Source organism: Streptomyces sp. NPDC047028, assembly GCF_040644095.1.
Classification (GTDB): Bacteria; Actinomycetota; Actinomycetes; order Streptomycetales; family Streptomycetaceae; genus Streptomyces.
In genome coordinates, this window is record NZ_JBEYVS010000017.1 from 113476 (window position 1) to 155232 (window position 41757).

43 protein-coding genes and 3 tRNA genes (1 of these 46 only partly in view) are annotated in these 41757 nt (G+C 70.4%); 22 read left to right on the forward strand and 24 right to left on the reverse strand.

All coding sequences use genetic code 11. The features are described 5' to 3' along the window. From ABZ854_RS17435 to ABZ854_RS17465, 7 genes are all read right to left on the reverse strand, one after another. A protein-coding gene (locus ABZ854_RS17435; protein WP_361211034.1) for a glycosyltransferase family 39 protein crosses the window boundary here: on the reverse strand, nt 1-998 show its 5' end (the start). 1219 nt of this gene lie to the left of the window's left edge; the window shows 998 of its 2217 coding nt (coding positions 1-998); it begins with the start codon at nt 996-998; its stop codon lies off the left edge, out of view. After that, entirely contained in the window at nt 995-2404 is a 1410-nt protein-coding gene (locus tag ABZ854_RS17440) for a bifunctional glycosyltransferase family 2/GtrA family protein (RefSeq protein ID WP_361211037.1), read from the reverse strand. Before ABZ854_RS17440 ends, ABZ854_RS17435 begins: the two co-directional genes overlap by 4 nt. Before the next feature lie 14 nt (nt 2405-2418). After that, nucleotides 2419-4110, reverse strand: coding sequence for a HAMP domain-containing sensor histidine kinase (locus tag ABZ854_RS17445; RefSeq protein WP_361211040.1), 1692 nt, complete (start codon nt 4108-4110; stop codon nt 2419-2421). After that, the gene (locus ABZ854_RS17450; RefSeq protein WP_361211043.1) at nt 4107-4859 is read right to left on the reverse strand and encodes a response regulator transcription factor; all 753 of its coding nucleotides are present in this window, start codon (nt 4857-4859) and stop codon (nt 4107-4109) included. The genes ABZ854_RS17445 and ABZ854_RS17450 overlap by 4 nt, the downstream gene beginning before the upstream one ends. A gap of 104 nt (nt 4860-4963) precedes the next feature. Continuing rightward, nucleotides 4964-5857: a DUF2797 domain-containing protein gene (locus tag ABZ854_RS17455; RefSeq protein ID WP_361211046.1), complete on the reverse strand. Its 894-nt coding sequence runs from the start codon at nt 5855-5857 to the stop codon at nt 4964-4966. 138 nt (nt 5858-5995) lie between these two features. Then, nucleotides 5996-6946: a Bro-N domain-containing protein gene (locus ABZ854_RS17460; protein WP_361211049.1), complete on the reverse strand. Its 951-nt coding sequence runs from the start codon at nt 6944-6946 to the stop codon at nt 5996-5998. Nucleotides 6947-7004: 58 nt separating this feature from the next. Further along, a complete protein-coding gene (locus ABZ854_RS17465; protein ID WP_361211052.1) occupies nt 7005-7394 on the reverse strand; it encodes an HGxxPAAW family protein in 390 nt (129 codons plus the stop codon). An 83-nt stretch (nt 7395-7477) separates the two neighbouring features. On the opposite strand from ABZ854_RS17465, the gene ABZ854_RS17470 reads away from it, so the two are divergent. After that, entirely contained in the window at nt 7478-8014 is a 537-nt protein-coding gene (locus ABZ854_RS17470) for a MarR family transcriptional regulator (protein ID WP_361211055.1), read from the forward strand. Between the two features lie 86 nt (nt 8015-8100). Here the strand turns inward: ABZ854_RS17470 and ABZ854_RS17475 are convergent, their stop codons facing one another. The 3 genes from ABZ854_RS17475 to ABZ854_RS17485 all read right to left on the reverse strand — a co-directional run bounded on the left by ABZ854_RS17475 (nt 8101) and on the right by ABZ854_RS17485 (nt 9003). Then, complete coding sequence (locus ABZ854_RS17475; RefSeq protein WP_361211058.1) at nt 8101-8562, reverse strand: hypothetical protein; 462 nt, start codon at nt 8560-8562, stop codon at nt 8101-8103. A gap of 109 nt (nt 8563-8671) precedes the next feature. Next, nucleotides 8672-8744, reverse strand: a tRNA-Arg gene (locus ABZ854_RS17480). Nucleotides 8745-8909: 165 nt separating this feature from the next. Further along, nucleotides 8910-9003, reverse strand: a tRNA-Ser gene (locus tag ABZ854_RS17485). 287 nt (nt 9004-9290) lie between these two features. On the opposite strand from ABZ854_RS17485, the gene ABZ854_RS17490 reads away from it, so the two are divergent. Together ABZ854_RS17490 and ABZ854_RS17495 are read left to right on the forward strand one after the other, a co-directional pair. Further along, nucleotides 9291-9800 (forward strand): SSI family serine proteinase inhibitor, encoded by a 510-nt coding sequence (locus ABZ854_RS17490; protein ID WP_361211061.1) that lies wholly within the window; start codon nt 9291-9293, stop codon nt 9798-9800. A 222-nt stretch (nt 9801-10022) separates the two neighbouring features. Beyond that, on the forward strand, nt 10023-14381 hold the full coding sequence (locus ABZ854_RS17495) for a PAS domain-containing protein (protein WP_361211064.1): 4359 nt from the start codon (nt 10023-10025) through the stop codon (nt 14379-14381). A 39-nt stretch (nt 14382-14420) separates the two neighbouring features. Here ABZ854_RS17495 and ABZ854_RS17500 read toward each other — a convergent pair whose 3' ends face one another. Further along, nucleotides 14421-15002 (reverse strand): TetR family transcriptional regulator, encoded by a 582-nt coding sequence (locus ABZ854_RS17500; protein WP_361211067.1) that lies wholly within the window; start codon nt 15000-15002, stop codon nt 14421-14423. A gap of 129 nt (nt 15003-15131) precedes the next feature. Between ABZ854_RS17500 and ABZ854_RS17505 the strand changes: the two genes are divergently transcribed. Then, nucleotides 15132-16409, forward strand: coding sequence for an MFS transporter (locus tag ABZ854_RS17505; protein ID WP_361211070.1), 1278 nt, complete (start codon nt 15132-15134; stop codon nt 16407-16409). A 330-nt stretch (nt 16410-16739) separates the two neighbouring features. On the opposite strand, the gene ABZ854_RS17510 is transcribed toward ABZ854_RS17505, so the two are convergent. The 6 genes from ABZ854_RS17510 to ABZ854_RS17535 all read right to left on the reverse strand — a co-directional run bounded on the left by ABZ854_RS17510 (nt 16740) and on the right by ABZ854_RS17535 (nt 22499). After that, nucleotides 16740-18416 carry a long-chain fatty acid--CoA ligase gene (locus ABZ854_RS17510; protein WP_361211073.1) on the reverse strand — a complete coding sequence of 559 codons (1677 nt, stop codon included), beginning with the start codon at nt 18414-18416 and terminating at the stop codon, nt 16740-16742. 119 nt (nt 18417-18535) lie between these two features. After that, on the reverse strand, nt 18536-19096 hold the full coding sequence (locus tag ABZ854_RS17515; protein WP_129308132.1) for a SigE family RNA polymerase sigma factor: 561 nt from the start codon (nt 19094-19096) through the stop codon (nt 18536-18538). A gap of 178 nt (nt 19097-19274) precedes the next feature. Next, nucleotides 19275-20444, reverse strand: a complete 1170-nt coding sequence (locus tag ABZ854_RS17520; RefSeq protein WP_361211076.1) for a lipid-transfer protein — start codon at nt 20442-20444, stop codon at nt 19275-19277. Beyond that, entirely contained in the window at nt 20441-20848 is a 408-nt protein-coding gene (locus tag ABZ854_RS17525; protein ID WP_361211079.1) for a MaoC/PaaZ C-terminal domain-containing protein, read from the reverse strand. Before ABZ854_RS17525 ends, ABZ854_RS17520 begins: the two co-directional genes overlap by 4 nt. Nucleotides 20849-20919: 71 nt before the next feature. After that, nucleotides 20920-21999 carry an OB-fold domain-containing protein gene (locus ABZ854_RS17530; protein ID WP_361211082.1) on the reverse strand — a complete coding sequence of 360 codons (1080 nt, stop codon included), beginning with the start codon at nt 21997-21999 and terminating at the stop codon, nt 20920-20922. A 188-nt stretch (nt 22000-22187) separates the two neighbouring features. Next, on the reverse strand, nt 22188-22499 hold the full coding sequence (locus ABZ854_RS17535; RefSeq protein WP_361211085.1) for a hypothetical protein: 312 nt from the start codon (nt 22497-22499) through the stop codon (nt 22188-22190). A gap of 378 nt (nt 22500-22877) precedes the next feature. On the opposite strand from ABZ854_RS17535, the gene ABZ854_RS17540 reads away from it, so the two are divergent. Then, entirely contained in the window at nt 22878-23831 is a 954-nt protein-coding gene (locus ABZ854_RS17540; protein ID WP_361211088.1) for a bifunctional DNA primase/polymerase, read from the forward strand. Here the strand turns inward: ABZ854_RS17540 and ABZ854_RS17545 are convergent. The 3 genes from ABZ854_RS17545 to ABZ854_RS17555 form a co-directional block, all read right to left on the reverse strand. Further along, nucleotides 23806-24471, reverse strand: a complete 666-nt coding sequence (locus ABZ854_RS17545) for a histone deacetylase (RefSeq protein WP_361211091.1) — start codon at nt 24469-24471, stop codon at nt 23806-23808. The two genes, ABZ854_RS17540 and ABZ854_RS17545, sit on opposite strands and share 26 nt — an antisense overlap. 159 nt (nt 24472-24630) lie before the next feature. Beyond that, a complete protein-coding gene (locus ABZ854_RS17550) occupies nt 24631-24993 on the reverse strand; it encodes a hypothetical protein (RefSeq protein ID WP_361211094.1) in 363 nt (120 codons plus the stop codon). A gap of 1279 nt (nt 24994-26272) precedes the next feature. After that, nucleotides 26273-26863 (reverse strand): ParB N-terminal domain-containing protein, encoded by a 591-nt coding sequence (locus ABZ854_RS17555; RefSeq protein ID WP_361211097.1) that lies wholly within the window; start codon nt 26861-26863, stop codon nt 26273-26275. Between the two features lie 854 nt (nt 26864-27717). Here ABZ854_RS17555 and ABZ854_RS17560 point away from each other — a divergent pair. Beyond that, the gene (locus ABZ854_RS17560) at nt 27718-28020 is read left to right on the forward strand and encodes a hypothetical protein (protein WP_361211100.1); all 303 of its coding nucleotides are present in this window, start codon (nt 27718-27720) and stop codon (nt 28018-28020) included. Between the two features lie 73 nt (nt 28021-28093). After that, on the forward strand, nt 28094-29398 hold the full coding sequence (locus ABZ854_RS17565) for a hypothetical protein (RefSeq protein ID WP_361211103.1): 1305 nt from the start codon (nt 28094-28096) through the stop codon (nt 29396-29398). Nucleotides 29399-29639: 241 nt separating this feature from the next. Here ABZ854_RS17565 and ABZ854_RS17570 read toward each other — a convergent pair. Beyond that, nucleotides 29640-29759, reverse strand: a tRNA-Ser gene (locus tag ABZ854_RS17570). A 195-nt stretch (nt 29760-29954) separates the two neighbouring features. Here ABZ854_RS17570 and ABZ854_RS17575 point away from each other — a divergent pair. From ABZ854_RS17575 to ABZ854_RS17585, 3 genes are read left to right on the forward strand one after another with little or no spacing between them, the layout of a single operon-like run. Next, nucleotides 29955-30221, forward strand: a complete 267-nt coding sequence (locus ABZ854_RS17575) for a BrnT family toxin (RefSeq protein WP_361211106.1) — start codon at nt 29955-29957, stop codon at nt 30219-30221. A gap of 2 nt (nt 30222-30223) precedes the next feature. Then, nucleotides 30224-30754, forward strand: coding sequence for a hypothetical protein (locus ABZ854_RS17580; RefSeq protein WP_361211108.1), 531 nt, complete (start codon nt 30224-30226; stop codon nt 30752-30754). Between the two features lie 3 nt (nt 30755-30757). Then, entirely contained in the window at nt 30758-31234 is a 477-nt protein-coding gene (locus ABZ854_RS17585; protein WP_361211110.1) for a hypothetical protein, read from the forward strand. 44 nt (nt 31235-31278) lie between these two features. On the opposite strand, the gene ABZ854_RS17590 is transcribed toward ABZ854_RS17585, so the two are convergent. The 3 genes from ABZ854_RS17590 to ABZ854_RS17600 form a co-directional block, all read right to left on the reverse strand. Next, entirely contained in the window at nt 31279-32217 is a 939-nt protein-coding gene (locus ABZ854_RS17590; protein WP_361211113.1) for an SUMF1/EgtB/PvdO family nonheme iron enzyme, read from the reverse strand. Nucleotides 32218-32267: 50 nt separating this feature from the next. Next, a complete protein-coding gene (locus tag ABZ854_RS17595; RefSeq protein WP_361211116.1) occupies nt 32268-33053 on the reverse strand; it encodes an aminotransferase class IV family protein in 786 nt (261 codons plus the stop codon). A gap of 150 nt (nt 33054-33203) precedes the next feature. Then, nucleotides 33204-33587: a winged helix-turn-helix domain-containing protein gene (locus tag ABZ854_RS17600; protein ID WP_361211119.1), complete on the reverse strand. Its 384-nt coding sequence runs from the start codon at nt 33585-33587 to the stop codon at nt 33204-33206. A gap of 523 nt (nt 33588-34110) precedes the next feature. Here ABZ854_RS17600 and ABZ854_RS17605 point away from each other — a divergent pair. From ABZ854_RS17605 to ABZ854_RS17660, 12 genes are all read left to right on the forward strand, one after another. Next, entirely contained in the window at nt 34111-34380 is a 270-nt protein-coding gene (locus ABZ854_RS17605; RefSeq protein WP_361211122.1) for a DUF6284 family protein, read from the forward strand. Continuing rightward, on the forward strand, nt 34377-35030 hold the full coding sequence (locus tag ABZ854_RS17610; RefSeq protein WP_361211125.1) for a GGDEF domain-containing protein: 654 nt from the start codon (nt 34377-34379) through the stop codon (nt 35028-35030). Before ABZ854_RS17605 ends, ABZ854_RS17610 begins: the two co-directional genes overlap by 4 nt. Further along, a complete protein-coding gene (locus ABZ854_RS17615) occupies nt 35030-35314 on the forward strand; it encodes a DUF6303 family protein (protein ID WP_361211128.1) in 285 nt (94 codons plus the stop codon). The genes ABZ854_RS17610 and ABZ854_RS17615 overlap by 1 nt, the downstream gene beginning before the upstream one ends. Next, nucleotides 35311-36342, forward strand: coding sequence for a DUF2637 domain-containing protein (locus tag ABZ854_RS17620; protein ID WP_361211131.1), 1032 nt, complete (start codon nt 35311-35313; stop codon nt 36340-36342). Before ABZ854_RS17615 ends, ABZ854_RS17620 begins: the two co-directional genes overlap by 4 nt. Continuing rightward, nucleotides 36339-36686, forward strand: a complete 348-nt coding sequence (locus ABZ854_RS17625) for an RRQRL motif-containing zinc-binding protein (protein ID WP_361211134.1) — start codon at nt 36339-36341, stop codon at nt 36684-36686. Before ABZ854_RS17620 ends, ABZ854_RS17625 begins: the two co-directional genes overlap by 4 nt. Beyond that, nucleotides 36670-37047: a DUF6251 family protein gene (locus ABZ854_RS17630; RefSeq protein ID WP_361211137.1), complete on the forward strand. Its 378-nt coding sequence runs from the start codon at nt 36670-36672 to the stop codon at nt 37045-37047. The genes ABZ854_RS17625 and ABZ854_RS17630 overlap by 17 nt, the downstream gene beginning before the upstream one ends. An 80-nt stretch (nt 37048-37127) precedes the next feature. Next, nucleotides 37128-37322 (forward strand): DUF6257 family protein, encoded by a 195-nt coding sequence (locus tag ABZ854_RS17635; protein ID WP_129308112.1) that lies wholly within the window; start codon nt 37128-37130, stop codon nt 37320-37322. Nucleotides 37323-37412: 90 nt separating this feature from the next. Beyond that, nucleotides 37413-39497: a cell division protein FtsK gene (locus tag ABZ854_RS17640; RefSeq protein WP_361211141.1), complete on the forward strand. Its 2085-nt coding sequence runs from the start codon at nt 37413-37415 to the stop codon at nt 39495-39497. Between the two features lie 150 nt (nt 39498-39647). After that, entirely contained in the window at nt 39648-39917 is a 270-nt protein-coding gene (locus tag ABZ854_RS17645) for a hypothetical protein (protein ID WP_361211144.1), read from the forward strand. Then, nucleotides 39908-40096, forward strand: coding sequence for a hypothetical protein (locus ABZ854_RS17650; RefSeq protein ID WP_361211147.1), 189 nt, complete (start codon nt 39908-39910; stop codon nt 40094-40096). Before ABZ854_RS17645 ends, ABZ854_RS17650 begins: the two co-directional genes overlap by 10 nt. Then, on the forward strand, nt 40093-40296 hold the full coding sequence (locus ABZ854_RS17655) for a hypothetical protein (protein WP_361211150.1): 204 nt from the start codon (nt 40093-40095) through the stop codon (nt 40294-40296). The genes ABZ854_RS17650 and ABZ854_RS17655 overlap by 4 nt, the downstream gene beginning before the upstream one ends. A 92-nt stretch (nt 40297-40388) precedes the next feature. Beyond that, the gene (locus tag ABZ854_RS17660) at nt 40389-41672 is read left to right on the forward strand and encodes a DNA cytosine methyltransferase (RefSeq protein WP_361211153.1); all 1284 of its coding nucleotides are present in this window, start codon (nt 40389-40391) and stop codon (nt 41670-41672) included. Nucleotides 41673-41757 lie beyond the last annotated feature (85 nt).

The following is a 41757-nucleotide window of genomic DNA, read 5'->3' on the forward strand; positions in this document are numbered from 1 at the left end:
CCGGTGGCGCCCCACTGGCCGGTGCCGCCACCCCCGGGTCCGCCTCCGCCGCCGACGCTGCCGGTCTCGTCGCCGTTGATCCGGCCGAGACCGTTGTAGCCGAAGGTCAGTTCAAGAAAGCTGTTGTTCTGGGAGCCGCCGATGTAGGGGCGGGAGGACGCCGGCCACAGTTCCACGACGGCCACCCACCAGCCGCCGGAGACGAGCAGCGCGAGGGTCGCGAGGCCCAGCTGGGCCAGCCGCCTGCGCAGCCGTACCGGAGCGCAGACGGCGTACACGAGCGCCAGCGGCGGCAGGATCAGGAACGCCTGGAGGGTCTTGGCGAGGAACGCGAAACCGATCGCGGCCCCCGCCCACACCAGCCACCTGGTCCCGCCGTCCTCCACCGCCCGTACGACGAGGTAGCAGGCCAGCGCCATCAGCAGGGCCAGCATGGCGTCCGGGTTGTCGAACCGGAACATCAGCGCCGCGACCGGGGTGAGCGCGAGCACCGCCCCCGCGATCAGCCCCGACGCCGGGCCGAACCGGCGCCGCACGGCCGCGTACACCACGGCCACCGTGCCCACGCCCATCAGTACCTGCGGCGTCAGGATCGCCCACGAGTTCAGGCCGAAGACCCGCACCGACAGCTCCATCGGCCACAGGAACGCCGACGGCTTGTCCACGGTGATGGCGTTGCCCGCGTCCAGCGAGCCGAAGAAGAACGCCTTCCAGGACGTGCTGCCCGCCTGGACGGCCGCCGAGTAGAAGGAGTTGGCGTAACCGGAGGCGCTCAGGTTCCAGAGGTAGAGGACGAGGGTGGCGGCGAGCAGACCGAGGAACGCCGGGCGGACCCAGCGGGGGTCCTCGGGCCGGCCGCGCCACAGTCCGCGGGGCCACCGACCCGGCGCGAGTTCGGGGGCCGACGGGGGAGCGGGGTGGGGTGCGGCCGTGGGCGGCGGTCCCCAGCCGGCGGGGCCGGTCTGCCGCGCGGGGTGGTGGCCGTAGTCGGTGGTCATCGGGGGTCCCCCGGGTCGTTGTGCGGGTGCGGGTGCTGCGGGTGCGCATGCGGGCGCTGCGGATGCGGGTACGAGTGCGGGTGTGGCTGCGGGTGCGCGAGGGGCCATTGCGGAAGCCGCACGCCCGTCCCGTACGCCGGCTCCTGCTCCCCTCGGCCGTCCGGGAAGACCCACGCCCTGAAGAGCAGGAACCGCAGGACGGTCGCCGCGAGGTTGGCGGCGATGAGCACCGCTAGTTCGGTGGAGTGCGCGGGGTGGTCCGTGGCCGTGTCCAGGGCGGCCAGGGAGCCGCTGGTGAGGGCGAGTCCGATGCCGAACACGACGAGCCCCTGCGCCTGGTGCCGTACGGCGCCGCCGCGGCCGCGTACCCCGAAGGTGAGCCGGCGGTTGGCGGCCGTGTTCGCGACGGCCGAGACCAGCAGGGCGAGCGCGTTGGCGGTCTGGGCGCCGCAGACCTGCCGGAAGGCGCCGTAGAGCAGCAGGTAGAACAGCGTCGACAGGCCGCCCACCACGCAGAACCCGGCGAGCTGGCGCGCCAGCCCCCTGGGCAGGTCCCGCAGTTCGTGGACCTCGCGGTCGCGCGGGTCGTCGCCGAAGGGCCGGGTGAGCCGGTCCAGCGGCAGTGAACCGGAGGCCAGGGCCTTGCCGATGCGCCAGACGCCCTTGAGGTCCTCGGTCGCCGTCCGCACGATGTGCACGGAGGAGTCGGGGTCGTCGACCCAGTCCACCGGCACCTCGTGGATCCTCAGGCCCGCCCGCTCGGCCAGCACCAGCATCTCGGTGTCGAAGAACCAGCCGGTGTCCTCCACCAGCGGCAGGAGCACCTGGGCCACGTCCCGCCGGATCGCCTTGAACCCGCACTGCGCGTCCGAGAAGCGCGCCTGGAGCGAGCCGCGCAGGATCAGGTTGTAGGCGCGGCTGATCAACTCCCGCTTGGGGCCGCGGACCACGCGTGAGCTGCGGGCGAGCCGGGAGCCTATGGCGAGGTCGGAGTGACCGGAGATCAGCGGCGCCACCAGGGGCAGCAGGGCGTTGAGGCCGGTGGACAGATCGACGTCCATGTAGGCGAGGACCGGGGCCTCGGACGCGGACCACACGGCCCGCAGGGCCCGGCCCCGCCCCTTCTGCTCCAGCCGGAAGGTGGCGACCTCGGCGAGCTCCGCCGCCAGCCGGGCCGCCACCAGCGGGGTGGTGTCCGTGGAGGCGTTGTCCGCGATCGTGATGCGGAACGTGTACGGGAACGTACGGGTCAGGTGCTCGTGCAGTCCGCGCACGCAGGGGCCGAGGTCCTTCTCCTCGTTGTAGACGGGGATCACGACGTCCAGGACAGGCGTACCGGCGTCCATGGCCGGGAGGTGCTCCCGCGCCGGCAGGGTGCCGGTGCCGGGGAAAGAGTCGGTTCGCATGGGACCGACTTTTCTCAAGTCCCCTGTCGTACCTGTGTGGTGGCGCTGTGCTGTGCCTGTGAGTCGGCCGGCCGCTCGGGGCGGGGCACGGCAGCGCCGCCGGGCGCGGGGAGCTGGGGCAGGTGCACGGTGAAGACCGTGCGGCCCGGCACGCTGTCCACGGTCACGGCCCCGCCGTGCGCGGTGGCGACGGCCTGCACGATGGCGAGGCCGAGCCCGGTGGACCCGGAGGAGCCGGCGGAGCTGGTGGAGCCGGAGGAGCTGGTGGAGCCGGAGGTGCCGGCGGGCCCGGTGGCTCCGTCGGTTCGCCCGCGCGCGGGGTCGCCGCGGGCGAACCGCTCGAAGACGTGCGGCAGCAGCTCGGCGGGGATCCCGGGCCCGTCGTCCTCGACGTCGACGCACGTCCAGGGCCCGGCGTGCCGCACGCGCGCGATGACCGTCGTACCGGGCGGGGTGTGGTGCCGGGCGTTGCCCAGCAGGTTGACGAGCACCTGCTGCACGCGAGCCGCGTCCGCGGTCACCGGCGCCGGTTCGTCGGGCAGTTCGAGCCGCCAGCTGTGGCCGGGGCCGGCCGCGCGGGCGTCGCTGACGGTGTCGACGACCAGCGGGACCAGGTCCGTCGGCTCGAACTGCAGGGGCCGCCCGGCATCGAGCCGGGCGAGCAGCAGGAGGTCCTCGACGAGGACGGTCATCCGTCCCGCCTCGGACTCGATACGGCCCAGTGCGTGCCGGGTGTCGGGCCCGACCCGCTCCCGTCCGCGCCGGGTCAGCTCGGCGTAGCCGCGGATGGAGGCGAGGGGGGTGCGCAGTTCGTGGCTGGCGTCGGCGACGAACTGCCGTACCCGTGTCTCGCTCTGCTGGCGGGCGTGCAGCGCCGCGTGCACATGGTCGAGCATCCGGTTCAGGGCGGCGCCGACCTGCCCGACCTCGCTGTGCGGGTCGCACTCCGCGTCGGGGACGCGTTCGCTGAGGTTCACCTCGCCGGTGTGCAGGGGGAGTTCGGAGACCCGGGTGGCGGTCGCGGCGACCCGCCGCAGCGGCCGGGTGGCGACGCCGACGATGGCGGCGCCGGCGAGGGAGGCGGCTACGAGGCCGGCCGCGGTGACGCAGACCTCGACGAGGATGAGGGTGTCGATGGTGTTGTCGACGGAGGCGGTCGGGACGGCGACGTAGTAGGACCCGTTGTCACCGGTCCGGTACTCGACCCGGTAGCGGCCCGCGCCGGGCACATCGACCGTGTGCTGGGCCCGGTCCACCCGCGGTACGGCTTCGAGGGCGGCGAGCTGGGCCCTGGTCAGCGGCTTCGCGCTCACCTCGAAGTCGCTGTCGGACTTGTCGCCGCGCTCGGCGTCGACGACGGCCCCGTTCTCCACCCGGGCCGCGATGATGCCCTGCTGCGGACCCTTGGTGACCAGGTCGCCCAGGGTCGTCGGGTGCGGCTTGATCCGCTGCCCGCCGGGCGCGGCGCCGCCGCCGGGCTGCTGCCCCGGCGGCCCGAAGGAGCCGGAGGCGCGCGCGGCGACCTCGTCCAGCTGGCCGTTCAGCTGGTCGTACAGATGGCTCCGCAGGGCCAGGGTGGTCACCGTGCCGATGACCGCGCACACCACGGCGATGAGCACGACGGACGCGACGACGAGCCGTGTCCGCAGGGTGCGGGGTCTCCCCGCCCGCCGCTTCCGCGGACCCGGCCGGCGCCCTCCGCTCATGACACCGCGGGCGAGGCGACGGGCTTGATCAGGTATCCGGCGCCGCGCCGGGTGTGGATCATCGGCTCGCGCCCGGCGTCGATCTTGCGCCGCAGGTACGAGATGTACAGCTCGACGACGTTGGCCTGGCCGCCGAAGTCGTACGACCAGACCCGGTCCAGGATCTGCGCCTTGGAGAGCACGCGCCGCGGATTGCGCATCAGGAAGCGCAGCAGCTCGAACTCGGTGGCGGTGAGGTGGATGTTGGCGCCGCCGCGCGACACCTCGTGGCTGTCCTCGTCCAGGGTGAGGTCCCCGACGACCAGCACGGACTCCGACCTGCGGTCGGCGGCCCCGGAGCGGCGGATGAGACCGCGCAGCCGGGCGACGACCTCCTCCAGGCTGAACGGCTTCGTCACGTAGTCGTCGCCGCCGGCGGTGAGCCCGGCGATCCGGTCCTCGACGGCGTCCTTGGCGGTCAGGAAGAGGACCGGCACGTCGGGCAGGTCGCGGCGCAGCCGGCCGAGGACGGAGAGGCCGTCCATGTCGGGCAGCATCATGTCGAGGACGACCGCGTCGGGCCGGAAGTCCCGGGCGGTCTGGAGGGCGCCGTGCCCGTCTCCCGCGCTCCTGATCTGCCAGCCCTCGTAACGGAGGGCCATGCTCAGCAGTTCGGTGATCGACAACTCGTCGTCCACCACAAGCACGCGGACGGGGCTCCCGTCCGGCCTCAGCAGTTCGGTGCGCCCCTGGGGCGAGGTCGTGGTCATACCGGCCACCCTGTCGCCGCCCTCTGAGAACAGACTTGCACCTGTCTGTGATTTCCCTGAGAAACGCACAGGAGTCTCTCAGGGAACACCTGGGAACGGGCCCGTCAAAAGAGGCCGTCCTGGGCCCCGCCCGTGTTCTCGAACGCCCGCACCGGGAAGGTGAGCCCGGATCCCGTCTCCGGGGCGAGGGGCACCAGCTCCCAGCCGCTCATCAACCGGGTGTCGAGGACGACGAGCCCGCGGTGTCCCTCCACGGCGAGATGCAGGTCGGGCCCGGCGGCCCCGGCCAGCTCAGCGCTGAGGAACCCTCCGGGCCGCAGCTCGACGACGTCGCCGAAGGCCACGCGATCACCTCTTCGCCCGAGCCCGAAAGCCTCCACGTGATCAACAGGTCGGCACTCGGCCCGCTGCAACGACTCGGGCCACCCCTCCAGTACGACAGCCCGCGCGTGCAAGTCCCGCACCTCGGCGGCGCGTTCCTCCTCCGTGTCCGGCAACCGGAACCGTACGGCCCGCTTCTCGGCGTACGGGATCCGGTCCGGCACCCGCAGGGCGGCGCGCAGCAGTTCCTCGGTGCGCCGGGCGGCCATCAGGGGACCGGTGCCGAGCCAGGTGAAACAGACGGCGCCCTGCTCCAGCAGCCGGGCCGAGCCGCGCTCTACGGCGGTGATGCCGACCTTGAGGAGGCCGGGACCGAACCACGCGAGGTACACCCGGTACGGCCGCGGATCGTCGGCGAAGGTGTCGGCGGCCACGGAGTGCGCCCGGTCCAGCCGAGCACACTCCTCGCACCGTCCCCCCGTACTCCGCCCGCCCACCACGGCCCGCCCCGCACACGCATGCCCCCGAGCCCCCTTACACCGCCGCACGCTCCCCTCGACCACCCCGAACCCGACCCGCTGCCCCCACCCCAGCTCACTGCACCGCCCCCCGCTCCAGCGCAGCGCGGGCCCGTCCACCGCCCAGCGGATCCCCGTACAGCTCCATACCTGTGCCATCACTCGCGAGGGTAGAACTCCCCACTGACAACGCCCTTCCGCCCGCCGGACCCGGTACGGTACGAGAAGGCCCGAAGCCGCAACTTTGGTTTGCGGCTTCGGGCCTTCCCCACGGTGTCCTCCAGGTCCTACGACCGCTTACGGCAGCACGTACACCGGCACGCCGTCCCCCTCGCTGCCCACCTGCCGCATACAACCCCGCTTGATCAGCATGCGCACGCAGTCGTGCACCCGGTCCAGGGTGAGCCCGGTACGGCTCGCGACGTCCTCCAGCCGGCACCGGGCCGGGCCCCGCACCAGCGCGGGCGCGAGGTAGGCGGCCACGGCGTGCACATCGTCGGTGACGACGAGGTTCCGCGACTTCCAGGTGGCCAGCAGCTGCTGCGGAGTGATCGTCGGGTGCTCTGCGGGGCCGGACCGGGGCCGGGGGTCGGGTGGCTGGAGACGGTCCGCGATGATGTCGAGCGTGTCGGCGATGCGGCCGAGAACGTCGTTGGTACGGCGCATCTCCTCGGCCCGCGCGCCCTGCGCCACCGCCAGCGCCTCGTCCGCCCGGATGTTCCGCTCCTCCAGCCGGACGATGGCGTCGGCCACCTGCTGGGGCATGAGGTAGGCGGTGCCGCCGGTGGGGGCGGGTTGCACGGGGGCGGGTTCGAGGGCGTAGGAGCCGTCGCGCTGGAGGGTGGAGATGACCTCACACACCCACGCCTTAAAGGGTTCGCACTCCGGCTTGGTGCACCCGTTGACGAGAGCGATCAGCCCCTGCAGATTGACCATCTTCAACGACTTCTGAAGCCTGTGACCTGCAAGTTTGCGCAAGGCGTCTAGTGGACAGACGCCCTGTGCAATCTCGCTGAGCCGCTTGGTGCAATCCGGTGCAACGTGCCACAGGAGCGCTTGCCGCGTGTTTGCGTAGCCCAGTTGCAGGGCCACGTCCGCCGCCGGGAACCAGTGCTCCCCACCCGGCAGCGCAGCCTCCGCACCCGCGCGCCCGTGGCCGCGAAAACGAAGTCGTTGATGTCGATCGCGTCCTGCGTCCGTGCCGTCGCTTCTCCCGACGGCGTGTTGTTCTGCTCGTACATCGAGCATCACCTCCGCCCCGGAAGCTAGGGGCCTGATCACCAACTCACGTCCACAAAGGGCACATTCACTCGAAAGAAGACAGAGGGATCGATTCACCAACAACCGGTTCGTCGGCCGCGGTTGCGATCGCGGCCGTCTGTCCGTCCGTACGCAGACGCCCTCGGCCCGCCAACCGGCAGCCCACACAGCCGGGGTGACCCGCCCGGGCCGCGGAGTCCCTGACTCGGAGGCTCCACTGGTCCCGAGGGCGGCCACCCGGGGGTTTGCCCCAGCCGGCCAGGTGGAGGAACCAGGTGGTGAGGAGACTCAGGGCGAGGACCACCAGGCCACCGGCGACGACGGGCAGGGACGTCGTACAGATGCCCAGGCCCACCAGCCCGGTTCCCGCGGTCGCGATGCCGAAGCCGGTCCAGCCTGCGATTGTGTGACCCTCGTCGTACAGATGCGCACTCATCCAGCCGCCTCCCAGGGAGCGATTTCCCTCACGGACTAAGAAATTTATCACTAAAACCTCTCACCAGCTAAGGGATTTCACCCATGCACGGCCGCCACCGACCGCCCGCAACCCCGGCGCAGGCGCTGTCGGCGATGGACCAGCTCATCGCCGCGCACCTGATCGGCCAGCAGGAACTGGCCCGCCGACTAGGCCTGACCGTCACCGACCTCACCTGTTTCGCCTTCGTCCTGGAGGCACGCGAGGCCGCCCGGCCCGGAGCCGAACCGGGCGACGCGGACGGTGGCAGTGGGCTGCTCACGGCCGGTGATCTCGCAGCCCGAGCCCATGTCACGACCGGCGCGGTGACCGGCATCCTCAACCGGCTCGAACGCGCCGGCTACATCACCCGCCACCCGGACCCCAGCGACCGCCGCCGGGTCCGCGTGGCGGCCGTACCGGCGGCCATCACCCGCATCGAGGCCATGTACGCGGGCCACTACAAACGCCTGACGGCCCTGTTCGCGGACTACTCCGCCGAGGAACTGTCGGTCATCACCAGCTGGTTCACGCGTGCCACCGACCTGGCCCACGAGTACCTGGAGAAGCTCAACCGCAACGACCCGGACGAGGAGTGCTGAACGACGCAGACCTCGGCCGGCCACACCCTGCCGGTCAGCCCCGGGCTCCGTCCCACCAGCCGTCTGGATCGGCGCCGACCTCGGGACTACGAGGAGGGCTCAGGGAGGATGTCGGAGAGACTCACGGCCGGGCGGCCCAGCGTCGCTGTCAGCACGCACCGCTGGTGTCCGGTCAGAGAGGCGACGAAGACCACTACGTCGGCGTCGGTCCGGTCGCAGGCCTGGATCACCTCACGGATCTTTCCGTGGCTCAGCAGTGTCCGCGAGGAGTAGGGCAGCCCCATCTTCTGGACCCCGCCGTCCGAGACGCCCCGTCGCTGCACCATCCGCTCCACGACCCGACCGCCGAGCCCGGCCACCTCACCGGCCGCCGACGCCATCACCGTGTCGAAGTCCTTCTGCTTCGCCGAGAAGTAGCCGACCAGGACCACATCAGCCCCCGCGACCGTGACGCTCGACGCCCGACGCCGCCCCGACTTCGCCGGCACCCGGCGAGCCAGCCGCCGGTCCCGCCGTCGGCGCGCGGGTGTGAACCTCGGTCGACGCACGCGGTCACGCTACAGCGGCACTTCGCGCCCACCGGCCGTTGCTGTGCTCAGCTGCGATACGACCCTGAAACGCCGAAGGCCCCGGATCTCTCCGGGGCCTTCTTCCATGTGCACTCGGCAGGATTCGAACCTGCAACCTTCTGATCCGTAGTCAGATGCTCTATCCGTTAAGCTACGAGTGCTTGTTTTTTTAGTTTTCGTCTCCGGCTCCCGGTCCTTGCGGCCCGCTCGCGGCGACAGGAAGAACATTACATGACTGCCGCCGCCATGTGAAATCCGTTCCGCGTACCCCTTGTGACCTGCGGAAACGGCGAAACCCCGGCGGTGAGGGCCGGGGCTTCGGGTGGTGGCGGAGGCGGAGGGATTTGAACCCTCGATGGGGGGTAAGCCCCAAACCGCATTAGCAGTGCGGCGCCATAGACCGGACTAGGCGACGCCTCCAGCACAACCGCTCACGCGAGCGCGCGAGTGGTGCGTGCAGATGATGACACAGTCGAGCGGGGTGCCACCAATCGCCCCCCACGGTACTAGGCAGTCGGGCCGCAGGGCAAAGGCGTTCCCCGGTGCGGCGGGGCGGCGGGGGCCCGGGGGGTGCCTGTTCATCGGCCGTGATCGGCTGCGAGCGCTGTGACCCGCTGCGAGAGCTGTGAGCGCTGTGATCGGCCTCGGGCGGCGGTACGCGAGGGGCGTGGGCGCAACGTACCGGCTGCTCGGGCGTTGGGCAGGCCATGGTGTTCGTCATCTCGATCGCGCGAGGCCGGGTCCTGGGTCCGGTTCTCGCCGCCGCCGTCGCCGCCGTGCCCCTCGCCGGGGTCGGTTCCAGCGCCGCCGCCGCTCCCTCCCCGTCCGGGGCCGCCGGGCTTCACAGGCCGCCGCGGCACGGCAGCGGTGACCGGCTCACCGTCGTCGTCCGGCATGCCGGGCCCGGGCGGGACGGGTCGTACGAGCTGTCCTGTCATCCCGACGGCGGGCGCCACCCGAACCCGGCGGGGGCCTGCCGGATGCTGGACGGGAAGACCCGGTGGGGGCGGGACACCTTCGCCCCGGTGGCGCCGGGCAGCACCTGCACCATGATCTACGGCGGCCCGGCCACCGCCCACGTCACCGGCACCTGGGCGGGACGGCCCGTCGACGCCGTCTACGACCGCAGCAACGGCTGCGAGATCGGGCGCTGGGACCGGATGGTGCCGCTGCTGCCCGCGATGACGACGACAGGGGAGACGAAAGGCCGGGTGTAGGGGCGCCGGGCGGCCCGGAACCGGGCCGGGCCGGGTAGGTGGGTGGGGCGATGTCGACCATACGGTCACATGTTCGCCTTCACTTCCTCGTGCGACCTCCCTCTCATCCGGCGTCGCGAGCGCAACCCGAGCCCTTAGACTCCCTCGCGTGACACGCCGCGGGCAGGTTGGCAAGATGGCCCAAGCGGTCGGCAAGGTGCGGTAACAGGGAGGAAGCGTCTCGTGAGCAGCAGGCCATCCCGAGGCGCTGCTCGCCTCGCAGCCATACTCGACGCGCTGCCCGACGCGTTGGTCCTGGTCAACGCCAACGGCACCGTCGTCAACGCCAACACCATCGCCCTGGAGGCCTTCGAGGCACCCGGCACGGCCCTCGTCGGGCGCGGGCTGCTCGATCTGCTGCCCCAGTTCGACTCCAAGCTGATCCCCGGTTCCATGCGGCTGCCCGACCACATGGACCCGCGCGGCCGGACCAAGCCGACCCGGATGATCGCCCGGCGCACCGACGGTGCCGAGTTCCCGGTCGAGGTCACAAGCGCGAATCTGGAGAACGGCCAGCAGGCGTACGACGGTTACGGCTACACCGGCGACGAGCTGCTGATGCTCGTCGTCCGTGACCTCTCCGGCACCGTCGACACCGAGGCCGAGCTGGCCCGCTCGCAGCGGCAGACCGAGATGATCCTGCGGGCCGCCGCCGAGGGTGTCGTAGGAACGGACACGGACGGTCAGGTCGTGCTCGTCAACCCGGCCGCCGCCCAGATACTGGGCTACCGGGCCGGCGAGCTGGGCGGCAAGGAGCTGCACGCCCTCGTGCTGCACTCCCGTGCCGACGGCACCCCGTTCCCGTACGAGGAGTCGCCCCTCGCCGACACCCTGCGCTCGGGGCGCAAGCACCGCGTGCGCGGGCAGGTGCTGTGGTCCAAGGGCGGCAAGAAGGTCTCAGTCGACCTGACCACCGCGCCCGTGCGGGACGGCGACCAGCTCGTCGGCGCCGTGATGACCTTCACCGACCGGCGGCCGTACGACAGCCTCGCCGAGGAGAAGACCGCCCTGGAGCGGGCGCACGCCGAGGAACTGGAGCGGCTCTCCGAGGAGCACGCCGCCGACCTCACCGCGCTGCGCCAGGAGCACGTCACCGAGATCGGGGAACTGCGCGCGAAGCACGAGGAGGAGCTGGCGGCCGGCGAGGAGCGGTACGCCGCGCTCGGCGAGCGGGAGAAGGACCGGTACGAGGCCCTCGCCGGTCGGCACGAGCAGCTGCTGACCCTGCTCGGGCAGTCGCTGCGCGGCCCGCTGGACGAGCTGCGCCGCGAGCTGGCGGCCCTCGCCGCCGACGACGCCGGGCAGCTGTGGCCCGAGGCCAACCAGGTGCTGCACCACCTCTCGGCCGGCTACTCCCGCATCACCACCCTCATCGACAACGTCCTCGGCTACCAGCGGCTCGACACCGGCGCCGAGGACATCACCCGTACGAAGGTGATGCTGGACGCCGTCGTCACCGCCGGTGTCGACGGGGCCGTCGAGCTGATCGGGCCCGGCCGGATCCAGTTCGCCGTGCACGCGCCGCCCATTGAGGCCGAGGTCGACGCCGGGCGGCTCGCGACCGCGCTCGCGCACCTCGTCGCCGACGTCGCGGGCGTCGACGCGACCGGCAACGCGCCCGTGTCGACGGGCGGTTACATGGACAACACCGTGGTCGTCGCGGCGGCGCAGCGCGGCGAGGTCGTACGCATCGAGGTGCGCGGGCCGTACGCCGGCGGAGACCCGGTGCACGAGCCGATCGTGCGCGGGATCGTGCGCGCCCACGGCGGTGTCCTGCAGACGCACGAGGTGCCCGGCATGAGCGGCAGCGCGTACGTCCTGGAGGTGCCGATCGGCGGCGGGGCCGGCGCGGTCGCCGGGCAGTCGGCCGGGGACACCGGCGCGGCTGCCGCCGACCACACGTCCGGTTCCGGTTCCGGGGGGCGGCGGCGGGCCCGGCGGGCCTCCACGGACGCCTTCCTGGAGAGCGAGGGCGCCGCCGGCGGTTCAGGTGAGCCGGGGGCCGACGCGGACGCGCCCGCACCGACCGGGCGACGGCGGCGGCGTGCGGCCGAGTACGCGGCGGGCGAGCAGGGCACCCCTGTGTCCGACGAGAGTGCCGAGGGCGGTCCTTCCGGTGCCACCGGGCGGCGGCGTGGGCACGCGGCCGAGATCGAGAGTGGCGACGGCGGCTCCCAAGGTGGCGACGCCGTCGCCGAGGGCGCCGTGGTGACGGCGGCCGAGTACGCGGCCGGTGCCGCCGCGGTGGGCACGGGGCTCGGGGCCGCCGTACCGCCGCAGGGCGTCCCCGTCCCGAACGGGCGCCGCGCCCGGCACGGCTCGGGCGCGCCCCAGGCCGCCCTGCCGCCCGCCCTGCCCGCGGCCCCTGGGGGAACGGGTGCCGAGCAGACTCCCGGCTCGAGTGCCGAGCCCGTTTCGGCGGAGGGCGCCCAGCCGACCGGCCGGCGCCGGCGCGCGCTGGCCGCCGCGGCGGAACGTGCCGCCGCACAGGAGGCGGGCGCGGGCCAAGGCGCCGAGCCCGGGGCCCGTACGGTCTTCGCCCTGCCCCCCGCCGAGGCCGACCGTTCACCCGAGTCCGTGTCCTCGGCAGCGGCGCCGGCCGTCGCTCCGGGGCCCGGCGCGGTCGCTCTCGCTCCGGGCGCGGCTCCGGTCTCCGGAGCGGGCACGGCCGCCGTTCCCGGGCAGCAGACGCAGACGACGGCGGCCCAGCCGCTGGTGCCGGGCCAGGCCCAGGCGCACGGTCACGCACCGGTGCCCGGCCAGGTGCAGCTGCCCGGTCAGGCGCAGGCACCGGCAGGTCCCTTCGGGGCCGGGGTATCCGCTTCCGGCCCTGCTTCCGCTCCTGTTCCGGGTGACACCGGCCGGCACGACGCCGTACCGCTGGACCAGTCCGCCGACCACACCCCGCCGCAGCCGCATCCCACCAGCGCGCCGACGGGCAGGCGCCGTCGGGCCATGGCCCAGCCGGCTCCGGCCGCGACGGGTACCCCGGCGCACGGTACGGCCGGGCACGGTACGGCCGGGCAGGGCATCCCCGCCCAGTCGGCACCCCTCGCACCCCAGGCACAGTCGCAGGGTCCGGCGCAAACACAGACGCAGGCACAGGAACAGGGCACCAACGGCCCGGCCCTTCCGCCGGCCCAGCCGATCCCCGCTCAGGCGCCCCCCGGCCACCCCGCACCTGCCCCCTCCACCCCCGCCGCCGGAACCCCCGCCGCCCAGCCCCTCCCCGCCGAGGCCGGTCAGGCGGCGCCGCAGGCCGGCTCCACCCCGGCCACCGGCACCGGCACCCCCGGAGGCACCCCCCTCCCGCCGGAGCACGCCACCGCGCGACCGGCCGCCGGGCAGCCGTCGCCCGCCGACGGCACGACCACGGGCACCGGCACGACCACCGCCGCCGACCCCAACTCGACGCAGGGCCAAGCGATCAGCGTCCGTACGCTCGGGCAGGGCGTGCCGTTCTCCCGGCAGGCGGCCCAGGTCCAGTTGCCGACCGCGACACCGCCCCCGCACGCCCCCGGTGGCTCCGGACGCCGCCGCAAACTGGGCACGCCGCCCGACCCGGCCGCGCGGCCCGAACCCCAGGAACAGGCACAGGGCGAGCAGCCCGCGGCCCGCCCGGCAGCGCCCGCGCAGCCCGCCGCGCAGGCGTCCCTCGCCGGGCAGTCGCGGCTGGCGCCCGTCACCGAGGGGGCCGGACGGTCGTACGCCATAGGCGCACCGGACGCCGACGCCGCCGAGGGACCCGAACCGCTGGACGGTCCCGGGGGCGCGGTGGAGGTCGCGGACACACCGCGTCCGCAGCCGATGGACGACGAGCTGCCCCCGGAGCCGCTGGACAACCCGCGCCGGCTGCTGGTCTGGCCGGCGCCCGACGTCACGACGCAGCAGGCGCTGAGCGACCGCGGCTACCGGCCCGTCATCGTGCACTCGCGCGAGGAGGTGGACGCGCAGATCGCGGCCTTCCCCGCCGCGCTGTTCGTCGACCCGCTGACCGGGCCGATCACCCGCACCGCGCTGCAGTCCCTGCGGCAGGCCGCGGTCGCGGCCGAGGTGCCGGTGCTGGTCACGGCCGGGCTGGGGCAGGCGACGCGCGAGGCGGCGTACGGCGCCGATCCCGCCGTCCTGCTGAAGGCGCTGGCGCCGCGCGACAGCGAGCAGCACCCGCCGCGCGTCCTGCTCATCGAGGAGCACGCGGAGATCGCGCTGGCGCTGACGTCCACGCTGGAGCGGCGCGGGATGCAGGTGGCGCGGGCCGCGAACGACAACGACGCGGTGACGCTGGCGGGGCAGTTCCGCCCGAACCTGGTCGTGATGGACCTGATGCGGGTGCACCGCCGGCAGGCCGGGATCCTGGACTGGCTGCGGGCTAACGGGCAGCTCAACCGCACCCCGCTGGTCGTCTACACGGCCGCCGTCGACCAGGCCGACCTGCCCCGGCTGGCCTCGGGCGAGACGGTGCTGTTCCTCGCCGAACGCTCCACCAGCCCGGAGGTGCAGGACCGCATCGTCGACCTGCTGGCCCGCGTCGGCACCAACTGACGCGCCCGGCAATCCAGCCGGCGGAATCCGTAGGCGTCCCTACCGGGCCGTCAGCCTGCGGGCCGCTTCCTTGATCGACGCCCGCAGGCGGGCGCGGTCGGTGTCCTCGTCGCCCGTCAGGATGCGCCGCATCTGCGGGACGACGATCGACCAGTTGACGAGCGCGATCAGCAGGAAGACCAGGTCGCCGGGCGGGAACGCGTCGGTGACCACGCCCCTGGCCTGGCCGTCGGCGATCGCGGCGACCTTGCGGGCGTAGTGGTCCTGCCGGACGGGTTCGTCGGGCAGCTCGGCGGTGCCGTACTCGATGCCCTCCCAGAACAGCAGGCGGAGCAGCTCGGGGTGGGTGGCGTGGTAGTCGAGCAGCCTGTCGACCCAGCCGTCGATGTCGTCGGGGTCGACCGGGACGGCGGCGGCGAGGTCCACCATGCAGCGGCCGACGACCTGGCTGAACAGCTCGGCCTTGTTGCCGAAGTAGGCGTAGATGAGCTGCTTGTTGGCCTTGGCCGCGGCCGCGATGCGGTCGATGCGGGCTCCGGCGACGCCGTGCTGTGCGAACTCGGCGACCGCTGCCTCGAAAATCCGGGCCCTGGTGGCCTCGGGATCCCTCACTGCTGCCATGGAGACAGGGTAGCGGCCCAGGTAACCAACTGTTTGGTTGACACGGAATGCCGGTCCGCCGCAGACTGTTCCTGCACCAACCAACCAGTTGGTTATCACTTGAAGCCGGCTCGAAGGGTCCGTCCACTCATGCCGTCAGCCACCAGCGCCACAGCCGCCGACACCGCCGGCGAGGCCACCGCCACCGGCACCACCGCCGCCACGGCCACCACCCGGTCCGCGGCCCCCGCCCGGTCCGCGGTCCCCGCCTACCTCCTCCCTCTCATCGCGGTCTGCACCGCCGTCACCGCCGCGAACATCTACCTCGCCGCCCCGCTGCTCCCCCTGATCGCGCACAGCTTCGGCGGGACGCCTTCGGGCGTGGCCTGGATCGCCTCCGTCGCCCAGTTCGGCTACGCGGCCGGTCTGCTGTTCTTCGCCCCGCTCGGCGACACCGTCGACCGGCGCCGCCTGGTGGGCGGCCTCTCGCTGCTCGCCGCGGCCGCGCTGGCCGCGGCGGCCACCGCGAACGGGACCGCCGTCCTCGCCGCCGCCGTCCTGGTGGCGTCCGCCGCCACCGTCGTACCGCAGTTGCTCGTCCCGCTCGTCGCGGCCCGCGCCCCCGCCGACCGCCGGGCCCGCCACGTCGCCGCCCTCATCGCCGGACTGTTCACCGGCATCGTGGCCGCCCGGGTGCTCGGGGGGCTCATCGGGCAGGCGTACGGCTGGCGTGTGGTGTTCGTCGGGGCGGCCGCGCTGACGGCCGTACTGGGGCTCGCGACCGCCTGGGCCCTGCCCCGGGAGGACCGGCCGCGCCGCACCGGCGGTCTCTTCGCCGGGCTGACCTCGCTGCCCGGAGTCGTCCGCAGCTCGCCCGACCTGTGGCGGGCGTGCGTACGGCAGGCCGGGATGTACGGCGCCTGGAGCGCCCTGTGGACCTCCCTCGCGCTGCTCCTGACCGGTCCGGAGTACGGCCTGTCGACCGCCACGGCCGGGCTGTTCGGCCTGTTCGGGCTGGCGGCGAGCGCGGTGGCCCCGCTGGCCGGCGGGCTGGTGGACCGGTTCGGCGCCGCCAAGGTCGTCCGGTCCGCCTATCTCCTCGCCGCCGTCTGCGTCCCGCTGTTCTGGCTCGGCGGGCACGTGCTCGCCGCGCTGTTCGCGGGCGCCGTCGCGATCCACGCGGCCCTGGTCGCCTCCCACGTCGCCAACCAGACCCTCGCCCTGACCACCACCGCCGCGCCCGCCACCGCCAACACCGCCTACGTGGTGGCGAGTTTCGCGGGCGGCGCCCTCGCCTCGGCCCTCACCGGCCCGGCCTACGCCCACTGGGGCTGGTCCGGCGTCTGCACGGTGGCGGGAGCCTGGCTGCTGCTGGGATGGCTGACCACTGGCACCCGGCCCGGTACTTTTCCCCGTCCCGGGCGGTAAGAAGCCCCCCGTGAGGCCGTCGGCACCTGTACGGCGGTGAGGGCCGTCGGCGCCCGTACGGCGGTGAGGGGAGCCGGTCGGCCGGTCAGCCTCACCGCCGGGGCCGGGACCTCATCGCCGAGGCCGGGGCCTTAGAGCGGGGACCGGGACCTCACCGCCCGGCGCCGGAGCCTCACCGCCCGGGACCGAGACCGCACCTCCGGAGCCAGGACCTCACCACCCCGGACCGGAGCCTCACCACCCCGGACCGGAGCCTCACCACCCCGGACCGGGACCTCACCGCCCGGACCGGGACCTCACCCCCGTCGCCAGGGCCTCACCATCGGGGCCTCACAGCTGGGTGACGTCCAGCGTGCCCTCCGCGTACCGCCTGCGCAGCACCTTCTTGTCGAACTTGCCGACGCTCGTCTTCGGCACCGACTCGATGACCGTCCAGCGCTCGGGGAGCTGCCACCTGGCGATGTGCCCCTCCTCGGTGAGGAAAGCGCGCAGGGCCTGGAAGTCGGAGTTCGCGCCCTCGCGCAGAACCACCGTGGCCAGCGGTCGCTCGCCCCACTTCTCGTCCGGTACGGCCACCACGGCGGCCTCGGCCACGTCCGGGTGGGCCATCAGCGCGTTCTCCAGCTCGACCGAGGAGATCCACTCGCCGCCGGACTTGATGACGTCCTTGGCGCGGTCGGTGAGGGTGAGGAAGCCCTCGGGGGAGATGATGCCGACGTCGCCGGTCTTCAGCCAGCCGTCCTCGCTGAACTTGTCGGCGGGGCGCAGGGGTTCGGCGTCGGGGCCGTTGTAGTAGGCGCCCGCGATCCAGGGGCCGCGCACCTCCAGCTCGCCCGCCGACTCGCCGTCCCAGGGCAGCCGTTCGCCGCCGGGGCCGGTGAGGCGGGCCTCGACGCCGGCCGGGAAGCGGCCCTGGGTGAGGCGGTAGGCGAACTCCTCGTCGGTGCCGACCGCGTGGGCCGGCGGACGCGCCACCGTGCCGAGCGGGGAGGTCTCCGTCATGCCCCAGGCGTGGCAGACCCGCATGCCGAGCGCGTCGAAGGCCTCCATGAGGGAGGGCGGACAGGCGGCGCCGCCGATGGTCACCTGGGCGAGGGAGGAGACCTCGCGGGGGCGGGCGGTCAGCTCTGCGAGCAGGCCCTGCCAGATGGTGGGCACGGCGGCGGCGTGGGTCGGGCGCACCCGCTCGATCATCTCGGCGAGCGGGGCGGGCTGCAGGAACCGGTCCGGCATCAGCATGTTGATGCCGGTCATGAAGGCGGCGTGCGGCAGGCCCCAGGCGTTCACGTGGAACTGCGGGACCACGACGAGGGAGACGTCCTGGTCGGTCAGGCCCATCGACTCGGTCATGTTGAGCTGCATGGAGTGCAGGTAGATCGAGCGGTGGCTGTAGACCACGCCCTTGGGGTCGCCGGTCGTGCCGGAGGTGTAGCACATGGCGGCGGCCCGGAGTTCGTCGATCTCGGGCCAGTCGTAGGTGGTGGGACGGCCGGCGATCAGGTCCTCGTACTCGTGCACGCGCGCGGTGCCGCCGGCCAGCGGGGTGCGGTCGCCGGGTCCGGAGACGACGATGTGCTCCACCGTCGGCAGCTTGGACAGCAGCGGGGCGAGCAGCGGGATGAGCGAGCCGTTGACGATGATCACCTTGTCGGCCGCGTGGTTGACGATCCACGCGAGCTGATCGGCGGGCAGCCGCAGGTTGAGCGTGTGCAGGACGGCGCCCATGGCGGGGATCGCGAAGTACGCCTCGACGTGCTCGGCGTTGTTCCACATGAGGGTGGCGACCCGGTCGTCGCCGCGGACGCCGAGTTTGTCGCGGAGGGCGCCCGCGAGCTGTACCGCACGGGTGCCGGCCTCGGCGAAACTGCGCCGCTGCGGCTCGTCCTCCCCGGTCCAGGTGATGATCTGAGACCGTCCGTGCACCTGCACCCCGTGCACGAGGAGGCGGGTGACGGTCAGCGGTACGTCCTGCATGGTGCTCAGCACGGCGTCCTCCCGGAGCGGCATGGCCTACGCGGTAGTAGGGGGATGCGCTGATTCTGCGCACATACCACGCGGTATGTCACTAGCCGCAGGGAAACTCGGGCCGTGCACGGAGGCGAACGAGGCGTACCGGGGCCGGGCCGTCAGCGGACGAGCCCCAGTTCCGGGTCCTCGCGCAGCTTGCCGAGGGCACGGGAGACCGCCGACTTCACCGTGCCCACCGACACGCCGAGCACCTCGGCCGTCTGGGCCTCGCTGAGGTCCTCGTAGTACCGCAGGACGACCATGGCCCGCTGGCGTGCGGGCAGCTTGGTGATCGCCCTCCACATCGCGTCGTGCAGCGCCTGCCGCTCCGCCGGGTCCCCGGTGCCGGGCACGGGCTCCGGCTCGGGCAGCTCGTCGCAGGCGAACTCGTCGACCCGGCGCTTGCGCCACTGCGAGGTCCGGGTGTTCAGCAGCGCGCGGCGCACATAGCCGTCGAGCGCCCGGTGGTCCTCGATGCGCTCCCACGCCACGTACGTCTTCGTGAGCGCGGTCTGCAGCAGGTCCTCGGCGTCGCTCGGGTTCGCGGTCAGCGACCGGGCGGTGCGCAGCAGCACCGGCTGCCGAGCCCTGACGTAGGACGAGAACGAGGGGTACGTGTGAGTCTGCCTCGCCGGTACGGCGGCGGCGGCCGAGGCGCTGGTGCAGACGGGTGTGGTCATGGGCTCCACGCTAGGAGCGGGGCGCCCTCGCGCGGATCGGTCGCAGGTCCCGAAGACGAGTCCGCCTCAGGTTGTAGGGGTAGGGCCTGCTCCACCTCCTGTAGGTGGAGTACGGGTGCACTCCGTCTGAGGGTTCGCCCCTGAGGACCCTGAGACCGTACGGGGGTTGTACGGGGGGTCAGCGGGAGTCCGCCGTCAGGACGAGGCCCGAGGTGGGGACTCCGGTGCCGGCCGTGACCAGGGTCCGGGTGGCCCCGGGCACCTGGTTCACCGCCGTGCCGCGCAGCTGCCGTACCGCCTCCGCGATGCCGTTCATGCCGTGCAGGTACGCCTCCCCGAGCTGTCCCCCGTGCGTGTTCAGCGGCAGCCGCTCCCCGGCCACGAAGTCCGCCGCCTCGCCCCTGCCGCAGAACCCGAACTCCTCCAGCTGCATGAGCACGAACGGTGTGAAGTGGTCGTAGAGGATGCCGACGTCGATGTCGGCCGGGCCCAGCCCCGAGGTGCGCCACAGCTGGCGGGCGACGACGCCCATCTCGGGCAGGCCGGTCAGGTCGTCCCGGTAGAAGCTGGTCATCTGCTCCTGCGCCCGGCCCGCGCCCTGCGCCGCCGCCGCGAGCACGGCGGGCGGGCGCGGCAGGTCCCGGGCCCGCTCCAGCGAGGTGACGACGACCGCCTGCCCGCCGTCCGTCTCCTGGCAGCAGTCCAGCAGCCGGAGCGGCTCCACGATCCAGCGGGACGCGGCATGCTCGTCGAGGGTGAGGGGACGGCCGTGGAAGTAGGCGGCCGGATTGGTCGCCGCGTACCGGCGGTCCACCACGGCCACGTGCCCGAACGCCTCCGGGGTCAGGCCGTACGCGTGCAGATAGCGCTGGGCCGTCATGGCCACCCAGGAGGCCGGGGTGAGCAGCCCGAAGGGCAGCGCCCAGCCGAGCGCCGCGCCCTCCGCCGACGGCTCCCGGTGGCGCACGCCCGCGCCGAACCGGCGGCCGGAGCGCTCGTTGAACGCGCGGTAGCAGACGACCACCTCCGCCACGCCCGTCGCCACCGCGAGCGCCGCCTGCTGGACGGTCGCGCAGGCCGCTCCGCCGCCGTAGTGCACGCGCGAGAAGAAGGACAGCTCGCCCATCCCGCAGGCCTGCGCCACGGTGATCTCCGGGCTGGTGTCCATCGTGAACGTCACCAGGCCGTCCACGTCCGCGGGCGTCAGCCCCGCGTCGTCCAGCGCGGCCCGCACCGCCTCCACCGCCAGCCGCAGCTCGCTGCGGCCGGAGTTTTTGGAGAACTCGGTGGCGCCGATACCGACGACGGCGGCACGGCCGCCGAGGCGGTCCCGGGTACGGACGCTCATCCTTCGCCTCCGGAGGGGAAGGGCTGCGGGACGGTGACCGTCACGGTGCCCGTGACGTGGTGGCCGAGGCGGTTCGCGCCGGTCACCCGGACCGTCGCGGTGTCGCCGTCGACCTCCTCGACCGTGCCGGTCAGCACCATCGTGTCGCCGGGGTGGTTGGGCGCCCCCAGCCGGATGGCCACCTTGCGCAGCACCGCCGTGGGACCGAAGTGATCGGTGATGTAGCGGCCGACCAGGCCGTTCGTCGTCAGGATGTTCATGAAGATGTCCGGGGAGCCCTTCGCCCGCGCCAGCTCGGCGTCGTGGTGCACGTCCTGGTAGTCGCGGGAGGCGATGGCACCGGCCACGATCAGGGTGCGGGTGACGGGGATCTCCAGCGGGGGCAGTTCCTCCCCGGCCCTCATGCCGCCTTCGCCTGCCCTCACACCTCGGCCCTTCCTCATGCCGCGGCCTGCCCTCACACCTCGGTCTGCCGTCATCCCCCGGCCTCCTCGCCGGCGCGGAACACCGGCAGCACCAGCTCGTCGTCGTACGACCGGAATTCGAGCCGCACCGGCATCCCGACGCGCACCTTGTCGTACGGCACCCCGACCACGTTGCTCACCATCCGCACGCCCTCCGCGAGTTCGATCAGGCCGACGGCGTAGGGCGGGTCGAAGGCCGGGAAGGGCGGGTGGTGCATGACGACGTACGAGTAGACCGTGCCCTCGCCGCTCGCCTCGACCGTGTCCCAGTCCTGGCCGCCGCACGCGTTGCAGCCCGGCAGCCACGGGTGGCGGAGGGTGCCGCAGGCCGTGCAGCGCTGGATCAGCAGGCGGCCCGCGGCCACGCCGTCCCAGAACCCGGCGTTGTCCCGGTTGACGACGGGGCGGGGGCGGAGGGCCGGGGCGCGCGTCCCGGTGGCTGCCGACTCCTGGCCGGTGGCCGTCGACTCCTGGCCGGTGGCCGTCGACTCCTGGCGGGCGGCCGTCGACTCCTGGCGGGCGGCCGTCGACTCCTGGCGGGCGGCCGTCGACTCCTGGTGGGCGGATGTGGGCTTTCCGCCTCCTGCCGGGGCGTACTTGAGGATCCGGAAGCGGTGCGTGCCCACGACCTCGCCGACCACCCGGACATCCGTGCGCGTGGTGACGAAGTACCCCGTCCCCAGCTTCGTCGTCTTGCGGGCCGACACCGACTCGATCACCGCGTCGTAGGTGACCCGGTCGCCGGGGCGCAGGGGCCGCAGGTACTCCTGCTCGCAGTCGGTGGCCACCACGGACGTGCAGCCCGATTCGTCGAGGAGGGCGAGGAGTTCGGTGTAGGCGCCGGTGCGGCCCGGATGGCCCGCGAGGCCGCCCATCGTCCAGGCCTGGAGCATGGTGGGCGGGGCAATCGCGTCCGGTCCGGTGTACGCCGGGTTCGTGTCGCCCATCGCCTCGCACCAGTGCCGGATCATCGGGGCGTTGACGGGATCCAGGCCCACTCCGGTCACGGCGGCCGCGCGCCCCTCGTACGACTTGAGCCGCGCCCCCAGCGCGTCCGGCTCCGCCGGCACCGTCGCCGCCACCGCACTCACCGCCCCTCGGTCGACGGTTTCTGACTGTCCGTCAGATGAGGCGGGGTGTCAAGGCGGCGAGATGCCAAGGTGGCGAGTGGGCGGGACGTGGCTGCGCGACGGCGCCGAAGCACCGCCGCGCAGCCACGTGATGACCCTGAAGCACACCCGCCCCTGAGGCCCTCCCCACGAGGAACCTCAGGCGGGACTCACCACCACAGGCGGGTGAAGTGGATGGCCACGTTGTCGTTGCCCTGCTGGATGGCGGTGAACGCCGAGCCGTTCACCTGGGCGGTGTTGGACTGGTTCGTGGCGCCGGAGCCGACGGCGTTCTGCTGGGTGGTGGACGAGTTGCCGTTGTTGTCGTGGCCGACCCCGCTGCCGACGACACTCGCGCCGGCGTTCGATCCGTCGTCCGCGAGGGCGCCGTTGTCCGCCGCCGCGACGCCGGTGAAGAGGGCGGCCGCGAGCGGGAGAGCGGAGACGGCGGCGATGACGCGGGCGGTACGGATGCTTGCCATGGTGTTCCTCCAGAACCGAGCACTCTGCGACCCGAGGGCCGAAGTACGTGACGTACGTGAAGTACCTGAAGTACGGCTTTCGCCAAGGCAGTTGGCCGACCGCCCGGGCTGTCGTGAACGACGTCGCGCCTCCAGAGTTGCCCACCGAATCCCCGGCGAACCAGCCCGTATGGGGTGATTCCCACGTAAGCGTGATGACAAGTCGATAAACCCCCATCGTCACCTTCACCCTCCTCGAACCCCAGGCCGCACACCCGCCTCTCCAGGCGCGGCAAGGGGTGAACCGTTCCGCCACCTGTCCAACCCTTCCGTGCCGTCCCGGCGCGTCGCGATCGGCCAACCCTTCCCTTTTTCGAACGTACGTACGAATATGGAGTCATGGCCACCACCGACCGGCAGGCCACGACGCTGGCCCTCGCACACGCCCTGTCAGCCGCCGAACGCGGCCTGGCCGTCATCCCTCTGTCCCGCACGAAGCTGCCGGCCCTGCGTTCCCCGCACCGAGCACCGGCGCCGGCACCGGCGGGGGCGCCCGCGCCCGCCGCCCCCTGTCACGGCGAGTGCGGCCGCTTCGGCCACGGGGTGTACGACGCCTCCACCGACCCGGCCCGCGTCCGCGCCCTGTTCGCCGCGGCCCCCTGGTCGACCGGCTACGGCATCGCCTGCGGCCTGTCCCCGCACCACCTCATCGGCGTCGACCTGGACACCAAACCGGACACCGACTCCACGGCGGCCCTGCGCGAACTGGCCCTCCGCCACCTGTTCACCGTCCCGGAGACGGTCGTCGTCCTCACCCCGAGCGGCGGCCGCCACCTGTGGCTGACGGGGCCGCCGGAGGTCGTCGTCCCCAACTCCGCCGGCCGCCTCGCGCCGGGCATCGACATCAGGGGCGCCGGCGGCTACCTCGTCGGCCCAGGCTCACGCACCGACCACGGCGTCTACACCACCGCCCCCGGCACCGCCCACCTGCCGCCCGCCGCCTGCCCACCGGCCCTGCTCCGCCTGCTGGTCCCCCCACTCCGCACCACACCCACCACAGCCACAGCCGCGGCCGCGGCCGCGCACCAGCCGCCCGCCGACCACGGCCGCGGCCTGGTCCAGTTCGTCCTCTCCGCGCACGAGGGCCAGCGCAACACCCGCCTCTTCTGGGCAGCCTGCCGCGCCTACGAGAACGGGCTCGGCCCCGCCCTGGCCGACTCCCTCACCGAGGCGGCCCGCACCACGGGCCTCACGGAACACGAGGCCCGGGCGACCATCGCGTCGGCCGCGAGGATGACGGGACCCCGTACGGGGGGACACGGCGGACTCAGCCCGACGACAACAGATCCCTGATCGCCTCCGCGGACCAGTGGCCGGCCGCGCCGGGGCAGGCGGCGACGTACGAGGCGACGGCTTCCACGTCCCACACCCCCGCCGACAGCAGGCCGGCCGCCAGGTACCGGACGTACGCGGCGGACGGAGGGTTCCACCGGACGTCCCGCATCACCCAGGGCGCGGTGAAGGTCAGCACCGGCAGGCCCTCCACCCGCCCGGCGCACACCAGCGTCTCGTAGCGCCCCTCCCCGAGGCTCGCCGTCCGCCGGGTCAGCACCTCGGTGAGGTCGATCCCCGCGCCCGGCTCCCGGTACATCTCCTGTGCCGCGATGTCCGAGAACTGCCCCGTGGTCACCAGATGGGCCCGCGCCAGCACGCGTCCGTCGGCCCGGGGGTCGTAGAACGCCCTGCCCCCGCCCCATACGGGCGACTCGGTCGCGAAGTACAGGGCGCCGCCCAGCTCGACCGCGACCGACCGGCTCGGCATCCGCGGATCCCGGCACCCCGGATACGTCCTGGCCGTCCCCGCCGGCCGCCCGCCCCGGATGTAGCACCCGAGCCGCTCCAGGTGCGTGTTCGAGCCGTACGCCGTGTACCAGACCCGCGCGGGACTGAGATCGACCGGCAACTCCGGCTCGATCCTCCGCAACGCCTTCACTGTGACTCCCGGCCGACAACCTCGCGAGACCGCGCACGCGGAACGGGTGCCCGCACCTCGGCCGCCGTTCGGCCCACGACAGACACCGCGCAGCATTCTCGCACCTGGGACGGACGAGGGCTCCTCGAATCGAGCCCGGCATGATCCGAGCGAGGGACCCTAGTGGTCGGGGCAGTCGCCCCACAGGGACGCGAGCGCGACCGGAATGTTGCTGCCCGGCTCGGCACACCCCTTCGGGCTCGCGGGGAAGCCCTCTCCGCCGACCCGGCGCCAACTTCCCGAGGCAGGCCGGGCGAAGAACTTCATCGTGGCACCCTCGTCCTGGAAGTTGACGAGTTCCCCGGCCGTGACACCCTCGCCGGGAACGAAGCGGGCGGCCGCGTAGAGCATGCCGCCGCACTGCCCGTAGTAGAACGGGTGACCCACGGCGACGTGCTGGAGAGACGGCATCACCCTCCGGTACGCCGAGACGACCTCCGCCTTCACCGCGGCGCCCACCACGAGGTTCCGGCATCCGGGCACGGAGCGCGGCTCCGCCACCGGCGCCGACGAGCGGGCGGCCGGACGCGCCGACGTGGACGAATGAGCGGCCACGGACGACGACGTCACGGCGCTCGTCACGGCGCTCGGCACGGCACTCGGTGCGGAAGAGGCTGGAGCAACCGTCGAGGAAGCGTCGGCAGGCGCGGACGACGCCGGGGCGGGCGTTGCCGAGGCACGACCCGGCGCCCGCTCGGCACTTCCGCTCCCGCTCCCGCCTCCCTGACATCCCGCGAGCAGCATGACCGCCCCCAAGGCGAGGGCGGACACCGAGACGGCGGTACGTCTGGAACGTATGGCGGACGGATACATGGGTGCTCTTTTCTCTCATCGCGTGACTTGCCGATGAGACGGCACCCACGAGCGGGACGGTTCCGGCGGCGTCGCGACCGCCGACGGGGACCGCAGCCTAATGCGTGGTACCCCGGCCCTCCTCAGATGGGCCGCCGACGCAGCTCGGTCGATTCCATCCGCGGATGTCCATCAGGCGGGAAGATCGCTTATCGCGGAGAACACCGCGGCGGCGAGCGGAGATTTGAGATGGACCTGGTGGCGTCGTGTCCGACGGTGAGGCATTGGACGAGCCTGGGCCAGTTGCTCCGCTCGACGGAGTTGACCTGGCGATGCCGTTGCGGTCCGTACGAGCTCAGGCCGACCGAGCGGTGCCCGGCATCGGCAACATGGCTCAATACCTCACCACGCAAGTGTCGGACACTTCACACGTGAGGTAGTGGGCCCGACTTCTCGACGGCCGCCCCACGAAGCGATGACTGTGCCGCCCCGCACCACGAGACCGCTGGGGCCCCGACCCCGAACGTGAGGAGATGGCCTACAGCGCAACGAAGAGCCGCGGCCCCCTGACCACTGGAGATCCTCGGGCAGCCAGATCAGCATCACGATGGACGTGTACACGCACGTTGTGCGTGACACCCAGCGTGAGGTGATCAGCAACATGGACCGGCTTCTTAGCCGACGGCCGCTCGGGGGGCGACCGTGCCAGCCGGTTCTGATACGAGTCCCGCGCATTTGAGCTCGTGCACGCTGCTGTGTGTGGGTCCTCGACGCGGATGCAGGCGCATGGGCACGGGCACGGACTGCTCGAAGTGGGACGCCGTTTCATTTCAACGGCCGCCGGCAACCCCAACACGGCGCCTCTTCTGTTGTGTCTGGGAGCTGTTTTGGCCCCGATTCATGCATCCTCCGTATGAGAACCGGGAACCTTGTGCTGCCATGACACGCCGTGTGACGCCCGACGCTGCTTTCAAACCTCATCACTTTCCGCCAACGTTACTGGGATCTGCGTAAAATTACTGTCTTTCGACGCTTGATATCGATGCCGCCCCCCGGATATCCTATAGGGAGGAGTGCCATACGTAGGCTTCACCTGGATAGGCCAAATGACTTTGCCATCTCTTATTTCTTCTTTGATTTTTTTCAGCTTTACTCCATCCGGGAAGCCGAGTCCACTTGGGGCCACGATCTTCGCCAGATCCATTATCATAACGTCGTCAATTCCCGGGTAATTATAGTGTTTTTGGCTACCGTAGTCGCGTCCCGCACTCACTGTCGCCGCCTCGACCACTTCATTGGTCGACCGAAGGCTCTCATTAAGGTAGTACCAATTCTTTTCCAACTTGTCCCAGATTGCAAATCTATTTCCATCCCTATCGACTCGCGCGACCCGCTCTTCTTCCGACCCGCCGTAAGTGCTTATATCCATGAGCACTAGGGTTCGCCCTTTCCACATGACAGTCTCCGCTGTCGATGGGTCCAGGGATTTGGTTTCCTTTACTTCCGTAACCTGTGGGACCGGATCCGGAGTCCTGCTGCTTCTCTTTTCCTCTTTCTTCACGGTCGATTCCGAGGCCGTTGTGGAGGCTAGATATGCGAGGACATCTGTTGAGGGTGGCTGGGCACCAACGAAGTCTTCGACAGGTCGTTCAATAGACGAGCTGGCTCGCTCAGTAGTAGGCGAGTCGGACCGACTGCGACCACTAGGATTGCTATTTCGCGATCGAGATCGGGATCGGCCGGCGTTCTGAAGCTTGCTGAAATATCTCGCTAGTCCTCGGGGCTGGGGTCGGCTGTCCTCGGGGGGTTTCTCACTGTTAGCCATAGTGTCGACCCTCACTCTTGTGAGAGGTGAGCCAAGATCGGGGCGTTGACGGAGCGGGGCTGGCGAGTAGTCCTGGCACCCGTGTGGGTGGCTGATCCCTTTGGAGTCCGTTACCCGGCCCGTGGCACCTCGTATCCACTATCGCTTCGGCTCCCCGCTGAGGCAACCCCGTGCCGGAGAACGCCGAGCCAAGCGCATCCGATACCGATTCCCAGGGCGACGACACGTTCCACTCCCTTTTGCCTGCTGGATTGACGTACGGCGTCTCGTCACTGACGGGAGTCAGCAAATGACACTTCGGGTTCCACCCTGATGACCGTCATCTTCGCCCTGTCCGACGTGCGGCGGGGGTGCCTATGTCACTGGGTGATCTGCCGCGATTCCACCAGTTGTCATAGGGCAGAGTCTGATGCACCATATGGAGCGAGGTGCAACGGAGCGTTGCAATTCGATCGTCTGAAATGGGGGGAGAAACACGATGATCGCATGCGACCCGCCGAGGTCCTCCGGCGACCTATCTCCATGGAAGGGGCGCAACAATGAGTCAACCGGCTCAGCAGGCCCCCGGCACAGCGGAGGGGCCGGAAAAGGTGACCGCCAAGGTTCGACAGACGGTGGCGCATTTCGTCGATCGTAGTCCGCCAACGGCTGAGATTATCCGGGCACTCGAGTCTCGCTTCTCCCCAGCCGCCTCGCCGACGCCCGAGGTGCGTGATGTGGCAGCGGACGTGCCTGTCACCCAAGGTGCCATGTCCGATATTCTCAGCGACTACGTAGGTCGAGTCATCCGTGATTTTCCCGAGAACCCCCACGCGGGGACATTGGACGCTGATGCAGCGTATGACCTTTTCATCGAGGTGCTGGAAGATCTAGCCGAAGAAGAAAAAGAGTGAGGACGCGGAGGCGGGGGAACTCTTGCGTAACTCTCGCGTGATTGGGTCATTGAGTCTACGACGGGAGCAGATCATGAGTGGTCCACCAGATCCGGGATACGACCTAAAGATAAAATTGCGCAAGGCTCTTGCGCTCTGCAAAGATGAACTGGGGGCAGACGCGACATATAGCGATATTCTCGCTTACGTCAAGGGGCATCAAGCTCGGTTCAAAGACATCTTCAAAGCAATGCCGAAGGATAAGGAAATCAAATCGTTCCGAGGGGATATAGCGAAAGAAGAAAAGATCCCGAGCAGTTTTACCTCTTCGCTCGACAGCGTGAAAGCGCGGTTGGGAAACCTAAAGAGCGGAGTCGCTGTCGATGCCATGTTTGTCTGGACCGGAGATTTCCCTGGCAAGGGAGGACTTTACGTCGTCGACAGGAGTAAAAAGGTTTACGCGGCTTTCCCAGGTTCGTGTGATCAGGTGCCGAAACCCGGGGGTCTCACCGACTCCAGCGACGTCCACCTACTCGACAAAAAGCCAGGGAAGATCGAGCTCACGACGGCGACCCTTAAATACGCGGACGTCGGAAAGTACCTGACGCCGCAGGAGCAAAAAGCTCAGGCCGATCGTCAAGCTGCAGAGCTGCTCGAGCAGCAGAGGTACCAGGCTTACCTACAGGGAAACGCTGTCTGGCGAAACCCGGTGGATGGAGCGCTGATGTACCGGAATGCGGCCGTCACGTTCTTGGGGCAAGCCGTCACGGTCACTGGCGCCGGCCAGGTCCGTGCCGGCGGCGATCTGCTCTACCGGGGCAGGCTAGAACAGGATAATCCACTCGTGATCGACGTCTACACCGAAGTGGTCGCTTCAGCCACTCTGGTACTGGCCCCGCAGCGAAGTGTCCACAAGCGTGACGGCGTCGGCTTCAGCAGGGCCCGCGCCGCCGCGGGCCGCGTGGACCCGGACTACTACGCCGACGTACTTGTGGAGCGGCTCCGGCAATCTCTTGCCCCCCGGGGCAACTTGGGACCGCGCTCACTGATCATCAATCTGACTCCGTACATCAGCGGGTTTCGGCATCTGACCGTGATCGCGCCTCCGGGCGGCGCCTTCAGCGACCAGATTCATACAGCTATGAGCGGAGCGCTCGCCGCGGGAACTTCGCCCGGGGCGGCCCTCGCGGCACTGTGCACAAACTGGCATGTCAGTGTTGAGCGGACCTGGGACTCAAACGACAATATCCAGGCCACTCCGGGATACGTGAATCCCTTGGTCAGAGGCCAGGGGCAAGCTTTCTACGATCAACTGGGGCGACCGAGCTGTGCCGCGATCATCGGAACACATGGCAATCTGCTGACGGCGGGGCAACTCGAAACCCGGATCGGTTACTGAGAGCGGGCGCAGTAGGCCTCGGCGCGGTGCCGCCCTGAGTGTCTGATCCCTTTCGCATCACCTCAGCCCAGCACTCTCCCCGGCTCCCATCCCGTCTGCCGTCGGCCCCCACACCGTGGAGCAGGCGCGGGGGAACGCCACCTGGGACACCGGCGAGCCGGGGTGAGACAAGGTGCATGCAGAAGGGGGGCGCATCAGATGATGAGGCACCCCTTCTGACCTGCACTGTCTACGACCTGGGCGGAGGCGGTGGGATTTGAACCCACGGTGACATCGCTGCCACGACGGTTTTCAAGACCGGTACGGTACGAGCAACAAAACCTGACCTGACCTGCGTAGACGCGACAAACACTCCGCGTCCCACCCCTGCTGGCCCACATATGGCCCACGAGGCATCCCCCTCCCCTGCCGACCGTCGCGGGAGTACACGCCTTAGCAGCCCACTCACGAGTACCAAACGTGGGTCGTTCCCGCGTACGACCGCTAGCCCCTTCGTCCAGTTTTGTCCGTACCCCAACGGGGTACGGATGAGAAGTGGTCGTGGTACGTTCGGCGCGTGCGGGTCGATGAGCTGATCTGGGACGACCGGAACGAGGAGCACATCGCCAAGCACGGTGTGTCCCCCGACGAGGTTGAGGAGGCATGCCAAACCAAACCCCTTCGTGTGCGTCTCGTTCGGGACGACACTTACGCGCTGCTGGGTGTTACTGACGGTGGGCGCCATCTAGCTGTATTTCTCGCCCCGCGAGGAAATAACTCATTCTATGTCGTCACCGCTCGCGAGATGGATGTCCGTGAGCGCAAGAGTTTTGGGAGGAGATGAAGATGCCCAACGAGGAGCAAAGTTCGGATCGCGACGAGCGTGAAATGGAAGCACTCGCAGACTACTTTCAATCCACCAGCCTTGTAGACATGGAATCCACAGAAGTCTCGGTCGAACCTGCCCGGTACCCTATGGTGTCTCGCTCTATCCGCATGGAGCAAGCCACTATGTCTTCCATTCGAAAAGTAGCAAAGCAACGCGGCATGCCCGTCACGCAACTCATGCGTCAGTGGATTCGGCAAGGTCTCGAACAGGCCAGGGCCGAAGAAGCTAGAAAAACTTCTATGCCTCCAACAGGAGTTTCCGAAACCAGCACTCGTAATGTAACGAGCCTTGAGCCGCGAGCGGGCTCAGATCTCTCCATCCATAATCGACCATACTCCGTTAGGCTGATTCGCCACAACGATGAGGTGGATAGCGAGTCTGTCGCAGGTAGGCGGATCGAGCGCAAGGTGCTGCAGGAGCGTAGGCGCAGCTTGCATCCCTCTAGGACCGACGGCCAGGGGACCGCAAAGAAAGAACGGAGCAATTAGCCAATGACGGACTCAGAGACTCAGGATCACGTACTGACTTCTCTCGTGAACATCATCAATGGTTCACAAGGAGAAGAAGACGGTCCCGCCCTCGTTCTCACCGTTGGCGGTCTAACCGTAAGCGGCAACCTTGTCCCAAATTGGCTTTGGTTCGCGGGCATGCGTCGCCAGATTGCCGAAGCGACTGGAAATAAGACCCTGGACTTGGATGAGGCATCCGGGATGGAGCTGTTCTTCAAATCCTGGGAAGACCTAATCGTCGACGCAAGAGCAGAGGAAGAGGCAGCACTTGCTGCCTCCGAAAACTTGGCGGCACGGTACCAAGACGCAATTCAGACTAAGGGCGCTACGGTGTTCATTCATCTTCGTGATGCCCGCATTTTCCAACCGGGTCAGACTGGGCTCCCTGGGAATGGGATGTACTGGAGAGGACGACTCAGTGAAATTACCGGTTGGTCTTTCGGAAAGCTCGGGGCTTGACCGTTCGCTTTACTTCCGACCCAATGCTACACAGAGGCCTCATCTCACCTTCGCTGCGGCGTCATCTGCTCCGAAGTTGCGACACACCGGAATCCGGTGTCGTCGTCATGCATCGTGTCGTTGGCGTCGTTGGGAACGGCCGGCACTCCCCGGAACAGAGGGCTCGTGAAGGCGCTGCCACGAAGTTGGTACCGCCCTGGCGTGGTCGGCGTCGCAAGCCATTCCCACACGTTGCCCACCATGTCGTAGACCCCGTAGGGCGAAACGCCACTGTGGTACCGAGAGACGGACGTCGTGCGCTCAACGCCGGTCTCCCGGACATTGCACTTGGCGGCTGTCTTCTGATCCCCCCAGGGGAACGTACGCCCCGAAGTGCCGCGCGCCGCCTTCTCCCACTGTTCGGCCGTCGGTAGAGACTTCCCGGCCCATGTGGCGTACGCCTGCGCGTCTCGCCACGTCACGTGCACGACGGGGTGGTCATACAGGTCTCGGGGGCAACGACCGTTCCCCCAGTGCTCGGGCATCGGGTGCCGGGTCGCCGCGCAGAACCGCGCATAGTCGGCGTTGGTCGTCGGGAAGGTGTCGACGTGGAACTCGTCCACCCACACGGGTTCGTCATCCTCCCCCGCCAGGAAGATGCCTTCCGGAACGTAGGCCATGAGCTTGCCGTCGCCGGGGTGCTTGACGTAGTCGCCGCTGCTGGTCTGGCTCTCGTCGGGTTCGATGATCGCTCGGGTGGGGACGTCGTCCGCAGCGAGGATGCCGACGAAGCGGCCCTGAGCATCCTGTTCTGCCTTGGCAAGCAGCGTGTCTAACGCCGCCTGGTTCACCATGCGGAGCGAGGCTTGTTCGCCGTCCGCTTCCCACCGGGAGACGATGCGATCGGATACGCCCAACTTCTCGGCGAACTCCATGAGGCTCATGCGTACGGCCTCACGTAGCGCCTTGACTTCGCGTCCGGTCCATTTCGTAACGAGTGGCATGGGCTACCTCGGTCGTGGGTCGCCGCCCCGTGGGGACGGCGACCGGGTGTCTACAGACGCTCGCCGGGAATGCCGGCGTAGGCATCACGCAGCGCTGCGAGTACGGGGTGGTCCTGCGGGAACCGCACGTCATCGAGCGCGCTGACGGTACGGACGCCGATGGTCACGTTGGTGGCGAATGCCGCGGCCATGCTGGAGACATCAGCGAGCTGCACAGGAGCGGTGACCTGCTTTGGTGAATCGAGGCCCTGGAGCAGGAGCATCGTCGTACCGGGGAGCACCGGAGCCTCAGGCCAGATGACCGTGCCCTCCTGGTCGACAAAGCCGAGATTCCACGTGCCGCCCTCGGAGACTCGCCCGTCCGGCTCGACGAACACGGCATCGTCGAATCCGGCGAGCTGAGCGTCACGGCGGAGCTTGAGTTGTGGGTGAAGACCGATGTGCTTCACCTCCGCGTTGTCGCGCGTGAAGGTGAACGTCTTGGCTGCCAGGGGCGGGGGCGGCATTGCGCCGGCAGGCCGCAGATTCACCAAGATGTGGGGGTCCTTGGCGTCACTCGGGCGCCCCATGTCGAGCGCAGGGTCGAAGACAGTGACGCGGAGGCCGGCGACCCCGGTGACGCCCTCGGCTGCTTTGCGGATGTACTCCAGCGTCTTCTGCCGGTCCAACTCGACACCGAAGACGATCCGGCAGTCGCGCACCAAGCGGTCCAGGTGGAGCGAAAGCCCCCGGATCGTGCCGTCCTCCATCCGCATGGACGTGAAGTGTCCGTAGTTCGTGAGGGCGAGATTCTGTAGGTCGTCTAGGGTGACGGGCTTTCCGTTGAGTTCGGCCATGCCGTCAGTCTTGCAGCCTCTGACGGCCCGCCAACACCCTGGTAAGCGGCCAAAGTTCGGATTAGTTCGGTGCGGAGGCGGCGGGAGTACGTACTCACGATGCCCTCACCGGGACACGCTTAATGCATGACGAGGACACCGCGACAGACGCTAGGCGCCGGGCTCACCCTCAGTGGGGCCCACGGCCGCCTCAAGCTGCTTGACGCGCTCGACAAGGCCGACGAGTTCGGTCGAGACGCGCGCGACTTCGGCTTGCAGGTCGGTGAGCCGCTGCGCTGCCTCACGGGGCCCTTGTTCACCGGGGGCGGTATCCCGGACGTACGTACCGCTCCCGGAGACGCCTTCAACCAGCCCCTCTTCTCGGAGCTGCGCGTAGGCGTTCTGCACGGTCATCAGGGACACGCCGAGCTTCTTGGCGTAGGCACGGCCACCGGGGAGCCGGTCGCCAGGGCCGAACGTCCCCGCAGCGATCTCGTCTCTGATCCTGGCGGCGATCTCGCGCGCGTTGGGCTTCCTCTTCGGCTGTGAGTCCACCCGGAAAGCGTACTTGACCTAGGTCGCTCGGAACCCGAGCGCGAGACCGCTTGACGTCCACAAGCGACCTAGGTAGCTTTCTCATCAAGGGCAAGCGACCTAGGTCGATTGCTCCGAAGTGGCTTTGACCTGCTCGAACAGCGCCCGGATGCATGGCCCGGAGCAAGCGCTACGACGAACTGAACAGAGTGCCGACCCAGCCGCATGAACACGTGCGGTCGATGGGTGCGGGTCACCACCCCGACCGCCCATGTCGGGCCGGGCGACCTGCCCGGATCTCCGCCGAAAGGCCGGGGACCGGCTTTGCCTGATCTCTCATCCGCAGCACTTTCGCGGCCTACGGCCGCAAACAAGCACGTCAACCCCTTCGCGGCTTCGTGCTGCGGCCGGTTGCCTCCGCTGCTCGTCTCGTACGAGCAGCGCCGAGGGGAGCCGGACATTCCGACCCAACGGCGTGCGCCCCCGGTGCGGGAACACCGGGGGCGCTGTTCGGGCCGTTCCTATCCGAGAGGAACACGACCCAATGGAGCACATCGTCACTGTTCAGGACGCTGTTACGGCGTTCGCCGACTTCGTGGAACCGACGGAGGCGGAGTTGGACGCGATCGAGCGTGAGATGCCGCTGATCCTGGCGGAGGTCGACCTGGTCGACGCGCAGATCGTGGTCTTGGACCGCACGCCGTCGGAGCTGGACACGCAGCGCATCCGTCGTGCCCGTCGGCGCCTGCTCGCCGCCCGCCGTATCCTCGCCAACCGTGCCGCCGGCGCGAGCCTGCCGGGGGGTGCGGCATGAACGACGTCGTGACCGTGCTCGCCGCATCGGGCCCGCTCGCTTCGGGCTGGGCCGCACACGGCGTGCTCCTGCGGCGCCGACTGTCGGCCGCGCGCCGTGACCCGCTCTCCGGTCTGCCGACGCGAGCGGCGTTCGAGCGGCGGGCGACGCGGGCCCTGGCCCGTGGCCCGCACGCCGTGCTCGTCCTCGATCTGGACGGCTTCAAGGCCCTGAACGACACCTTCGGGCACGCGGCCGGGGACGAAGCGATCCGGGCCACGGCCGCGAGCCTGACCGACGCGCTCAGCGGCCGGCGCGGGAGCGCGACCGCGCGGCTGGGCGGTGACGAGTTCGCCGCCGTCGTTCCGTTGCCCGACCCGGTGTCGCTGCCGTGGCTTCTGCGCGGTCTGCATGACGAAGTGACCGCCCCGTTCACCTACCGGGGCCGGACCCTCGCCGTCGGGGCGTCGGTGGGTGCCTGCCTCACCGCTGAACTTCCCTCTCCCTCCCTGTCGCTGGCGCTGCGTCGGGCCGATGAGGCCATGTACGCGGCCAAGCGGAGCGGGGGCGGATGGCGGGTGGCCGACGGCCCGGCGCTCGCGCACACCACGACGGCCGGTCGCCGTACCGGGCGTCGGGGCACGGGCGGCGCCGGAAGGGAGGCGGCGTGATGCCGACGACGTTCAGGGCTCAGATGTCCGTACGTGGTGGCCGCTGGCGGCTGTACGTCGTGCTGCTCGGCACGACGGAGCGTTGGCCGGAGTTCTCGTTCGGGCGCCGCTCGGTGCCGACGCTCGCGGAGCGTTCACGGGCGCTCAAGCGGCTCGGGTTCGAACCGGTTGAGGACGGCGAGTGGTCGTGGTCGGAAGACAGTGAAATCGTCGGCGACCCGACCACCGCCGTCATCTTGATTGCCACGACTCAGGTGCGTTCACGGGCGGGGGTGGACGCGTGAACGCCGTTCATATCCGTTCAGCCGAGCGCGCCCTGTCGGCCGGCACGTGGCTGATCGTGTCGGGCGCGATGCTGTATTCGATCCTCACCGTGACCCCGCTCGCCGCGGCTCACACCCCGGCGAAGTGGGCGTGGACCGCGCCGATCCTGCCGTTGGTCGTTGACGCTGCGGTGGTCATCGTCGTCCGCCTGGACGCGGTCCTGGCCCGGCTGGGCGGGCACGGTGGGCGGTGGCCCGTCGCGCTGCGGTGGATGACCGGCTGCATGACGCTGGCACTGAACGTCGCCGACTCCGCGCTGAAGAATGACCTGGTCGGCGTGGCCGTGCACGCGGTCGCACCGCTCCTGCTCATCGTCACCGCAGAGACCGGACTCACCTACCGACGCGCCATCACCGCCGCCGTCACCCGCCTGGAAGCCGAACAGCGAGCCGAGCGGGAAGCTCGCGAGAAGGCCGCCACCGAGCGACGTGAGGCGGCGGAGCGACGCGCCCGTGAGGAACGCGAGCACGCCGCCACGCTGGCCCGTGAACAGCGTGAGCACGAGGCGCGTCTCGCCCGTGAGCAGACCGAACGTGAGGAAGCCGCCCGCCGCGCGGAACGAGCCGAGCGTGAGGTGCGGGAGCGGGCGGAGCGGGAGGCCCGTGAACGCCGTGAACGCGAGCGTGAACAGCAGCAGCGCGAGCGTGAACGCATCGAGCGGGAGGCCGCTCAGCGCCGTGAGCGTGAGCGGCTGGAGCGCGAGGCTGAGGCACGCCGGCAGCAGCAGGAGCGGGCCGAGCGTGAACGCCGTGAACGCGCCGAGCGTGAGGAGCGGGCGGCGCGTGAACGCGCAGAGCTGCTGGCCGGCGGACCGGTGAGCGAGAAGCTTCCCGAGGACAAGGCCCGGGTCGTCGTGCACGCCGCGTTCGGCGAGGGCCTGCCGGTGCGGGCGGCTGCGGACCTGTGCGGCTGGTCGGTCGGATGGGTCTCCGCCCGCTACCAGGAACACCGAGACGGCGAACTCATCCTTGAGGGCATGTCGTCGTGAGCGCACTGCCCGTCTACCGGTGGCGGCTCGCCCCGGACGGTCTGGCGACCCGCCGTCAGCTCCGAGCACAGGGCCTGCGGCCGGGTGGCCAGGACGTGGCGGCGCAGCTCGAACGCCCGCGCCGCCGACGGCCGCCGTTGGTCGCCTACCTGTACCGCGTCGACCTCGCAGCGCCGGTCCGGCCCATGACGCCGGCCCGGTGGGGGGCCCTGGCCAAGGCCAACCGCGCCCGCCGCCTCTGCCCCGAGTGCGGGCGGGACGCCGGATACGTCATCCCCGCATCGCTCGGCACGTGCGTGCGGTGCTCCTACCCCGAAGGAATCCCGGATGGAATCGCTGCCTGACGTGCCCCGGGTCGTGCAGCTCCCCGACGGCACCTACACCTACACCAACCACCTCCCCACCCCGCAGCAGCAGTTCAGCGGCCCGCAGGTCATCCACCAGCACGTGCATCAGGCGCCGCCGGACCGCACGGTTCAGCGCGTCGCCCTGGGCGCCGGGATGGGCGCCGGCACGGTCGCGGCCGGCGTCTACTTCGGCCCGCTGCTGGTCGGCGTGCTCACCGCCATGGCCGCCAACCTCGCCCTACTCGCGCTGATCGCGGCCGTGTGCGCGTGGGGAGTCGTCACCGTCGTCCGCTCGGTGGGCGGCGAGGACGGCAAGCGCGCCGCCAACACCCTGCGCCGTTCCCGCGGCCGTCGCTGACAGCTGCCCGTGACCCCCGGAACGTGGCTTCGGGGGTTGTGGGGAGCCGGACAGTCCGGCCCGGAACGGGAGTGACCGAGATGAGCAAGCAGCCTCGCCTGACCGCTGGTGAGAAGACGCAGATCGCTTGGTACGTCGCCCGCATGTACAAGCGCGGCCTGGCCGACGACCGCCAGTACGGCGGCCGGGTCGACCAGCGCGACCTTCAGCGCAAGGTCGACCGCGTTCTGGAGCAGGCCCGTAAGCGCGAAGAGCGCGCCGGCAAGCGCAAGTAGCAACGCCCCGGGGGCGGCCGTCCCGGCCAAGGAAACAAGGCCGCCCCCGGGCCACCCACCACCCTCATTGAGCAGCAGGGAGCCTCCAGCATGGCTGACAGCCCCACGGGCCCGCACCTGCGGCCCGTCCCCAACCCCACCGACCCCGACGACGACGCGCCGGCCGTTCCGGTGGCGGTCGACAACCCGGCGTTGCCGGGCCCGAAGGTGCGCATCGAGAAGCGCAAGCCGGTCCTGGCCGGATGGCTGACCAACCGGCGCGACTTCACCGCCACCGCCCGGCACGCCGCCGCGAACGCCGGGTACTCCGCCCTCTTCCACGGCGTCCGCCTTCCCGTCTACGCCGGACGCCTCACCCTCATGGCCCCCCGGGGCACGTGCCGGTTCATCGCCGCAACCAACCGATGGGTGTGGGACCGCGAGGCCGCACCCCTCCGTGAGTTCGCCGTGCGGACCGAGGACGTTGAGGAGTACATGCGCCTCGCCCGGCTCCGGGCGGGCCGCATCCGCCTGCGCGGACTCGTCACGCTGGTCGCGGCGGTGTTCGGGGTCGGGTTCGCCCTGTACCTGTACGTCCTCGCCCCCGCCTTCCTGTACGCGTTCGCCGCCGGCGGCGTGCTCCTACTCGGCATGGGCGGACAGCAGCCGGACGCCCCCGTCGTCGGCCCCGCCGTCCTCAAGACCGAGGTGCAGAAGCTGACCGGCTCCATCGTCCTGCGCGGACTCGACAGCATCGGGAACGCGAAGGTCACCGCCGCGATCAAGAAGGGCGGCGACATGAACGGCCTCAGGTTCGTCTCGGAGATCGTGCGGGACGGGCCCGGCTACCGGGCGGACCTGGACCTGCCGTATGGCGTGACGCCGGAGGACATCATGGAGGCCCGCAAGCCCCTCGCCTCCGGTCTGCGCCGCAAGACCGGCTGTGTGTGGCCCTCCCCCGACCCTGAGCAGCACGAGGGGCGGTTGGTGCTGTGGGTGGGGGACAAGCCGATGAACGAGACCACCAAACCCGCCTGGCCGCTCGCCAAGACCGGCACCGTCGACCTGTTCCGCCCCGTCGTGTTCGGCAACGACCAGCGCATGCGGGACGTGGCCGTGACCCTCATGTTCGCGTCCGTGGTGGTCGGGTCGATTCCGCGCATGGGCAAGACGTTCCTGATGCGACTGTTTCTCCTGATCGCGGCCCTGGACCCGCGGGCGGAGGTGCACGCGTTCGACTTCAAGGGCACCGGCGACTTCGGCGCGCTGGAGCCGGTCTGCCACCGCTACCGCGCCGGCGAGGAAGACGACGACATCGAGTACGTCGTGGAAACGCTGCGGGAGCTGAAGGAGGAGCTGCGGCGCCGGGCGAAGGTCATCAAGTCCCTGCCGCGCTCGCGGTGCCCGGAGTCGAAGGTCACCCCCGAACTCGCCGCCGACAAGGCTCTCGGGCTGCACCCGATCGTGGTCGGGTTCGATGAGTGCCAGGTGCCGTTCGAGCACGAGGAACACGGCAAGGAGATCGAGGCTATCTGCACCGACCTGGTCAAGCGCGGCCCCGCACTCGGGATCGTGGCCATGTTCGGCACCCAGCGGCCCGACGCCAAGTCCCTGCCCACCGGGATCTCTGCGAATGCGGTGCTCCGCTTCTGCCTGAAGGTCATGGGGCAGCCCGCGAACGACATGGTGCTCGGTACGTCGATGTACAAGTCGGGGTATCGGGCCACGATGTTCTCGCGCTCGGACCGGGGCATCTGCTGGATGGCGGGTGAGGGGGACGACCCGCGGATCGTCGCGAGCGCGTTCGTGGACGCGGTCGCCGCCGAGCGCATCGTCGCCCGCGCCCGCCAAGCCCGCGAGGCCTACGGCAACGTCACCGGGCACGCCATCGGCAAGGGCCCCGAGAACACCGGCAGCGGCTCCGACATCCTCGCCGACGTCCTCGACGTCATCGCCGACGGCGAGAAAGCCGTGTGGTGCGAGCGGATCGCTACCCGGCTCGCCGCCGCCCACCCGGAGACCTACGCCGGGTGGCAGGGCGAGAACGTCACGGCCGCGCTCAAGCCGTGGGGCATCAAGCCGGGCCAGGTGTGGGGGCAGACCGACGACGGCGAGGGCGCCAACCGGCGCGGCATCAAGCGCGCCGACATCACCGCCGCGATTACACGCCGTAACGCCGACCGGGCCGCCGCCTGACCCCAGCAACGTTGCTAGACCTAGCACGCCCGGCCGCTAGGTCTAGCACGCCCACTAGCGCCCTAAGGGGCCGTTGATCAGCGAACTAGCGTCTAGCGGCCCACCTGCGAAAACCCCCGAAAACCCGCCCGTGAAGGGATGTGAGCCCCCGTGGCTCTGGCTAGCCTCGCCGTCCTGCTCATCCTCGCCGGTTACGCAGCGTTGTGTGCTGTGCGGCCGTTCGCCCGGTGCCGGAAGTGCTCCGGGATCGGCGTCCGCATCGGCCGGCGCACCGTCAAGGCCTGCCGCCGCTGCCGAGGACAGCGCTACCGGCTCCGGGCCGGGCGCCGCCTGCTCAACACCGGACGCGACATCCACCGCGCCGGTACCCGACGCCCCGACCGCTACGACACCGACAGGAGCTACACGCCATGGTCGTGACCGTCTCCCTCGTGTTCATCTTCGGACTCGTCCTGTTCTTCCTGCTCCGCTCCAACAGCCTCAGCGCCGGTTCCGCGTTCACGGCGGCCATGTTCGGGTTCTTCCTCGCCTCCACCGGCGCCGCCGGACCGATCAACAACATGGCCGCCGCCGTCGTCAGCTCCATCCACGGCCTGTGAACCGGCCCGGCACCTTCGAGATCCGCGTCATCTGCGTCCCGGAGCAAGTCGACCGTGTCACGGCCGCGCTCGCCGACGCGTTCACCACGGGCCCGTTGCGGGCCTACCCGACCCGCGACCGTACCCGCGTCCGGCTCTACCTCACCGCCATGGCCCCGGCGCCCGCACCGGCTCTGCCGCCTGCCGTGTCGGACCGCTAGATCGCACGAACAAGGGCGGCCCCCGCATCTCGCCAAAGAACCGGGGCCGCCCTCATCACCCAGCACCCTCAACAGGACTGGAGACACCCAGCATGACCGAACCGACCGACATCCGGCGAGCCCGGGGCGTGTCCCGGCACCTCAGCGTCGTGAACGCGTCATCAACCAAGAGCGCGACCGGAGCAGGTGGCCGCGCGATCCTCGGCGACATCGTGGAACTGTTCCGCGGACCTGGTGGCTGGGCCGAGGGCCTGCGAATGCTCGGCCTGTCCGACATCGGCCTGGAGTGGGACACAGCGGCGTGCAGGACCGCGCACGCCGCCGGCCACGCGACCATTCAGACCGACGTAGCCGTCTACCCGACCGGCCCGTTCAAGGACCGCATCACGGGTCTCATCGCGTCGCCGCCGTGCCAGGCCTGGTCCCGTGCCGGCAAGCGCGGCGGGTTGGCGGATCAGGCGCTTGTGCACCAGGCCGTTCACGACCTCGCCCACAGCCGCGACACCCGCGCCTGTCTCCTGGAACAGTGCCGGGACAAGCGGTCGCTGCTTGCGGCCGAGCCGATGCGCTGGCTCGCCGACCTGCGCCCGGAGTGGGTGTGCCTGGAGGAAGTCCCCGATGTCCTCCCACTGTGGCGGCATTACGCGCTGTACCTCCAGCAATGGGGCTACAGCACGTGGACCGGCGTCCTGAACGCGGCCGACTACGGCGTCCCGCAGACCCGCAAGCGCGCGATCCTCATCGCCTCGCGGGCACGTGCGGTGACCGCGCCGGCGCCGACGCACGCCAAGGCACCCGAACTCGACCTCTTCGGAGAGTGCCTGCACCCATGGGTGTCGATGGCCGACGCGCTCGGCTGGACCGACGGGCTGACCGTCAACACCCGCGGGGAGCGGAAGACACCGGGCGGCAACGAGTTCCCCGCCGACGGCCCGTCGTGGGCACTGACCGAGAAGACCCGGTCATGGGTGCTGCACACCAACCGCAACCAACTGCCCGACGGCAGCCGGCAGACCGCCGACCCCTACGCCGGACCGGCGCCCACCTTCACCGTCAAGGCAGGCGGCCAGTGGGTTCTGCGGCACAACAGCCAGAGGAACGCCACGGTACGCCCGACGACGGAGCCGGCCGGGACGCTGTTCTTCGGACACCGCTGCAACAACGTGTCCTGGGAGAACGAGGAAGCAGAAACCGTCCGCATCACCGTCGCGGAGGCCGCCGTCCTCCAGTCGTTCCGTCCCGACTACCCCTTCCAGGGCACGAAGACCAAGCAGTTCGAGCAGGTCGGCAACGCCGTCCCGCCGCTCCTCGCCGCGCACATCGTGTCCGTGCCCGCCGGCATCCCCGTCCGACCGACCTTGGAGGCGGCTGCCTAATGCTGTTGTCAAGCCACGAGACGCAGGGGTGCTCGGGCCTGGAAGGGCTGGCGGTCACGGAGCATGGCGTAGAGGACGTTGATCT

Coding starts and splice junctions, on each gene's coding strand:
- ABZ854_RS17445 (WP_361211040.1), bottom strand. CDS start 4,110: ATGAGCGGAGGGCGCCGGCCGGGTCCGCGGAAGCGGCGGGCGGGGAGA.
- ABZ854_RS17520 (WP_361211076.1), bottom strand. CDS start 20,444: ATGAGCGTCCGTACCCGGGACCGCCTCGGCGGCCGTGCCGCCGTCGTC.
- ABZ854_RS17635 (WP_129308112.1), top strand. CDS start 37,128: ATGAGCAAGCAGCCTCGCCTGACCGCTGGTGAGAAGACGCAGATCGCT.
- ABZ854_RS17610 (WP_361211125.1), top strand. CDS start 34,377: ATGAACGACGTCGTGACCGTGCTCGCCGCATCGGGCCCGCTCGCTTCG.
- ABZ854_RS17605 (WP_361211122.1), top strand. CDS start 34,111: ATGGAGCACATCGTCACTGTTCAGGACGCTGTTACGGCGTTCGCCGAC.
- ABZ854_RS17540 (WP_361211088.1), top strand. CDS start 22,878: ATGGCCACCACCGACCGGCAGGCCACGACGCTGGCCCTCGCACACGCC.
- ABZ854_RS17535 (WP_361211085.1), bottom strand. CDS start 22,499: ATGGCAAGCATCCGTACCGCCCGCGTCATCGCCGCCGTCTCCGCTCTC.
- ABZ854_RS17580 (WP_361211108.1), top strand. CDS start 30,224: ATGCCCAACGAGGAGCAAAGTTCGGATCGCGACGAGCGTGAAATGGAA.
- ABZ854_RS17590 (WP_361211113.1), bottom strand. CDS start 32,217: ATGCCACTCGTTACGAAATGGACCGGACGCGAAGTCAAGGCGCTACGT.
- ABZ854_RS17525 (WP_361211079.1), bottom strand. CDS start 20,848: ATGAGGGCCGGGGAGGAACTGCCCCCGCTGGAGATCCCCGTCACCCGC.
- ABZ854_RS17500 (WP_361211067.1), bottom strand. CDS start 15,002: ATGGCAGCAGTGAGGGATCCCGAGGCCACCAGGGCCCGGATTTTCGAG.
- ABZ854_RS17440 (WP_361211037.1), bottom strand. CDS start 2,404: ATGCGAACCGACTCTTTCCCCGGCACCGGCACCCTGCCGGCGCGGGAG.
- ABZ854_RS17565 (WP_361211103.1), top strand. CDS start 28,094: ATGAGTGGTCCACCAGATCCGGGATACGACCTAAAGATAAAATTGCGC.
- ABZ854_RS17585 (WP_361211110.1), top strand. CDS start 30,758: ATGACGGACTCAGAGACTCAGGATCACGTACTGACTTCTCTCGTGAAC.
- ABZ854_RS17455 (WP_361211046.1), bottom strand. CDS start 5,857: ATGGCACAGGTATGGAGCTGTACGGGGATCCGCTGGGCGGTGGACGGG.
- ABZ854_RS17465 (WP_361211052.1), bottom strand. CDS start 7,394: ATGAGTGCGCATCTGTACGACGAGGGTCACACAATCGCAGGCTGGACC.
- ABZ854_RS17470 (WP_361211055.1), top strand. CDS start 7,478: ATGCACGGCCGCCACCGACCGCCCGCAACCCCGGCGCAGGCGCTGTCG.
- ABZ854_RS17450 (WP_361211043.1), bottom strand. CDS start 4,859: ATGACCACGACCTCGCCCCAGGGGCGCACCGAACTGCTGAGGCCGGAC.
- ABZ854_RS17460 (WP_361211049.1), bottom strand. CDS start 6,946: ATGCTCGATGTACGAGCAGAACAACACGCCGTCGGGAGAAGCGACGGC.
- ABZ854_RS17630 (WP_361211137.1), top strand. CDS start 36,670: ATGGAATCGCTGCCTGACGTGCCCCGGGTCGTGCAGCTCCCCGACGGC.
- ABZ854_RS17595 (WP_361211116.1), bottom strand. CDS start 33,053: ATGGCCGAACTCAACGGAAAGCCCGTCACCCTAGACGACCTACAGAAT.
- ABZ854_RS17510 (WP_361211073.1), bottom strand. CDS start 18,416: ATGCCGCTCCGGGAGGACGCCGTGCTGAGCACCATGCAGGACGTACCG.
- ABZ854_RS17650 (WP_361211147.1), top strand. CDS start 39,908: ATGGTCGTGACCGTCTCCCTCGTGTTCATCTTCGGACTCGTCCTGTTC.
- ABZ854_RS17615 (WP_361211128.1), top strand. CDS start 35,030: ATGCCGACGACGTTCAGGGCTCAGATGTCCGTACGTGGTGGCCGCTGG.
- ABZ854_RS17505 (WP_361211070.1), top strand. CDS start 15,132: ATGCCGTCAGCCACCAGCGCCACAGCCGCCGACACCGCCGGCGAGGCC.
- ABZ854_RS17640 (WP_361211141.1), top strand. CDS start 37,413: ATGGCTGACAGCCCCACGGGCCCGCACCTGCGGCCCGTCCCCAACCCC.
- ABZ854_RS17515 (WP_129308132.1), bottom strand. CDS start 19,096: ATGACCACACCCGTCTGCACCAGCGCCTCGGCCGCCGCCGCCGTACCG.
- ABZ854_RS17660 (WP_361211153.1), top strand. CDS start 40,389: ATGACCGAACCGACCGACATCCGGCGAGCCCGGGGCGTGTCCCGGCAC.
- ABZ854_RS17490 (WP_361211061.1), top strand. CDS start 9,291: ATGGTGTTCGTCATCTCGATCGCGCGAGGCCGGGTCCTGGGTCCGGTT.